We start from the raw sequence: 55,460 nt of genomic DNA, 5'->3' as shown, positions 1-55,460 counted from the left end.
CGCATCGACGCATGGGTGACGCCGCCGGCCTATACCGGCAAGCCGCCGATCTTCCTGACTGCCGACGCCAACCAGGCGACCCCGACTTTTCATGTCCCCGAGGGAAGCGACGTCTCCCTGCGCGTTACCGGAGGCTCGGGCGAGGAAACGCTTGCCTATGCCGACAAGGACGGCAATGCGCGCGCCATCGACCCCGCAAGCCCGCAAGCCGCCGCCAAGCCGGCAGCAAGCCCGGCGGTGTCGTCCGCCTCGCCTTCGAAGGTGCGCCAGTTCGCCAGCAAGCTGACCGGCGACGGGACGCTGACGCTGAAATCGGGGGAGGATCAGCTTGGCCGCTGGGCTTTCGCCGTCATCCCGGACAAGCCGCCGCAGATCCGCTTCGTCGGCGAGCCCAAGCGCGCCGCCAACGGCGCCTTCGAGCTCAACTATCAGATCGATGACGATTACGGCGCCGCCACCGCCAAGGCGGTCTTCGCGCTGGCCGACCCGCAGCTGCCGGGTGCGCATCCGCTCTATGGTCCGCCCGAAATGCCGCTGACACTGCCGCGCCGCGGCGGCAAGTTGAATGCCGCCAAGACCACGAAAGACCTGACCGAGCATGTCTGGGCCGGCAGCAGCATCAAGCTGACGCTGGTCGCCACCGACGACGCCGGCCACACCGCCTCAAGCGAAACCAAGACGCTCGCGATGCCCGAGCGGCCGTTCACCAACCCGCTGGCACGCGCGGTGATCGAACAGCGCCGCCTGCTTGCGCTCGACGCCAATGCCAAGCCGCGCGTGCTCGACCTGATGGAGGCCATCACGCTGCGGCCTGAAGACACGTTCGATACCATGTCCCACTACCTCGCCATCATGAGCGCAATGAGCCGGCTGAAGCTGGCGGTGAACGACGATCAATCGCGCAGCGAGGTTGCCTACCTCTGGGAGATCGCGCTTGGTATCGAGGAGGGCAACCTCTCGGCGGCCGAAAAGCGGCTGCGCCAGGCCCAGCAGGCACTGCAGGACGCCATCAAGAATGGCGCCAGCGATGCCGAGATCGAGAAGGCGATGAAGGAACTGCGCGAGGCGATGAACCAGTTCCTGCAGGAGTTCGCCGAACGCGCCAAGCAGAACCCGAACGCGCCGCAGATGCAGCAGAACGGCCAGGAGCTGCGCCAGAGCGACATCGACCGCATGATGGACCAGATCGAAAATCTGGCGAAGTCCGGCGATCGCGACAAGGCCCAGCAATTGCTGTCTCAGTTGCAGGACATGATGAACAACCTCCAGGCCGGCCGCCAGCAGCAGGGGGGCGAGCAGGACAGCCAGATGCGTCAGCAGATGGACAAGCTTGGCGAGATCCTGCGGCGGCAGCAGGAGATGATGAACGACACCTTCCGCATGGATCAGATGCAGCGCGGCGAGCGCCAGCGCGGCCGCAACCGCGACGAGCAGCTTGGCCAGAACGATGAGCAAGGTCAATCTGGCGAAAACGGCAAGCCCGGCGAGAATGGCGAGCCAAAGCCTATGACGCCGCAGGAATTCGCCGATGCGCTGAAGCAGCTGCAGGAGGGCCAGGGCCAGCTGAAGAGCGATCTGGAGCAGCTGAAGAAAGGCCTCGAGGGCATGGGCATGGAGCCCAATGAAGGATTTGGCGAGGCCGGCAAGTCCATGGGCAGCGCCGAGCAGGCGCTTGGCGAGGGCCAGGGCGACGAGGCCGTCGGCCACCAGGGCCGGGCGCTTGAGGCGCTGCGCAAGGGCGCCAAGGACATGATGAAACAGATGCAGGCCATGCAGGGCGACCAGGGCGGCAGCCAGGAAGGCGGCCGCCAGCAGGATGCCGACCGTGACCCGCTCGGCCGGCCGCGCGCCAGCCAGGGTCCCGATTTTGGCGATTCGGTGAAAGTGCCCGACGAGATCGACGTTCAGCGCGCGCGCCAGATCCTGGAAGCGATTCGCAAGCGGCTCGGCAATGCGCTCAGCCCCGACATCGAGCGCAGCTATCTGGAACGGCTGCTGGAGCTGAAGTAGGAAGCGGCGAGAGGGACCAGCTTCATTTCCATGGAGCCGTCTACCTGTTGACGAACGCCTCGCGGATTGCCTCCTGCATGCCGTCGATTGCTTCGCCTGACGCATTCGGGTTGCGATGCATCACCACATTGGAGGAATCGATGTCGCCGAACCCGTCCGCGGACGTCAGCTCTCGGCAGTCCGCCGGAATGTTGCTGCGTGAGATCGGCGCGATCGCCAACCCTGAGGTGACGGCAAGCTTCAGGCCGCCATTGGTATCGCTTGTATAGGCGACGCGGTAGGCAAGGCCGCGCTGCTCCAGCGATTTGATGGCGAAGTCCTTACACCAGCCGGCGCGGTTGTAGAGCGCGATCGGCACCGGGCGCTCCTCATGCATGTGATGCAGGTTCGACGTCACCCAGACCGTCGGATCATGCATCAGCACTTCGCCGCCGGAAGGATCCTGCCATTCGAACACCACGCATAAATCCAGCTCGCCGGCGGCGAGCGCCGCGATCTGCGCCTCCGAATGCGCGTAGCGTACGGTGACCTCGACCTTGGTGTGACGCTTCGAAAATGCGCCGAGCGCGCGCGACAGGATGGCGTGGCCATATTCCTCCGGAATGCCGATGCGAACCGGCCCACCGAGCGGCGCCGCCGCCATCGACGCCGCCGTTTCATCGAGCAGCGAAACGATACGGCGGGCATTGACGATGAGTTCGCCGCCACGCCGCGTCAGCGCGACGCCGCGTGAACCTCGCTCGAACAGGCTGTCGCCGACCAGCTCTTCGAGCTTCTTCATCTGCATCGACACGGCCGATTGCGTGCGGCCGGCCTGCTCGGCGGCCCTCGTGAAATTGCCGGCCTCGGCTATGGCGACAAAGGTACGCAGGAGATCACTGTCGAGGGTTGGCCGCATGGCATCCATCATAAGTAGATTTGATCGCTGGCATCATTCCAATTCGTTTGCAACATGTCAAACGCCGAACGATAATCGCCTCACCCATTGGATATGCAGTCGCGAAATCGGCTGCGGACCAATCAAGAGTCCTCACTCGTGCCCGCTACCCGAAAACGGTGGCGGGTTCTTTTTGATCTGGTGAGCGTCGCCGGATCGGATGCGCGGGAGCCTGAACGGATGCAGAATAGGATGGTGCGCGGCATCCTGAGCCTGTGCCTGGGCGTGCTGGTCTTCTCGCTGCAGGATCCGCTCGTCAAAGCCGTGTCGAGCGGCTACCCTGTGACCGAGGTGATGGCGATCCGCTCGATCGTAGCCTTGCCGATCCTGATCGTTCTGGTTCACGCCGATGTCGGGCTGCGGGCAATCCTGTCGAAACGGTTCGGCCTGCTGACGATACGCGCCTTCATCCAGTTCACCTCCTACACGGTCTATTACCTGGCCATCGCCGCCCTCCCGCTGGCCGACGCCGTGGCGCTCTATTTCATGGCGCCGCTCTGCATCATGGCGATGGCCGGCCCCTATCTCGGCGAGCGCGTTTCCTGGCAGACGCTGTCGACCGTGCTGATCGGGATGCTTGGCGTGCTGGTGATGCTGCGCCCCGGCGCCGGGCTGTTCGACTGGGCGGCCTTGCTGTCGCTGGGCTCGGCCGTGCTCTACGCCTTCTCGCAGCTGATGGCTCGCAAGATCGGCGATACCGAATCGTCCACTGTCATGGCCTTCTACCAGAACGGCGCCTATCTCGTCGGCGCGGCCGTCGTCGCCGGCACGTTCCACATTGCGGCCATAACCCACGCCGTCCACCCGAGCCTCGAATTCCTGGTGCGACCATGGATCTGGCCGACGCTGCCGGATTTCCTCAAGATGGCCGCCTGCGGTTTCGTCGCCTCGGCCGGCATGATCCTGCTCTCGCAAGGCTACCGGCTGTCGCCGGCCAACCGCGTCGCCACCTTCGAATACACCGGCATCCTGTGGTCGCCGCTGTGGGGTTTCCTGTTCTTCGCCGAGGTGCCCAGGTCAGCGACGGTGATCGGCGCGGCGCTCATCATCGGCGCCGGCCTGCTGGCACTCAACACCGAGCGCCGCGCCAGCCCGGCACCGGCGCTTGTCGCCAGGGATCCAGCCTGATCAGGCGAAGCAGATCAGCGCCCGTTCGACGCGAGAGCGAATCTCGGCGAGCGTGAAGGGCTTTTGCACGACATCGAGGATGATGCCGTTCAATTCATCGGCGCGCTCGCGCTGGTCGGCATAGCCGGTCATCAGCATGATCTTCATCGCGGGAAAAAGCGCGGCTGCCGCAACCGCCATCTCGATGCCGTCCATCTCGGGCATGCGTATGTCGGAGACGACGAGATCGTACCCGCCTTTTGCGGCGCGGATCAGCGAAAGCCCCTGCGCGCCATCGGCGGCGATATCGATTGCGTGGCCGGCGCGTTCGAGCGCGCGGGCTGCGAGGGTGCGGACGGACTCATCGTCCTCGACGATCAAAAGCTTTGCCATGGCCGGCATATTTGGTGGCGAAACGTTGACTTTTCCTGAAAACCCAGGCGCTTGCCCAGACTAATTTTCCTGACACCGTTAAGGCCTTTTTCAGGATTCACCGGTGCGAGGCACTCGCCTTACACATCGCCTTTCACCACACCCACGAACGGCAATTCACGGAAAGCATGCGCCACATCCATGCCATAGCCGACGACGAAATAATCGGGGCAGTCGAAGCCGACATAATCGGCATTGAGCGCGGTCTGGCGGCGCATGCGCTTGTCGAGCAGCACGGCGATGGAACAGCTTTTCGCGCCACGCGACAGCATCAGGTCGCGCGTGAAGCTCAGCGTCTTGCCCGATTCCAGAATGTCGTCGATCAACAGCACGTCACGGCCTGCAACCTCGTTGTCGATGTCGCGCAGCACCCTCACCTCGCCACTGGTTGTGCCGGCGCCATAACTGGAGATGAAGATGAACTCGACTTCCGGCGACAGGCCGACATCATGCATGGCGCGGATCAGGTCGGCGGCGAAGATGAACGAGCCTTTCAGCACCGAAATCACCAGGAGATCGTGATAGTCGTGCCCGGCAATCTCCTTGGCGAGTTCGAGATTGCGCCGCGCGATCGCCGATGCCGAAAACAGCACTTCGATGTCCTTGCCGCGCACGTTTGGCATTTCTCGCCCTCCAGTTTTTTTCCGAAACGCCTTCACACCGAGCGTGTGTTGAGAGTCAGGTCAGACCGAGCCGAAAGCAGTGGTTTCCGAGAACCGGAGCGGAGCGTACGTGAGCACCGGAAGCGCAGGGAACCACCGTTTGCAGGCCGGCTTCACCTGAATATCGACACACGCTATTCGGCGAAGGTGACCAAAACGGTCCTTACCCCGTTCTTAGGCACGTCGAGCCGGCTGGCAAAGCCGAATCTTTCGCCCGATGCCAGCGAATGGCCAGATGTCCCCAGCGTATAGCGGGTTGTGCGGCCGTCATTGCCCGTCACCCGGATTTCGAGTGGCGGCATTGTCGCGGGCCTCGTCCCGTCATTGGCGGCCTCGCCGTCGACGAACAGCACCGGATTGGCGCCGGAGGCATCGATGTGTGACGTCACGCCTGAAATGGTCAGCGCCGACGCTTGCGCGCCGGGCAGGAACGGTGCCTGGCGCACCAGCGCATGGCCGCCCGAGACCCAGAAGGCGGCAAGGGCGGCGCCGATGCCGGCGATCCAGAAGATCGGACCGCCGCGCGAGGCCGGCGGCCGTTCCGCTGGCATTTCCGGCTTGCGCAGCATGTCCATGCCTTCGATGGCCGGGGGGACAATCGCACGCGGCAGCGGCGTCACATTTCCGACTGGTGGGGCCGGCCGCGGCAACACCATATAATCCGCATCGATGATATCAGCCGCCGGGGCGCGCAAGATCCGGTCCGCTGCGGCAATTGCCGCGGGATCTGTCATGATTTCGCCGGAAACCGGGCGCGCGGTTCGTTCGTCAGCCATCATGGCCCCAGTATTGCGCGTGTTCGCTTTTCGTTTCTTTTGCGTAAACACAAATGGTTAACGCTTCCCCACCGGAGCCCTCTTGAAGTGCCTAAACGAGCCAGGAATTAACCGCCGGTTAACCATGCCGGCCGATGGTCTTTCACAAAACAGGCCGGTTCGCCGCGGCCAGGAAATTCAGGTCGTCGAAATTGATTCGCTTCGAAAATGTCGGCCTCCGCTATGGCATGGGTCCGGAAATCCTCCGCGACATCTCCCTGCACATACCGGAGCGCTCCTTCCAGTTCCTGAGCGGGCCTTCGGGTGCCGGCAAGACGACATTGCTGCGCCTTTTGTTCATGTCGCTGAAACCGACGCGTGGACTGATCACCATCTTCGGCAAGGACCGCTCGCGCATCTCGCGCACCGAACTGCCGCATCTGCGCCGCCGCATCGGCGTGGTGTTCCAGGACTTTCGCCTGCTCGACCACATGACCACCTATGAGAATGTCGCGCTGCCGCTGCGCGTGCGCGGGCGCGAGGAAGCGAGCTACCGCACCGATGTCACCGAGTTGTTGAAATGGGTGGGGCTCGGCGAGCGCATGCATGTGCTGCCGCCGGTCCTGTCCGGAGGCGAGAAGCAGCGCGCCGCGATCGCGCGCGCCCTGATCGAGCAGCCGGAGATCCTGCTCGCCGACGAGCCGACCGGCAATGTCGATCCGCCGCTGGCGCGGCGGCTGCTGCGGCTGTTCATCGAGCTCAACCGGCTTGGCACCGCCGTTGTGATCGCCACGCATGACCTTGGCCTGATGGAGCAGGTTGACGCGCGCCGCATGATCCTGGCCGGCGGAAGGCTTGATATCTATGACTGAGACCGAGCTATCGGCCGACCATTTCGAGGAGCAGGATGCCGAGGCGGTGGAGGCGAGGCCGCGCGCACAACGCAAGATGGCGCCGATCGTGCCGGCGCAGAACATTGCCGGCCGCGCGCTGGTGCTGGTCATCGCCATCATGACTTTCCTGTCCTGCCTGACCTTCGGCGCGGTGACACTGGTGCGCGACACAGCCTCGGTTTGGGAAAACCAGATCTCGCGCGAGGCGACGATCCAGATCAAGCCGGCCGACGGCCTCGACATGGAGGCGGCGCTTACCCAGGCCTCGCGGATCGCCGGCGAATTCCCTGGCGTGAAGTCGACCCGGATCATCGACCGCGAAGCGACCGCAAGGCTGCTGGAGCCCTGGCTGGGTTCGGGTCTCAACATCGACGACCTGCCCGTGCCGCGCCTGATCATCGTCACCATCGACGAGAGCAGCCCGCCTGACTTCGCCGCCATGCGCGCCGCGATCACGCCGAAACTGCCGAGTGCATCGCTCGACGACCACCGCACCTGGGTCGACCGGCTGGTGGCCATGGCCCGTACCACGGTGACCATAGGCGTTGCCGTTCTGGCCTTGATGCTGTCGGCGACGGTGCTGACCGTGGTGTTCGCGACCCGTGGCGCCATGGACGGCAACGGCCACATCATCGAGGTGCTGCATTTCGTCGGCGCCGAGGCGCGCTTCATCGCACGCGAATTTCGCCGGCATTTCTTGGTCACCGGCATGAAGGGCGCAGCCGCCGGCGGAGCGGCGGCGGTGCTTGTCTTCATCGTGTTTTCCTGGTGGTCGTCACGCAACATAGCAACGCCGCAGGCCGATCAGGCGACTGCTTTGTTCGGTAACTTCGCCATCGGCTCGGCGGGTTACGCAGGTGTCGTCCTGATGGTGCTGGTGATTGGCGCGCTGACGGCGGCAACCTCGCACGTTACCGTCGTTGCCTATCTCAGCGACATCGACGTTCGCCAACCCGATGCATGAAAGGACCTCGTCTTGGCTTGGACGGAAACAGGGCGATCACGGAGAAAGAATTCGCGTAACGCAAAGTGCGTCTTTTACCTATCAAAGGCCGCATTTGAGGATTAACTATATGACCATGGACGTGCGGGATTCGACCGGGACGGCTGGACAGTTGCCAGTGGTGGTTGACCGTTGGCGCGGCCGTGGCAGGGTTAGCCATCTAAGGACCGCCCTGCGCTTCTCCGCTCTCTCCCTGCTTGTGCTTGCAACAGTGTTCGCTGGCGGCTTTGGCTGGTTCGCCAGCAAGGTCAGTCATCTGACCACGCCCGCCAACCCGGCCAAGGCCGACGCCATCATCGTGCTGACCGGCGGCCAGTCGCGCCTCGACGCCGCGATGGAGCTGCTCGCATCCGGCAAGGGCGAGCGGCTCTTGATCAGCGGCGTGCACCCCTCGGCCAGCCGGCGCCAGCTTCAGGCGGCGACCGGCGGCGACAAGAAACTGTTTTCCTGCTGCGTCGACATCGATCGCGCCGCGCTCGACACGATCGGCAATGCCGAGGAAAGCGCCAAATGGGTGGAAAACCATGCCTATGGCACGGTGATCCTGGTGACCAACAATTATCACATGCCGCGCAGCCTTTTGGAGATGGGCCGGCTGCTGCATGGCGCCAAGCTCGAACCCTACCCGGTGGTCAATTCCAACCTGGATAATGGCAGTTGGCTGACCAAGCCACGGGCAGTGCGCGTGCTGTTCACCGAATACACCAAGTACCTGCTGGCGCTGGCTCGCGGGTTTATCCCGGTGAAGCCGACGCCTGAGGGAATCGCCCTGGCCGAGACCGCCGCCGGCGGCTGAGCCGCGTCATTGCTTGGCGACAGCCCCTGAAACGCCCTTGAGGCGCGCGATCTCTTGTTCAAGGTCTTGGATGCGCCGGTCGCGCTCGCCAAGCGCGGCTGCCACATCAGCCGCCTCGAAGCGCTGCGGTATATGTTGCGGGCAATTGGCATCCCATGCCGAGACGGTGAACAGGATGATCTGCTCGGGACGCGCCTTGTAGTCCGGCGGCATCAGCCTCGCCGTCAACTCGGCATCGTCCTCGACAACGCGCGCCGTACCCCAGATCTTGATGCGCTGGCGCATCATGTAGTCGATCAGGAACAGGAAGGCCCTCGGATTGTCGGCCAGGTTGCCCTGCGTGATGAATTGCCTGTTGCCGGAAAAATCCGCGAAGCCGATCGTCTTCTCGTCGAGCACCTTGAGAAAGCCGGCAGGGCCGCCGCGGTGCTGGATATAGGGCTGGCCGTCGCCATTGGCCGTCGACAGGAAGATGCTGGTCTGCATTTCGATGAATGCGGCGAGGTCCGGTGTGATCGCCGACTGCCAGCCGCCGCGCTCCTCGACGCGGGCGTAGGACTGGCGCGAGCCCTTGCGCGCCTGGATCGCCTTGACCGTCGGCGTGAAGGCGACATCGCTGGTAAAAGCGTGTGCGTTCATCGAAACCTCCTTTGCCTGAATGCTTCTAAAGACCGAGCTCCGACAGCGTCGGATGGTCGTCCGGCCGCCGGCCGAGCGGCCAGTGATATTTGCGCTCGGCCTCGGCGATCGGCAGGTCGTTGATGCTGGCGATGCGCAGCCGCATCAGCCCGTGCTCGTCGAACTCCCAGTTCTCGTTGCCGTAGCTGCGGAACCATGAGCCGCTGTCGTCGCGCCATTCATAGGCGAAGCGCACGGCGATGCGGTTGCCGTGAAAGGCCCAGACCTCCTTGATCAGCCGGTAGTCGAGTTCGCGGCTCCATTTGCGCGTAAGGAACGCCTGGATGGCATCGCGGCCTTGCAGGAACTCGGCGCGGTTGCGCCAACGGCTGTCCGCCGTATAGGCGAGCGCCACCCGCGCCGGATCGCGCGAGTTCCAGGCATCCTCGGCCATGCGCGCTTTCTGGGCTGACGTCTCGGCGGTGAAGGGCGGAAGCGGCGGGCGGCTCTCAGACATGGGATTTCCTCTGCGGCATGAAGGGTGGGGACCGGCGGGCACCGCCGCTCCTATCCGGATTCAGGCAGCATTGCGGGCGGAAACAACCGGAAAATCGATCTCGGTCTGGGCAACTTCATTGATATAGTTGGTCCAGGCGTTCAGGGCGACATGCTGGACAATCTCGATGATCTCTCCGTCGTCATAGCCCGCGAGCCTGACAGCGGCGATATCCTCCTGGGCGATATGTCCGCGGCTTTGCGCAACCCGGGCTGCAAAACGCACCGCCGCGGCTGCCTTGGGGTCCATGGAGCCGCCATGGCGATTGGCCATCATCTCGGCATCGTCAAGGCTTGCGAGCGTCTTGCCGAGATAGGTGTGCGCGCACAGACAGTAGTTGCAGCCATTGATCTCGGCGATCGCCAGCGCGACGCGCTCGCGTGTCGGCGCCGGAAGCCGGCCCTTGGCCAGCGCGCCCATCATGCCGAGATAGCCTTCCAGCGCCGCCGGACTGTTGGCGACCATCGAAACAGGTTCGGCACGACACCAAGCTGTTTTTCCACCACTTGCAGCATGGGCTGCGCGGCGGCGGGAGCGGCAGCGATGGACGAAGGCGTAGCGATGCGGGGCATAGAGATTTCCTGGTTGAGGTGTGCCCCCGTTATATGCAGCCTTCCATGTTGCGGATGTAGATGCCATATTTGCAACCAACCCTTCCATTTTCTGGAAGAAATGATGGATCGTCTCGAAGCCATGTCCCTTTTCGTCGCGGCGGCGGCGGGCGGCAGCCTTTCCGCCGCCCCGCGCCATTCGGACGTTCCCTTGGCAACAGTCAGCCGCAAGGTCTCCGAACTGGAGCGGTACCTGAAGACACGCCTGTTGAACCGCTCGACGCGGCGGCTGACACTGACCGACGCCGGCCATGCCTATCTCGCTGCCTGCCGCCGCATCCTCGACCAGGTCGGCGACGCCGAACGCACCGCCGGCGGCGAATACAGCGCCCCGACAGGGGAATTGATCATCACCGCGCCGATCGTCTTCGGCCGTCTTCACGTGCTGCCGGTCGTCACCGACTTCCTCGCCGCCTATCCCCTGGTGGATATCCGCCTGACGCTCGGCGACAGGATAAGCCAGTTGGCCGAGGATCATATCGACCTCGCCGTCCGTATCGGCAGGCTGCCGGATTCGCGCATGGTCGCCATCAGGGTCGGTTCGATCGGTCATGTTGTCTGCGCAAGCCCTGCCTATCTGGCAGGACGCGGCATTCCAGAAACTCCGGGAGATCTCGAGGCGCACAGCTGCATTACCTTCGAGGGCCTTGGCTCGCTCGCCACCTGGACCTTCACCGTGGACAAGGCTGATTTTGTCGTGCCGGTCCGATCAAGGCTCCGGGTCAACACCGCCGAGGCGGCGATTGATGCGGCGATCGCCGGTGTCGGAGTGACACGGGTGCTTTCCTACCAGATTGTCGCCGCCGCACGCTCGGGAACACTGCGCCCCGTGCTCAGGGATTTCGAACCCGAGCCTTGGCCGGTAAACCTGGTGCATGCGGGCCAGGGCCGGCTGCCGGTGAAACTGCGCGCCTTCCTCGACTTCGCCGCCCCCCGCCTGAGGGAACGCCTGGCGCAGGCGACCTGGTAGGACGGACAGTATCGCACCGTTCCTTTTTCTCCGCGCTTGGTGTAACCAACGCACACTTCCTCACCGGACCTCCCCCATGCTCTATGTCAGATCGCTGGCGTTCAATTTCGTCTTCTACGTCAATCTGATCGTCCAGATGATCCTCTGGACCCCGTACTATTTCCTGTCGCCCCGCCACCGCGCCTGGTTCGTGCCGAAATTCTGGTCGCGCACCTCGATGTGGCTCTATGACAAGATCGCCGGCACCAAAAACGACATCACCGGGCAGGAAAACCTGCCCGAGGGTTCCTTCATCCTGGCGCCCAAGCACCAGTCTTTCTGGGACGCCATCGCCTTCTTCCCCTTCCTCCAGGACCCGCTCTACATCCTCAAGCGCGAGCTGACCTGGATCCCCTTCTTCGGCTGGTACATCTTGAAGATGCGGATGATCCCGGTGCATCGCGGCAGCCGCTCCAAGGCCTTGAAGGCGGTGGTCGCGGCGACCAAGGAAGAAATGGCGCGCAACCCGCGCCAGCTGATCATCTATCCCGAGGGCACGCGCCGGGCGCCGGGCGACGAGCCGGCCTACAAATACGGCATCGTCGAAATCTATTCGCAGCTTGGCGTTCCGGTCGTGCCGGTCGCCCATGTCGCTGGCCTCTATTGGCCGCGCCGCAAGTTCCTGCGCTATCCCGGCACCGTCAAGGCGCGCTTCCTGCCGCCTATACCGCCTGGCCTGGGCAAGGACGAGTTCATGGCGCGGCTGATCGGTGAGACCGAGGCTGCCTGCGACCAGCTTCTCCTCGAGGCATCCCGCGCATCAAACCCGCCGGCCCTGCCGCCAACGGCGGTGAAGCGGCTTCGGGAGCTCGGCGCGAAGGCCTGAAGCCTCCTGACCACCGGCCGTCAGCCGTACACCGCCAGCGTGGTCAGCACCAGCGTCGCAACCTCAGGCGCTGGCTTTGTCGAGTTCGGCCATGTCGTCCGCGGACAGCTTCAGCGACGCCGCGCGGATCAGGCTGTCCATCTGCTCAGGCTTGGTCGCGCTGGCGATCGGCGCGGTGATGCCGGGCCGCGCGATAACCCAAGCAAGCGCCACTTCCGCCTGTTTGGCCGAATGCCTGGCCGACACCGCGTCCAGCGCCGCCAGGATGCGCATGCCACGCGCATTGAGGTAGTCTTTCACCCCGCCGCCGCGCTCGCTTTGGCCGAGATCGGCCTCGCTGCGGTACTTGCCGCTGAGAAAGCCCTTGGCCAAGCTGAAATAGGTGATGACGCCGATATTCTCCGCCACGCAGAGATCGCGCAGCGGGCCATCGAAGGAGGAGCGGTCATAGAGATTGTATTCCGGCTGCAGCACCTCATAGCGCGGCAGGCCGCGCAGGCTTGCCACGTCAAGTGCCGCGCGCAACTGGCCGGCGTCGAGGTTGGAACAGCCGGCATAGCGGATCTTGCCCTTGGCGAGCAGTTTCTCATAGGCGCCGAGGGTTTCCTCATAGGGCGTGGTCGGATCCGGCCAGTGCGACAGGTAAAGGTCGATGAATTCGGTCTGCAGCCGCTTCAGCGATGCATCGACAGCCTTTTCGATATAGGCGGCCGACAGGTCCTTGTGGCCCTGCCCCATGTCTGAGCCGACCTTGGTGACCACCACGACCTTGTCGCGATTGCCACGATCCTTCATCCATTTGCCGATGATGGTTTCCGATTCACCGCCCTTGTTGCCGGGAACCCAGCGCGAATAGGCGTCGGCCGTGTCGATGGCATTGAGGCCAGCACCGACAAAGCGATCGAGCAGATCGAAAGAAGTCTTCTCGTCGGCGGTCCAGCCGAAGACATTGCCACCCAGAACCAGCGGCGCGATGGAAAGGTCGGTGCGACCGAGACGGCGTTTCTGCAAGACGGATCTCCGTGGTGATTGGGACCGGGCGGATGCCGCCCGCTGGCTGGGTTCGGAGCCTAACCTAGGTCTTGCCGCATCGAGGTCAAAGGCCTGGCCACCCTTTTCCGCGGAGCCAGCGCTTCACAAAGTCGCTATCCGGTGCGCCACATCCTCCAGCCAGTGGTCGCGAATCTCGAGCGGTTCCAGATGCTTCAGCGTGCTCAGCACATAATCCTCGTTGTCGCCGGATCGGCCGACCGCGCCGCGCACCACGGCCGCCGCATCCGCCGCGTCCAGCGCGCCCGCATATTGCTCATGCTTGCGGTCGACGATGTAGGCCACGGCTTCCACCGTGCCACCGCCGTCGAGGCGAACCTTGAGCATCCGCTCGACATAGACGCTGGTGACGAGTTCGCGCTCGCGCAGATAGGCAATGACCTCGTCGCGCAATTCGCCAGGGACGCGGTACGCAAGGCCGACGCAGGAGCCGCCATGGTCGAGGCCAAGCACCAGTCCGGGCCGCTGGCGCGTGCCGCGATGCACGAAGGAATAGACGCAGAGCGAGCGGCGATAGCCATGCAGGCGGGCGCGTCGTGTCTCGACATGAGCGAAACCCGGCCGCCAGATCAGCGAACCGTAGCCGAACACCCAAAAATCGCCCATATCACCGCGCCTGATTGCAAAAAGAATGGCAGCACCGCACCGGTAACCGGTGTTTTTTCCATCCGTCTCTGTCTACCTAGTGTTCGGAACCTGAGAATCCGTCCACACCATCCATGCGTTAATGAGAGCCAAAGCATGACGTCAAGTGACGAACGCCAACCGGGTAACCGTCGCCGCCTGTGGTGGCTTGCCGCGTTCATCCTCGTGCTGTTCGCCATTTACAGCGCCGGCTGGTTCTATCTGGCCAACAGGGTCCGGTCCGAGGCCGACAAGGCGGTTGCCACGCTCAACAAGAGCGGCATCGAGGCCGGTTGCGCCAACCTCCAGGTCGGTGGCTATCCACTGAGCTTTGCCGTCTCTTGCGACAACCTCGCCTACGAGGACGACGCCAAGAGCATTGCCGCCTCGGCCGGCTCCTTCAACGCCGTCGCCCAGATCGTCCAGCCCTTGTCGCCTGTTGCCAATCTACGCGGTCCGCTCCGGACCTCGGTCCCCGGCATGATGCCGCTCTGGATCGACTGGGACAATCTGCAGGCCAACGTCAAATTGTGGTACCCGCTGCCCCGGCGTGTAGCGCTGCAGGCCGAGGGCCTGTCGGGCCAGACCGACCCGGCCGACGACACCGATCCGGTGGAACTGTTCAGTGCCGGCAAGGCGTCAGGCCAATTGCAGCCCAACAACGGCGATCTCGATTATGTCGGCAGCTTTGGCGATCTCGAGATCGATGCCGACGCGATCGGCGGGCGGGTGTTGCCGGCGCTCGATGCCAGCGGCGACGTGACACTGAAGAACGGCGTGGCGCTGATCGGCACGCAGGTGAAAAGCCTGCGCGGCCAGCGGATCGAAATCCGCAACCTCGATCTGTCGTCCGGCACGGCGCGCGTCACCGTTTCCGGGCCGCTGTCAGTCGATGCCGAGGGTCTCGTCGACGCCGACCTGATGATCAGGATCAAGGATCCCAAGGCGGTGGCATCTATTCTTGCCGGCGCCATACCCGAGCAGAAGAATGCGATCGAGCAGGGTTTTGGCGCCCTGGCGCTGCTTGGCAGCGAACCGTCCATGCCGCTGAAAGTGGTCAAGGGCAAGGCTTCCCTCGGCTTCATTCCGCTGGGCAAGATCAAGCCGGTCAACTAACGGATGGCGGGGCCGGCAAAGCTGCTGAGCGTCGGCGCACTGACGCTTGACACCATTCTTCGTGTCGAATCACTGCCCACGCATCAGGGAAAATTCATCGCCTCGGACGGCATCCAGATCGCCTCGGGCATGGCGACGAGCGCGGCCTGCGCCGCGCATCGCCTGGGTGCCGAGGTGTCGCTATGGGCTAGCGCCGGCGACGATCCGGTCGGCGATCTGCTGATTGCCGGGATAGAGGCCGAGGGCGTCGATTGCAGCCATGTACGCCGCGTCAGCGGCGCCCGCTCGGCACTGGCCTCGATCCTGGTCGATGCGCATGGCGAGCGGATCATCGTGCCTTTCTACGACGCGCGCGCGCAGGCCGATCCCGAGGTTTTGCCGTTCACCGACATAACGGCATTCGACGCCGTACTGGCCGACGTGCGCTGGCCGGGCGCCGCGGCGCTTGCCTTAAGGCGGCGCGCGCCGCCGGCCGCCCAGCCATACTCGATGCCGATACCGCGCCCCTGGCGGTACTGGAGCGATTATTGCCGCTCGCCTCGCACATCGTCGCCTCGGAGCCGGCGGTCCGCATCATATGCGGCCACGCGCTGGATCTGGAGACCGCCTGCACCGATTTGGCGTCCCGCACCGATGCGTTCGTCGCGGTCACCGGCGGCGCGGCGGGTACCTGGTGGTTCGACCGAAGCGCCGGATCATCCCGCCATGTCGAGGCACCGAGGGTCAAGGCGGTCGACACGCTGGCCGCCGGCGATGTCTTTCATGGCGCCTTTGCCGTCGGGCTGGCGGAAGCCATGGCGGTCGAGCACGCACTGCGCTTTGCCAGCGCGGCCGCCGCGCTCAAGTGCCTGCGCTTCGGCGGCCGGCTGGGCGCGCCGGATCGGGCGGAGACGCTCGCCATGATGGCAACCGCCTGGCCGGTTGAAATCACCTAGCTCTTTGCCGGATGCTCGACCGCCTGGCGGCCAAAATCGGGCGCGTCGATATCCTGGCCCGCCTCGATGATCGAGCGGCGCACGGCGCGGGTGCGGGTGAACAGGTCGAAGAGCTTGTCGCCGTCGCCCCAGCGGATGGCGCGCTGCAGGAACGCCAGGTCTTCCGAGAACCGCGCCAACATTTCCAGGATGGCATCCTTGTTGTGCAGGCACACGTCCCGCCACATGGTCGGATCGGAGGCAGCCAGACGCGTGAAATCGCGAAAACCGGAGGCGGAATATTTGATCACTTCCGTCTTGGTCACCGATTCCAGATCGTCGGCGGTGCCGACGATGTTGTAGGCGATGATGTGCGGCAGATGCGAGACGATGGCCAGCGTCATGTCGTGATGCTGCGGGTCCATCGTGTCGATGTTGGCGCCGCAGCGGCGCCAGAATTCCGACAGCCGTTCCAGCGCTTCCGGATCGGTGCCCGGCACCGGCGTGAAGATGCACCAGCGGTTGTCGAACAGGTCGGCAAACCCGGCATCCGGGCCGGATTTTTCGGTGCCCGCCAGCGGATGGCCAGGAATGAAATGGACGCCTTCAGGCACATGCGGCTGCATCTGCGCGATGACCGAGGCCTTGGTCGAGCCGACATCGGTGAGGATCGCCCCCTTTTTCAGCGCCGGCGCGATTTCCTCCGCTACAGCGCCGGATGAGCCGACCGGCACCGAGACAACGACCAGATCGGCATCACGCACCGCGTCCCCGGCATCGATGGTGTAGGAATCGCCAAGGCCCAGTTCCTCGGCTCGCTTGAGCGTTGCCGCACTGCGCGTCGAGATGGCGACATGGCGAGCCAAGCCCTCGCGTCGGATGACGCGGGCCAGAGACGAGCCGATCAGGCCGATACCGACCAGCGCGATCTTTTCGAACATCGGTGATGCCATGGTGTTCCAGCTCTTTAGACGTTCTAGCTTTTCAGGAATGTCGTGAGCGCGGCGACAACGCCGCGATTGGCCTCTTCAGTGCCGACGGTCATGCGAAGCGCGTTGGGAAAGCCGTAACCTGAAACGCGCCGCAGAATATAGCCGCGCGCGCTCAGATAATCGTCAGCCGCCGCCGCGGAATGCTTCTGATCGTCGGGAAAATGAATGAGCAGGAAATTGCCGACGCTCGGCGTCACGCGCAGCCCGAGCCCGGTCATTTCGCCGCTCAGCCAGGTGAGCCAGGTCTCGTTATGCGCCACGCTGCGCTCGACATGGGCACGGTCGCGGATCGCGGCGATGCCAGCCTCGATCGCAGTCGCATTGACGTTGAAGGGGCCGCGTACACGATTGATGGCGTCGACGATATGCAGGGGACCATACATCCAGCCGATGCGCGCGCCGCCGAGCCCGATCTTGGAGAAGGTGCGGGTCATCACCACGTTCTCGGCGCTGCCGGCCAGCTCGATGCCGGCTTCGTAGTCGTTGCGGCGGACATATTCGGCGTAGGCCGCGTCGAGCACCAGGAGCACGTTTCCCGGCAGTCCGGCATGAAGGCGGCGCACCTCCTGGAACGGCACATAGGTGCCGGTCGGGTTGTTGGGATTGGCCAGGAACACGATTTTCGTGCGCGGCGTGACGGCCGCCAGCATCGCGTCGATGTCGGCGCGCTCGTCGGTCTCCTTGACCACGACCGGGGTGGCACCTGCCGACTGGATGTAGATCTTGTAGACCATGAAGGCGTGTTCGGTGAACATAGCCTCGTCGCCGGGCGCGAGATAGGTCTGCGCCAACAGGCCGAGGATCTCGTCCGACCCGTTGGAGCAGATGATGTTTTGCGCGTTGAGGCCATGCACCTCGGCGATAGCCTCGCGCAACCGCTTGGCGCTGCCGTCGGGATAGATGTCGAGTTTGCCGGCGACCTCGCGCGCGGCCTCGATCGCCTTCGGCGAAGGCCCAAGCGGATTCTCGTTCGACGACAGCTTGTAGACCTTGGCCACACCGGCGGCCGCCGAGCTTTTGCCGGGCACATAGGCCTCTATGTCCATGATGCCCGCGCGCGGAGTTGGACGTGCCTGATCCGGTGTCTGGTTCATATCTTGCAAAATCCGTCGAAAACGCCTCCATCCGGAGGCCGCTGCGGAAATACAAGCCATGGCACGCAATGTCGAGAGGTGGCAGTGGTGCCAGCCGCCGCCATTGACGGCGAGGCAGGCGGGTTCTAAAAAGACGATGACAGTTCCGTGGTGATTTGGCCGGTCGGCTTGCAGCCACGTTAAACAATTCGCTAAAGGGCCGTTTGCGTGACGTAACCGGCTTTGCGAAGGCAATGCCGGTTTTTTGTTGTCCGCGACCGGCCGGACGGACGCATCGGCGGCGGAGATCGGCAACGATTTCCACGAGCGCACGGTGCAGCAAGAGAGACGTGATGGCCGCTCTGCGTGCAGGAAAGACCAACAACGAGGCCGACCAACCGTCGAGCCCGGTGTTGCGTTTCGGACCCGACAAGCCGCTCAAGCTCGACGCCGGCACGCTGCTGTCGCCGTTCCAGATCGCCTACCAGACCTATGGCACGCTGAACGATGCCCGCTCCAATGCCATCCTCGTCTGCCACGCGCTGACCGGCGACCAGCATGTCGCCAGCACCAATCCGGTAACCGGCAAGCCCGGTTGGTGGGAAGTGCTGATCGGACCGGGCAGGATCATCGATACCAGCCGTTTCTTCGTCATCTGCTCCAATGTCATCGGCGGCTGCTTGGGTTCCACCGGTCCGGCCTCTACCAACCCGGCCACGGGTAAACCCTATGGCCTCGACCTGCCGGTCATCACCATCCGCGACATGGTGCGCGCGCAGCAGATGCTGATCGACCATTTCGGCATCGAGAAACTGTTCTGCGTGCTCGGCGGCTCGATGGGCGGCATGCAGGTTCTGGAATGGGCGTCGAGCTATCCCGAGCGCGTGTTCTCGGCGCTGCCGATCGCCACCGGGGCGCGCCATTCGTCACAGAACATCGCCTTCCACGAAGTCGGGAGGCAGGCCGTGATGGCGGATCCGGACTGGCATGGCGGCAAATATTTCGAACACGGCAAGCGCCCGGAGAAAGGGCTGGCGGTGGCGCGCATGGCCGCCCACATCACCTATCTGTCCGAAGCCGCCCTGCACCGCAAATTCGGACGCAATTTGCAGGACCGCGAAGCGCTGACCTTCGGCTTCGATGCCGACTTCCAGATCGAGAGCTATCTGCGCCACCAGGGCATGACCTTCGTCGACCGCTTCGATGCCAACTCCTATCTCTACATGACGCGGTCGATGGATTATTTCGACCTCGCCGCCGATCATGGCGGCCGGCTGGCCGACGCCTTCGCCGGCACGAAAACCCGCTTTTGCCTGGTGTCCTTCACATCGGACTGGCTGTTCCCGACAGAAGAGAGCCGCTCCATCGTCCACGCACTCAACGCCGCCGGCGCCTCGGTATCCTTCGTCGAGATCGAGACCGATCGCGGCCACGACGCCTTCCTGCTCGACGAGCCGGAACTGTTTGCCGCCATCAACGGCTTCATCGGCTCGGCCGCGCGCGCCAGGGGGCTCAGCGCATGACCCCGAAAAGTTGCAGACGTTCGGATCAAGGTCATGCGCCAAACAGGACGGCGAAGCCATGACCCCGAAAAGTTGCAGACGTTTCGGACCAAGGTCACGCGCCGTCCACCAGGCGAAGCCATGAGCGTCAACGGCAGCCAACGCGTCGACCTCGAGGTCGTCGCCAACCTCATCCCGCCGCAATCGCGTGTGCTCGACGTCGGCTCGGGCGACGGCTCATTGCTCGAATTGCTGCAGGACACCAAGCAGGTCGACGGTCGCGGACTCGAGCTGTCGCAGCGTGGCGTCAACGAATGCGTGGCGCGCGGTCTCAGTGTCATCCAGGGCGACGCCGACACCGATCTCGAATTCTATCCCGACAAGGGCTTTGACTTCGTTGTCCTGTCGCAGACCCTGCAGGCCACCCGCAACCCGAAGCTGGTGCTCGACGAGCTGCTCAGGATCGGCAACCGGGCAATCGTGTCTTTCCCCAATTTCGGTCACTGGCGGGTGCGCCTGTCGCTGTTCGTCAAGGGCCGCATGCCTGTGACCAGCGACCTGCCCTATTCCTGGTACGACACGCCCAACATCCACTTCTGCACGATCCGAGACTTCGTCAATTTGTGCGAAGAGCTTGGCGCGACAGTGGAGAAGGCGACCGCGCTCGACGCCAACGGCCAGAAGATCGGCCTGTCGATGCCATGGTGGTTCTGGAATTTCTTTGGCCAACAAGCAGTGTTCCTGCTGAAGCGATAATGAAATGGGCGACGCCCGCAGGCGCGACTGCCAATCCTTGAGGGTGGCCGCGCGTCTTTCAGCGGGTGCGAAAGTGTTGCAGTTGAAGCGCCATGAGCTGGAATTCATCATGCCTGGTCGGTCGAACGACGGCACGACGGGGTGACATGGCAGGTTGTTTTTTGTAGCGTCGCACCGAATCCGATGAGGCCCATCCAGGGGGAAGTCCGATCCATTTAGCCATCCCGATGATCAAAGGACCTGGCGCGAAGGGTGTTTACGCGCTGGAGGCGGCCGACGTGATATGATCGGGAAGACCGAACAGGCTCCCCTCATCACGGTGATCACGCCGACTCACAACCGGCGCGAAACGGTGCTCCGCGCCGTCGAAAGCGTGCTTTCCCAGAGCATGCCGCGATTTGAACATATCGTCGTCGACGATGGTTCGACGGACGGGACCGAGGCGGCGCTCGCCCGCATCCATGACCCCCGGCTGATCTATGTCGGCGCGAAGTGGCGCGGCGCCAATGCCGCCAGGAATGCCGGCATCGAGCTAGCCCGGGCGCCCGTGGTGACTTTTCTTGATTCGGACGATCTCTTCCTGCCACACCGGCTCGAACGGACGCTGGCATGGTTCGACGACAATCCAGCGCTCGAAGTCCTGCTCTCCTCATATGTCTCGGTGAAGGGTGGCCGCGGCACCGCCTGCGTCAACCGCGGCGCTTTCCTGAACCCGCCAATGCTGGAGCGGGCGGTGGTTGCGCAGACGGCCTTCATAGCCGGATCGGCTATAACGGCCAGGCGCGAGGCTTTGCTGGCCATCGGCGGCTATGACAGCGACATTCCCCGGATGCAGGACCGCGAGCTTCTGCTGCGCTTCGCACAGCGCTTCGGCGCGCAATTATCGGAAGATATCGACTGGACGAAGCACAATTCGCAGAATTCGATTTCAGGCCGCAGGGACGGCTATGTCGAAGCCTACGCGATCCTGATGAGTAAGCATCCGCACATCGCTCGCTCCTACCCCCATGTCCCTCCCTTTATGATCACGCGGCAGATCATCGCCGATATTCTCCGGGGGCGAATACCACAGGCATTTGCGGGATACATGGCCAACCGCTCTTCTGACGCGCTTGGTTATTCATTGCCGGAACTGATCAACGGTTATCTCCACGGCCGCCGCTGGCGGCGCGACCTCTACGACGAAGTTCGTGGCAAGTTTGGAATTCCACCGGCCTGACCGGCGACAGCTCAGCGATCGAGCACGGCGCGTTGCAGGGCGCATTCCTTCTCGTCCCGCAGCGAGATGCCGACCGCAGGGCCTTGGCGGCCAGGCAACGGGCCGCAACGGGGGAAAAACTGCTACTTCCTGTGGTGGAGGCTTGCCGCGGCTGGCGGCGGCTCGATGGCACCCGCCCTGACGTGGGCAGGTTTCAGCGCGGGCGCGTCGGAATCCTTAACGATCGTCAGGGAACGCGGGAAGAACTGATTGTTGTGCTGGCCGCGCCCGATGTTGATGATCGCGGCGCCGGGCAGGCGCTTCTCCAGCAGCGACAGCACGCGCCGCAGCGAGGGTCCGTCGAACGCATCCATGGCTTCGTCGATGATCACCCATTTTGGCTGTCGCAAGGCGAGCCTGGCCACGCCCAGCAATCGCTGTTCGTCATCGCCCAACTCATGGTCCCAGCGTCCGACGCGGTCGAGCGACGACGACAGCCGTCCAAGACCGACCTCGGCAAGCACCGCTGAAATGTCGGCGTCGTTCGCCGGCGCATGCCCGTTCGGGTGATTGAGGACCTCGCGCAGCGTGCCGGCCGGCAAATAGGGCACACGCGGCACGAAGATGATGGTTTCCCCCGCCGGCAGGCCGATCCGCCCGCTGCCCCACGGCCACAGCCCGGCAATGGCGCGGAAGAACAGCGTCTTGCCGGCGCCCGGTTCACCGGTGATCATGACGCGCTCGCCGGCATGGATTTCGACATGCTGGTCGGCGAGCTTGGTGCATCCGTCCGGCGATGCCACCTGAAGCTTCTCGAACGTCAGGTTGCCATTGGCGTTGTCGGCGAATTCGATGCGCTTCTCCTTGTCGTGCAGCACATCGGTTTCATCGAGCGCGATGCGGAAGTCGGCGACACGCATCAGCGTGGCGCGCCAGTCGGCAATGCTGCCGATGTTGTTGATGAACCAACGCAGGGAGGAGTGGACCTGGTTGAAGGCCCCGACCGCCATCATCAGCCCGCCAAAGCTGATATCCCCCGAGAAATAGACCGGCGAGGCGACCAGGATCGGCGCCACGACCGTGATCCAGCCATAGGTATCGGTTACCCAGGACAGATTGATCTGGGCGGTGTAGATGCGCCGCATGGCGCCCAGCACCGTGCCGAGGTCGAGTTGCAGCCGTCGCTTGGCGTCATCCTCCCCACGGTACAGCGCGATGGCATCGACATTCTCGTTGACGCGCACCATCGAGGAGCGCAGCTCCGCTTCGCGCGTATAGCGGTCGCTGTTGAGGCTGATGAGCGGCCGCCCGACCAGCCAGCTCAGCCACGAGGCGGTACCGGCATAGAGGAACGCGGCCCAAACCATGTAGCCCGGTATCGCCAGCGACCAGCCGTTGACGTGGAAGACGAAGCCCGAAGACAGTTCCCACAGCACACCGACAAAGGACACGAGCAGGATGAACGACTGCAGCAGGCCGACACCAAGATCCGTCGACAGGTCCGAGAGATGCGCGGCATCCTGTTGCATGCGCTGGTCGGGATTGACGCCAATGGCGCCGGCATTGGCCAGCCGGAAGGCGCGCGCCGGCCGCATCCATTGGTCGATCAGGTCCAGCGTCAGCGCCTCGCGCAACTTCAGCCGGATCATCTGGTTGAGCCAGGTCTGGCCGATATTGAGCACCAGCAGTCCGCCCGCGATCATCGCAAAGACCATCAGCTGATGCAGGAAGGCCGCCATGTCGCGGCGCGCGAGGGCATCGTAGAAAGGCTGGTTCCAGCGGTTGAGCAAGACCTGGCCGATCGACGTCGCGATAATGACGCCCATGATGCCGAGCGACGTCCACAGCAACCACTTGCGAACCGGTGATCCGATCAGCGCCCGCTTGATCGTCACCACCTGATCGCGCAGGCTGCTGGCGACGGCGACCGGCTGAATGGTGGCCTGATTGTCCAATTGATCAGCCATGGCCGAGGTCCTTGCGTTCAGTAGCGAAGCTGAAACCGGATGAAGGGAGCCGACGGCGGCAGCCCCTCAACCACTCCGCGAGCCCAGCACGACAGATAGGTCGGAAAGACGCGGCGCGATGCAAGTTTCCATCGCGATCACGAAGGTGTCACTTGCCGGGGCGATGCCACACCCCTTGCCTCGGCCCGCCGGCCGAGCCGTGTCGCGCCATGCGGCGACAGCACCGGCACGAAGACGCGGCGGGACGCACGCTGGGCCACCGGCACGCCTTGATAGAGCCGTTTCTGCGCTTCGACGACAATGACGCCGGAAAAGATCGGCCACAGCCTCCGGCCGGCGCGCTCCAGCACATTGTGGAAGCGCATCATGAAACGCCGCCGCGATGGCGGGAAGAACAGCGCATCCGACCAGGCGGCGGGCGTGAAATTCGCCTCACGCAGCAATTCGGTGAGCTGCCCGCGTGAGAAGGGCCGCCCATTGCCGAACGGCGTATGTTCGAAGCGCGCCCAGACACCGCGCCGGTTTGGCACGACGATGACGACGCGCCCGGCCGGCGACAGCACCCGCCAGATCTCGTTCAGCGTTTCACGCGGGTTTTCGACGTGTTCGAGCGAATGGACGAGCAGCATGCGGTCGATGCAGGAATCGACCAGTGGCAGTTCCTCGTCGAACACCAGGGCCGTCGCCGTTGGCCCGGCCGCCGGCCAGACCACGGCGCCCTGGGTCGCCGGCATGAAGGCGAAGACCCGCTCGGCGTCGGTGCCGAAGCGTTCCAGCCAGGGCAAGGTATAGCCCAGGCCGACCAGCCGCTCATTGGGCACCGCGGCCCATATCGACGACAGCGCCATGGTGATCGAGCGCTCGGCGAACCGGCCGAGCGTTGTCGAATAGAAGGAACGAAGGTCGACGATGTCGGAATGCATGTCAGGGATGTAGCCGTGATGTCAGCCGGATTCAACAAAAGGCCAAAGCGGCCGGCACGGCGGATGTCAATTTGACATCCCAGGATAACATTCGCTTTGCTTGTCAACCGGGATGACATTCGCTTTCTCATCCGGGATGACATTCACGCAGCGGCGCCCTATGTCTGCGGCGGCAAATGGAGAAATGCGATGCCGGTCGAAATCGAACAGTTCATGTGCCGCACCGACAATTTCGGCGTGCTGGTGCATGACCCCGAAAGCGGCCAGACCGCGATTATCGACGCGCCCGAGGAAGCGCCGATCCTGGCCGCGATCAAGCGCACCGGCTGGACGCCGACGATGATCCTGACCACGCATCATCATATGGATCACGTCGAGGCCAATCTGGCGCTCAAGGAGCGCTTCAAGCTGCGCATCGTCGGCCCGGAGGCGGAAAAGGCCAAGATCCCCGGCATCGATGAAACCGTCGAAGAAGGCTCCGTCCTGCATCTCGGCCATGAGCGCATCGAAGTGATCGCCACGCCCGGGCATACCGCTGGCCATGTCTCCTACCATCTGCCGTTGTCGAAAGTGGCGTTCACCGCGGATACGTTGTTTGCGCTGGGTTGTGGACGGCTGTTCGAATGCAAGCCGCCGGTGATGTACGAATCGCTGCGGAAGCTCGCGGCCCTTCCCGCCGAGACGACAATCTATTGCGGCCACGAATACACGCTCGCCAATGCCCGTTTCGCGCTGAGCGTCGACCCCACCAATTCGGCGTTGAAGGAGCGCGCCGCGCGGATCGAGGCGCTGCGGGTCGACAACAAGCCGACGCTGCCGACGAGGATCGGCGAGGAACTGTCGACCAATCCCTTCCTGCGCTGGCACGATCCGGCAATCCGCAAGCATCTTGGCATGGAAAAGGCCGGGGATGCCGAGGTCTTCGCCGAGATCCGCAAGCGCAAGGACAATTTCTGATGCCAGCTTTCTGCCGATGACCAGTTCCGCGGAAATCATCGCAACACTCGCCCTGAAGCCGCATCCGGAAGGCGGCTGGTACGCGGAAACCTTTCGCGACGAAGCCGGCGGTGCGCGCGGCCATTCGACCGCCATCTATTTCCTGCTGGAACAGCATCAGGTTTCGGCCTGGCATCGGGTCAGGGACGCCGCCGAGCTTTGGCACTTTTATGCCGGCGCGCCTCTGGCGCTGTCGATGTGGGAAGAAAGCGGCGCCATTATCGAGCAGGTGCTCGGCATCGAGCTCGCGGCGGGTGAACGGCCGCAGATCGTCGTGCCGGCGGGCTGGTGGCAATCGGCGCGTACACTGGGCGAATGGACGCTGGTCGGCTGCACGGTGGCGCCGGGTTTTGATTTCGCCGCCTTCGAACTGGCCGAGCCGGGCTGGCAGCCGAAGCCGATTTAGCCCAGCAGGAATCCCAGCGTGATCGCCAGTTGGGCGGCGTAGTACAGAACCCACACGGTGAAACGCATCCAGGCGCGATGCTGCGAGACGGCGGCCACTAAAAATTTCTCCATGGCGAGCAGCCCGTCCGATGCCATGAACAGCACGGCGCCACCGATCACCCAGACATTGCTTGTCGTTAGCGCCGACATGCCCATCGCCAGGATCGCCACGACATAGACGGCAATCGGTATATGTAAGCCGGGACCAACGCGGGGCCAAAGCGCCGCCAGCATGACGATCGCGAACACCGCCATGGCCAGCGCGATCGCGCTGCGCCAGGGCTCGGCGCCAAGCAACTCCAATCCGGCACCGCTGCGCAGCAACAACGCGACATAGACGATGTGGGCGACGAGAAAACTGGCCAGTCCACCCAGAAAGGCTTTTTCGCCGTCGCGCGACAAGAAGGCATCGCCAATGGCGCTCAGCGCAAGGGCGGCGACCAGCAGCAGCGGCCCGCTTTGTATTGCGGCGAGTACGGCGAGCATCGCAACGGCAATTGTCTTTGCCGCCGAGCGGGCCAGCGTCGGCGGCATGCCAAGCGTGAAGGCATAGATCACCGCCGCCACCAGCGAAAAGATCAGCGTCGCATTGGCGTTGGCGTCGATGCCCCCAGCAAACGGCATCGTCATGCCCTGGCTTCGCCTTCGGATGCCCTGGCTCCGTCTTCGGATGCCCTGACTCCGCTCTCCGTGGCCGGCTTGCGCAGGAACAGCGATTTTGCCGCTAGCGCCGCGCCGCCGGTGATGAGCACACAGGCGGCCAGAATGCGCAGCGACGGTTCGGCGACGCCGGCCGCGATCAGCACCAGCGTCGACAGCAGCGGCGCCGCGTAACTCGCGGCACCCAGCACCTGGATGTTGCCGCGCTTGACACCGATGTCCCAGGCATAGAAGGCCGCGCCCACCGGCATCAGGCCGAGCCCGAGCACGGCCAGCCACTGGCCGGCGCCGTCAGGCAGAACCGTTTGTTCCAGCGCCAGGTGGCAGACGAGCGACAGCACGGCGGTTGCCGCGCAGAACCAGGTGACGATGCTGGTCGGCACCGACGGGAAACGTCGAGACAGCAAGGAATAGGACGACCATAGCAGGGCGCAGACGGCGGCCATGGCGTAACCGAAGGCGTAGCGCGCATCGAAAGCCAGGCCGCCGCCCTTGGTGACGATCAGCACGGTGCCGGCAAGGCCGAGCAGCGCGCCGACGACATGGTTCCAGGCCAGCTTCTCGCCCGGCATCAGCGCCGAGCCCAGCACGATCAGCAACGGCCAGAGATAGGCAATCAGGCTCGCCTCGACCGCCGGCGCGTTGCGCAGCGCGGTGAAGTAGAAGAAGTGGTAGCCGAAGAGGCCGGCAATGCCGATCACCCAGACCTGAGGAGGGATCTTTTGGCTCCTGTCGGTGGCCGGCATGAACAGTCGCGCGACAAACCCTACGCCTGTGCCGATCGAGAAGGTGATGGCCGACAACAGGAATGGCGGCACCTTGCCGGACGCATCCGTCAGCAACGCCAGCAATGCCCACATGGCGACCGCCGAAAAGCCGATCAGTGTTGCGCGCCTCATTTTGTCTCCAGTGGCGCGCCCGTTCTGTCCCCGGTGGCGTGCCTTATTGTACCGCTTCGAACCGTCTGGCGCTGATGGTCAAGGTGCCGATCTGCGTTCCGACCGTGGCGTGGATCGGCGCATATACGCCGGTTTGGCCGAGCGGTGCAAACGTCACCATCATGCGGCTTTTGTTCTTGAGATAATTGAGCGCCTTGCGGCCCTTGCGATAACCCGCCACCGGCTCGAAACCCATCTGGCAGGTGACGGTGTCGCCCTTGTAGCCCGGCACCGAGATCGTTCCTTTCGAGGCGTAGGTCAGCGTCAGGTCGGCGCGCATCTCACCATCGTAGAACTTGACCTTGCGGCCACAGACCTGGTCGAGGCTGTCGGCATGGATGACGGTCGCCGCCATCGGATCGAGCACCGATGCCAGGTCGCCGGCGCCGAGTGGCACCCAGGCCTTGGGATCGCGCTTGCCCGGAGCGGGGATAACCCGCGTCGAGGTCACGTTGCCATTGCTAAAGCGAATGTCGATCGAAGACGCCTTCTTGCCGGAAGTGTAGTCGGCCCGAAACGCCTGCGGCACCATTTTCTGGCCCGAAATCGTGCCTTTTGACGAGATCGTGCCCCGCGTGTCGTCGAACAGCTTGGCCAGACCCGCCGCCGAGACACTGCCTTCGATCGCGTAGGCACCGTTCTCATAATGGCTGGAAAAGGTCGATCTGGCGATCGAGAGACCAAGGAACGACACCGTGTATTCGCCCTTGAACGACTGCGGCGAGGCAGCGGACGCAGCGGTCGGCAAGGCGATGACAAGCGCGGCAACAAGCGCGTGAGACGAACGAGGCATGGCGGGATCGGATCCTTGGTTTCGGCCGGAGGCGGGCGTCTCCGGTCTGGCGTGTCCCTATGAGACCGCTTATACGGTGAAATCCGGCCTTAATATGAAAAGCCGGGCGCTTCCGTGCGGAAGCCGGAGCTTGACGACCCGGTGAAATGCAACTATGGAACGCCAACTTTTCCATAAGGCCGCCTGACCAGAACCGCGCGCCACCCGGCGCGGGTACAAAGGTTTGGCAGGCCCCGAGAGAACTGAAGGTTAGAACCATGTCCCGCACCTGCGAACTCACTGCCAAGGCAGTCCAGACCGGCAACAATGTGAGCCACGCCAACAACAAGACCAAGCGTCGCTTCCTGCCGAACCTCGTCAATGTGACGCTCATTTCGGAAGCGCTGAACCAGAATGTACGCCTGCGCATCTCGGCCAACGCGCTGCGTTCGGTCGAACATCGCGGCGGCCTCGATGCCTTCCTGGCCAAGGCCGACGTCAAGGAACTGTCGCAGCGCGCGCGTCTCTTGAAGAAGCAGATCGCCAAGAAGCTTGCCGAGCAGGTCGCTGCGTAACATCCAGATAAAGGCGGGGGACGACCGCCTGGCCAACCTCCTTGCTGGCCGCTGAGCATCGGATAGATCCGCAAGGTTCGACACTCCGATGCTCAATTACGAAGCGAGCGCTGCCTCGGCATGATGCTCCGCTGGTTCCATTACCCAGGATAAAAAAATGTCTTCTTTTTCGCGGTACCTGCCTTTCGTGGCTGCCATGGCGCTTGTCGTCGTGGCATCGAACATCCTCGTGCAGTTTCCCATGCAGGGAAACGTCGGCGGCCTGTCGCTCGCCGACGTTTTGACCTGGGGCGCTTTCACCTATCCCTTCTCTTTCCTGGTCACGGACCTCGCCAACCGCCGTTACGGGCCTGCCGTGGCGCGCCGGATCGTCTTTGTCGGCTTCATGACGGCGGTGGTCTGCTCGATCCTCGTCCCGCCCTTCCTGTTCCGCCATGGCCTGATCGAATTCGAGACATCAGCCGACCGGCTGGTGCGCATCGCGGCGGCTTCCGGAGCGGCGTTCCTGTCCGCACAATTGCTCGATGTGACCGTGTTCAACCGTTTGCGCCGGCAGAGCTGGTGGCGGGCGCCGATCGTCGGCACGCTGGTCGGATCGGTGTTCGACACCCTCGTGTTCTTCGGCGTCGCCTTTTCAGCCGCCTTTGCCTTCGTCGGCCCAAGCGACGGGTTTGCGCTGGAGAGCGCCCCATTGATGGGCGTGTTTCATGTCGACGCCATGCGCTGGGTGTCCTGGGCGCTCGGCGACCTCAGCGTGAAACTGATCATCGCTGTCGTGGCTCTGATCCCTTACCGGCTTCTCGCCGCCCGCTGGAGCCAGCCGGCCGTTGCCGCGGCCTAAGTCGTGATTCCCTGGATCCAGCTGCACTCCGCGAAAACGCCTGATGGCCAGCAGGAACTGCGGCTGAAACAGCGCGGTTCTGAATTCTCGATCATGCTCGGTACCAACGAGCTGATGAACAGCCGGCTGAGCGGCTCCGAGGAAGCGCTGGCAAAACTGTCCTGCCAGCGGATTGCGGGTCATCGTCGGCCGAGAATCCTGATCGGCGGGCTCGGCATGGGTTTTACGCTGCGCGCTGCCCTCGCCGAATTGGGCGACAATGCCGAGATCGTCGTCGCGGAGCTGGTGCCGGCCGTCGTCGCCTGGGCGCGCGGCCCGATGGCCGAGATTTTTGCCGGCTCGCTCGATGATCCCCGCGTCACCATCCACGAAACCGATGTCGGTCAGCTCGTACGGTCCGCACCCATTGCCTGGGACGCGATCCTGCTCGACGTCGACAATGGCCCCGAAGGCATCGTCCACAAGGGCAATGACGCGCTCTACAGCGTGGCTGGCCTCGCCGCCGCACGCACCGCCCTAAGACCGGGCGGCGTCCTGGCCGTATGGTCGCAAGGGCCGGATGCCGGCTTCACGCGGCGGTTGAAACAGGCAGGTTTCGCTGTCGAGGAAGTCAACACGCGCGCCAACGGCAAGCGCGGCGCGCGCCATGTCATCTGGATCGCCACCAACAGCTCGCGGTCCTGACCAGAGCAGCAGCGGTGTTTGGACCTGTCTGGACTTCTGGAGCTCCGCGCAACCGTTGGCTTGTCAGGGCAGGATTCTCGGAAATGGCCGACGCATAAAAAAATCGCCAATGAGCGTCGCGAAGGGGCTGCCCCTCAATCCTGGTGCAGAATGAATTCCAGATAGAGATTGCGCTGCAGGATCGAGTGGTTGTCGTCGGAGATCAGCGACACCATCAACGCGCCGTCATCCCGGCTCCAGACATCGAGCCCTTCCATATTGTCGATCTGGTAGCCCATGTCGGCTTGCAGCAGCACCGGCCCGTAGGCGACGGCGCCCTTCTCGACGCTCTCTCCATAAATGCGCCGCAGCCGCATCTTGAGGCCGCCCGCCATGGTGAAACTGCGCTCCAGCAGCAAGAGGTCGCCATCCGGCAGGAAGGCGCCGTCGGTGATGTCGAAATCGTCGTTGCGCTTGACAGTGAAGACGCCCCTATGCGGGCCTTCGATAATGGCGGCGTAGATGTTGCCTGATTTGTCGAGGCTCTTCTCCGAGACCACGACCAGGCCGCCTTCATGCTGACCATTGGCATTTGAATGGGTGACTGTCTCGAAGCCGCGGTTCTGCCGCAGCTCCCACGCCGGCACCAGGAAATCCAGCTGCCTGAATGGCGCCTTCATGTTGTCCGGGTCGATCCTGAACTGGGAGACGCGGTGGTTGCGCTCGAAACCGACGGTGGCAATACCGTCCTTGACCGCGAGGCCTTCGGCGTCGAGTTCCCATTTTTCGTCGATCGGCCGGCCGCTCTGGTTGGCCATCTGCTGCATGCGAAAATTCTGGATGCCGAGGGGGCGCCTGTCGGCGTCGCGGGCCACCGAACCGAAGAACCAGTAACCGGTGTCGGCAACACCGATGAAATCGCTGCCGGCTTTCAGAAACCGAAAGGCCGACAACGCGCCGAAATCGCGTGATGGCGAGGTCATTTCCAGCCCACCGACGAATTCGAGCGGACCGAATTGCTTGTCGGCGCGGCCAATGTGGAATTCGGTGATCGGGCGTGCCGAGACGGCGACAGGTTCAACTGGAGCCGAGCCGGCCGAACCTGCCGGAGCCACACCGGCGAGCAGGACGATGGCGGCGAAAAGCGTTTGCCTAAACCCGCCTCGCGAAAAGATCATCCGGCGCGCCGCATGCCGCCGCGACGCGTATCCTTCGCGCTTTCCTCGGCAAACAGCGAAGCCAGCTGCTCGGTCATGGCGCCGGCCAGTTCCTCGGCATCGACGATGGTGACGGCGCGCCTGTAGTAGCGCGTGACGTCATGGCCTATGCCGATGGCCAGCAGCTCGACCGGTGAGCGCGTCTCGATCAATTCGATGACGGCGCGCAGATGCCGCTCGAGATAATTGCCCGGATTGACCGACAGCGTGGAATCGTCGACCGGCGCGCCGTCCGAGATCATCATCAGGATCTTGCGCTGTTCGGGCCGGGCAATCAGCCGGTTGTGGGCCCACAGCAGCGCCTCGCCGTCGATATTCTCCTTGAGCAGGCCTTCACGCATCATCAGGCCAAGGTTGCGGCGTGCCCGCCGCCATGGATGATCGGCGGATTTGTAGATGATATGACGCAGATCGTTGAGGCGGCCGGGGTTCGGCGGCTTGCCGTCCTTCAGCCACTTCTCGCGCGCCTGTCCGCCCTTCCAGGCCCGCGTGGTGAAGCCGAGGATCTCGACCGAGACGCCGCAGCGCTCCAGCGTGCGCGCCAGAATGTCGGCACAGGTGGCGGCGACCGTGATCGGCCGGCCACGCATCGAGCCGGAATTGTCGAGCACCAGCGTCACCACCGTGTCGCGGAACTTGGTGTCGCGCTCCTGCTTGAACGACAACGGCTGCATCGGATCGATGACGACGCGCACCAGCCGCGCCGGGTCGAGATAGCCCTCTTCCAGGTCGAAATCCCAGGACCGGTTCTGCTGCGCCATCAGCCGGCGCTGCAGCCGGTTGGCGAGCCGTCCGACCACGCCCGACAGATTGGCAAGTTGCTTGTCGAGGAAAGCGCGCAGCCGGTCGAGTTCTTCCTCTTCGCAGAGCTCCTCCGCGCCGACCGTCTCGTCGAAAGCTGACGTGTAAACCTTGTAGTCGATTTCCTTCGGCAGATTGGTGAAGGGATTGTCGTTGCGGCGCGCCTCGCCGGGCGTCTCGGCATCGGCATCGTCATCGTCGGACAGATCGTCGGCCGTTGCATCGGAGGCTTCCGTCTCCGCCGATTGCTCGTCGTCGGCCGATGCCTCGGCGTCCTCGGACTGGGACTGCTCGGAGCCGGAATCGTCTTCGCCGCCCTCCTCGCTCTGTTCCTCGCCTTGCGGCTGGTTGTCGTCATTGTCCTCGGAATCCTCGGTCTCCTGGTCGTCGCCGAGTTCCTCGGCCATTTCCATGGAGGCAAGCATCTCGCGCACGACGCGGGCGAAGGCCTGCTGGTCCTCGAGCTTTTCCGACAGGCCGTCGAGGTCGGCCTTGGCCTTCTCCTCGACCCAGGGCCGCCAGAGTTCGACCAACCGCTCGCCGCTCTTCGGCACCGGCCGGCCAGTCAGCTTTTCGCGCACCATCAGCGCCAGCGCCTCCTCGATGGGCGCGTCGGCCTTGTCCTTGACGTCGACGAGGTTGGCCTTGGTGTATTTGTCCTCCAGCATCGAGCCGATATTATCGGCGACGCCCTGCATGGCGCGGCTGCCGATCGCCTCGACGCGGGCCTGTTCGACCGCGTCGTAGATGGCACGGGCGGCCTTGCCTTCCGGCGCCAGTCTGCTGTGGATGCGCACATCATGGCAGGCGCGCTTCAACGCCATGGAATCGCCGAGCCCGCGGGTAATCGCGATGTCGGACTTCGATGCCTTCTTGGGCAGTTCGGGCAGCCGCGCACGGCTGCCCGCCAGCGCCGGCCTGTCCTTGGCGAAGCCGACTTCCATTTCCTTGTCGCCGGCAATGGCGCGCATGCAGACGGTGACGGCGCGCTTGAAGCTGTCGGCTTCAGACCCCGTCTTGGACTTGTTGCGCGTATTGTCGCCCGGACCCGCCATCGAGGCTCTGCTTAGCCCAGCACCACATTGGCCGCGCTCTCGGGCAGATCCTGGCCGAAGGCGCGCTGGTAGAACTCGGCAACCACCGAACGCTCCAGCTCGTCGCACTTGTTGAGGAAGGTCAGCCGGAACGCCATGCCGACATCGCCGAAGATCTCGGCATTCTCGGCCCAGGTGATGACGGTACGCGGGCTCATCACCGTCGACAGGTCGCCATTGATGAAGGCCGAGCGCGTCATGTCGGCGACGCGCACCATCTTGTTGACGATGTCCTTGCCCTTGGTGTCGCGATAATGCTTGGCTTTGGCCAGCACGATGTTCACTTCATTGTCGTGCGGCAGATAGTTCAACGTGGTAACGATCGACCAGCGGTCCATCTGCGCCTGGTTGATCTGCTGGGTGCCGTGATAAAGGCCGGTGGTGTCGCCCAGACCAACCGTATTTGCGGTCGAAAACAGCCGGAACGCCGGATGCGGGCGGATGACCCGGCTCTGGTCGAGCAGCGTCAGGCGGCCGGACGATTCCAGCACGCGCTGGATGACGAACATCACGTCCGGACGGCCGGCGTCATACTCGTCGAAGCAAAGCGCGACATTGTGCTGGTAGGCCCAGGGCAGGATGCCGTCGCGAAATTCGGTGATCTGTAGGCCGTCCTTGACCACGATCGCGTCCTTGCCGACGAGATCGATACGGCTGACATGGCTGTCGAGATTGACACGCACGCAAGGCCAGTTGAGGCGGGCGGCGACCTGTTCGATATGGGTCGACTTGCCGGTGCCGTGATAGCCCGACACCATGACGCGGCGGTTGTAGGCAAAGCCGGCGAGGATCGCCAAGGTCGTCGCCTTGTCGAACAGATAATCGGGATCGACATCGGGCACATGCTCGCTGGTGACCGAGTACGCTGGCACCACCATCTTGGACTCGAAACCGAATTTCTCCTTCACCGACACCGTCGCGTCGGGCAGGTTGGCGATGTCGCGATCGACCTTGTTCATATCTCTCAACGTCTCCACGGGCGAAACGTCGCGTTTCGCCGGCAATCCATTTTGTTCGGGGGCGGTCTTAGAGCCTTTTCCAACCTTATGAAAGTTGGAAAACGACACGAACCATAGGGTCGCTCAGCACAGGCCCGCCTGTTTGAGCACGCGATAGGCCTGAAGCACATCGCGGAACCGGTCTTCCGAACCTCTGTCGCCGCCATTCGCATCCGGATGGTGACGCTTCACCAGTTCCTTATAGCGCGCCTTGATGTCCTTGCCAGTCGCCTTTGTATCAAGGCCAAGCGTTTCCAGCGCCTTGGCCTCAAGCGGCTTGGCCTTGCGCTCACGCGCCTCGCGCGGATCCTTCGGTCCCTTGAACAGGTCGAATGGGTCGCGCATGCGGTTGTAATAGCCTGCGCGGCCGGAGCGCATCTGCGCCATGTCGGGCGAGGAACGCGTCGAGGCGCCGTTGACGCCCATTTTCCAGGTCGGCCGGTGGCCGGTCATCGCTTCCTTCTGGAAGCGCGCCACCTCGGTGTCCGGCACGCCGGAGAAGTAGTTGAAGCCCTTGTTGTACTCACGCACATGGTCGAAGCAGAAGCGGAAATACTCGCCCTCCTTCATGCGGCCGACCGGCGCGCGATGCGTGCCCGCCTCCTTGCAGCCATCCCACTGGCAGATCGGCGCGTGCGCCTTCACCTCCGCGTCCTTGTCGGGGCGGACGCGAATCTTCTCGAAATATTTGGGATACGGCTTCATCTCACCCATTTATGGGGCGTTCGCAGATGCGAAACAAGAATTGACATTTTCGCGATGATCGCCCTAACCGCTGAATCGCGGCTTAAAGCAGGCGGATGACCGATTTTGTTGCGCACCAGCGGCCCGGCGAAACCTGTTTCGGGTTTTCATGGCGGCGCGCCGACCATATGTGGTGAAGGGAGAAGACGATGTCCATACAAGCGACCATGGAAGACAAGCTCAACAAGGCATTTTCGCCCGAGCGGCTGGTCATCCTCAACGAAAGCCATCTCCACGCCGGCCATCATCATGTGGAATCCGGTCACCACGCTGAGTTCGATGGTACCGGCGAGACACATTTCCGTGTCCGCATCGTCTCGGCGAATTTCGTTGGCATGAGCCGCGTTGAGCGCCACCGCGCCGTCAACGAACTGCTGGCCGACGAGTTGAAGGCGGGCGTTCACGCGCTGGCTATCGAGCCCGCGGCGCCCGGCGAACAGACCCGCTGGTAAGCCAAGTCTTCGAGCTGGCCCGTAGCGCGTCTCGCGCTGCTCAGATTATCGCTTCGATCAGGAATGGCCCGCGCCGCGACAAGGCAGCATCGAGCAGCGCGTCGAACCGCTCGCAGGTGTCGGCACGCGCCGCCTCCATGCCCATGCCTTTGGCCAGCGAAACCCAGTCCAGCGCCGGATGGTCGAGGTCGAGCATGCGCCTGGCATTTTCGCCGATCGCGTTCACCCCGACATTGCGCATCTCGCCATGGAGGATCGCATAGGTGCGGTTGGAAAAGACGATCGTCACCACGTCGAGCTTTTCCCGCGCCTGCGTCCACAGGCCCTGCACCGTGTACATGCCGCTGCCGTCGGCCTCCAGATTGATCACCTTACGGCCGGGACAGGCGATCGCCGCGCCTGTCGCCAGCGGAATGCCGCCGCCGATCGACCCGCCCGTGCCCATCATGTAGTCGTGCGGCGCGGCAAAGGCCGACAGCGCGAAGAAACGTCGCGCCGAGGTGACGGCCTCGTCGCAGACGATCGCGTCGCCCGGCAGCTTTTTGGCCACCGAGAGTGCAATGGCATCTTCCGTCAAGCTGCCGGTTGGCGTCGCCTCCTCGGGAAAGGCGCTTGCAACCAACGCCGATTGCGATTGCCTGACGCCCAGTTCGTCGCGAAGCGCCTCCAGCGCCGCATGCAGATCCTGACCATGGGCGGCGAGCGTCAGCACCTGGCAATCGTCACGGACAAGCCTTCCCGGTTTTCCCGGATAGGCGAAGAAAGCGACCGGCTCCTTTCCGCCGACCAGCACAAGGACATCGATATTCCTGAGCGCTGCCGTCGCCGCGTCGACCGGATAGGGAATGCGCGTCGGCGCGACACGCCCGCGCCCGCGCTGCATACGCGCGATCAAAACCTCGCTGAACAGCCTGACATCGCAGGCCGCTGAAATCTGGCCGGCGATCTCGAGGGCATCGGCCCGCGCCGCCCGTCCCCGAACGATCATGCCGGCGCGCCCGGGAGCGGCACGGATCGCGGTAGCCACCGCTCGCACGGCGTCGATGTCGACGGCTGGCGGCGATGCGAGTTCCACCTTGCCGGGCGAAACCGCGTCGGCGTCGCCCCAGGCAGCGTCCGCCGGCAGGATCAGCGTCGTGACACCCGGCGGTGTCAGCGAGGCGCGAAAGGCCGCCTCCGTGGCCGGTTGGACATCGGCGGGCCCTCCGATGCGGCGCACCCACTTCGACATCGGCGCCGCCAGCCCCTCGATATCGCTGGTGAGCGGCGCGTCGAGCGGCAGATGGTAGGAGGCATGGTCCCCGACGATATTGATCATCGGGCTGAAGGCGCGCCTTGCATTGTGCATGTTGGCCAGCCCATTGGCGAGGCCCGGGCCGGTGTGCAGCAGCGTCGCGGCGGGACGATCGGTCATGCGCGCATAGCCGTCGGCCGCACCCGTCACCACCCCCTCGAACAGGCCGAGCACGCAGCGCATCGCTGGCTTGCGGTCGAGGGCCGCGACAAAATGCATTTCGGATGTGCCGGGATTGGCGAAGCAGACGTTCACGTCATTGGCCAACAGCACGTCGCACAGAACATCGGCGCCATTCATGCGAATTTTCTCCCATTCACGAAGAGCAATTGCACCCGCGGATATCGGCACGGCAATATCCCGCCGCCGTTTTTGGCATGATCCAGCCACGGAATGGGCGAGCGACGGTCGGCAGGATCAGGCGACCGTCGATTTCAGGAACGCTGGCGCGGCGGCGTTCGGCGCATTGCCGTCATCTCCGCCGAAATCGCGGTTGATGGACGGCCATTCGGGCCGGAGCGACGGAACAAACAATGCCTTCCCGCAGTTGAATATGCGAGCCCCATCAGAATGGCTCCGAAGGCAACGATCATGCGTGAGAACCAATCCGACGTCTTCCATCTCTTTTCGGAAATTTATGCGAACGCCGCCCAGGAAGAGATAAGTCTCCAGCAATATCTGCTCGCCTGCCGCGAGGACAAATCGATGTATGCCTCGGCGCCGGAACGAATGGTCGAGGCGATCGGCGAACCAAACCTGGTCGACACCAGCAAGGACGAGCGGCTAGGCCGTATTTTCTCGAACCGGACCGTCAAGATATATCCCTCCTTCTCCGACTTTTACGGGATGGAAGATACGATCGAGCGCATCGCCGGGTATTTCCGCTATGCCTCCCAGGGCCTCGAGGAACGCAAGCAGATCCTCTACCTCCTGGGTCCGGTCGGGGGCGGCAAATCCTCCTTGGCCGAACGGTTGAAGAAATTGATGGAGGAGCGCCCCATCTACACGCTGAAGGTCGGCAACCAGATCAGTCCGGTTTTCGAATCGCCGCTTGGCCTGTTCCATCCCGATCGCATGAGCGATCTCCTGGAGGACAAATACGGGATAGCCCGGCGCCGCCTGAACGGACTTATCTCACCATGGGCGGCCAAGCGCCTCGACGAACTGTCCGGCGACATTTCCAAATTCAGCGTCGTCAAACTGATGCCGTCGCGGCTGCGCCAGATCGCCATCGCCAAGACCGAGCCTGGCGACGAGAACAACCAGGACGTCTCGGCCCTGGTTGGCAAGGTCGACATCAGGCAATTGGAAAATTTCAGCCAGTCCGACCCTGACGCCTATTCCTACAGCGGCGGGCTGAACCGAACGACGCAAGGCCTGCTCGAATTCGTCGAGATGTTCAAGGCGCCCATCAAGGTGCTGCATCCATTGCTGACGGCGACCCAGGAAGGCAGTTACAACGGCACCGAGAATTTTGGTGCCTTTCCCTACCAGGGCATCATCGTTGCCCATTCCAACGAATCCGAGTGGCAACAGTTCAAGAACAACAAGAACAATGAGGCGTTTCTCGATCGCATCCTCGTGGTCAAGGTGCCGTATTGCCTGCGCATCACCGAAGAGAGGCAAATCTACGAGAAGCTGCTGCGCGAGAGTGAATTGGCCGCCAGCCCTTGCGCGCCCGAGGTGTTGGACATCCTCAGCCGGTTCAGCGTCTCGACCCGCCTTGCCGAGCACGACAATTCGCCGCTGCACACCAAAATGCGCGCCTATGATGGTGAGAACCTCAAGGAAGTCGACCCGCGGGCGAAGTCAGTCCAGGAATATCGCGACGCCGCCGGCGTCGACGAAGGCATGACCGGCGTCAGCACGCGCTTCGCCTTCAAGATCCTTTCACAGACGTTCAACTACGATACCAACGAGGTCGCGGCGGACCCCGTGCATCTTATGTACATCCTGGAAGAAGCGATCAAACGGGAGCAGTTTCCGAAGGAGACGGAGGCCGCCTATCTCGAATTCATCAAGTCGGAGCTGGCTGCCCGTTACGCCGAGTTCATCGGCCATGAAATCCAGAAGGCCTATCTGGAATCCTATAGCGAATATGGCCAGAACCTGTTCGACCGCTACATCGCCTATGCCGATGCCTGGATCGAGGACCAGGACTACAAGGACCCCGACACCGGCCAGATCCTCAACCGTGAGGTGTTGGACAACGAACTGTCGCAGGTCGAAAAGCCGGCAGGCATCGCTAATCCGAAGGACTTCCGCAACGAGGTGGTGAAGTTCACGCTGCGTGCCCGGGCGCGCAACCATGGCCGCAACCCGTCATGGACGAGCTACGAGAAGCTGCGCGAGGTCATCGAAAAGCGCATGTTCGGCCAGGTCGAGGACCTCCTGCCGGTGATCAGCTTCGGTTCCAAGCAGGATAGCGTCACCGAAAAGCGGCACAATGAATTCGTCCAGCGGATGGTGGAGCGCGGCTATACGGAACGGCAGGTGCGCCGGCTGGTCGATTGGTACATGCGGGTGAACAAGGCGGGCTGAGAGCAGTCCGAATGGTTGCATGCCGATCTTTATCGACCGCCGCCTGAATCCGAAGGACAAAAGCCTTGGCAACCGCCAGCGCTTTCTCAGGCGTGCCCGCGAGGAGCTCAAGCGCAGCATTCGCGATCAGATCCGCGCTGGGCGGATCGCCGACGTGGACGCGGAGCACGTCGTGCCGATGCCCGAAAGAGGCACTGGCGAGCCGACCTTCAACGACGCCAGGGACACCGGCCGGCGCCGGCACATCCTGCCGGGCAACAGGCAATTCTCCCAAGGCGACCTGATCCCCAAGCCCGGCCAGGGCGGAGGCATGGGCGGTTCGTCACCGGGAAAAACCGCATCCGAGGACGACTTTCGTTTCGTGCTTTCGCGCGAGGAGGTGCTGGATCTCTTTTTCGAGGATCTCGAACTGCCCGACCTGGTCAAGCTCAACCTCAAGGAGATCCTTGCCTTCAAGCCGCGCCGGGCGGGTTTCGCCGCCACCGGTTCGCCAACCAACATCAACGTCGGCCGCACGATGCGCAACAGCCACGGCCGCCGCATTGCGCTCAGGCGTCCCAAGCAAGCGGCGGTCGACGCGATCATGCAGGAACTCGCCTTGCTGGAGGCCGCACCGCCTGATGCTCAAACGCGCGAGCGCGTCGTGGCGCTCAAAGAAGAGATCGAGCGGCTGGAGCGCCGGCGCCGGCGGATTGCCTTCGTCGACCCGGTCGACATCCGGTTCAACCGCTTCGATCAGCGCCCGGTGCCGAATGCGAAAGCGGTCATGTTCTGCCTGATGGATGTGTCGGGCTCGATGGGCGAGCGCGAGAAGGACCTGGCCAAGCGCTTCTTCGTGCTGCTGCACCTATTCCTGAAGCGACGTTATGAACGCACCGAAATCGTCTTCATCCGCCACACGCACGAGGCGCAGGAGGTGGATGAGGAAACCTTCTTCTACTGCACGCAAAGCGGTGGCACCGTCGTTTCCACCGCGCTCGAGGAGATGCATCGCGTCATCGAGCAGCGTTACCCCGCGAGCGAGTGGAACATCTACGCCGCCCAGGCCTCGGACGGCGACAATTTCGCCACCGATTCCGAGCGCTGCATCGCCCTGCTGAACGGCAAGCTCATGCGCCTGTGCCAGTATTTCGCCTATGTCGAGATCATCGACGAACGCGAGAGTCACATCTTCGGCGCGACTGAAAACGGGACGTCGCTCTGGCGAGCCTACAGCGCCATCGAATCGAACTGGCCGAACTTCCAGATGAGCCGCATAGCCACGGCCGCCGATATCTATCCTGTCTTTCGTCAGCTCTTCGCCAAACAGCCCGCGCTCCGGAAGAGCGCCTGAGGGGAAACCATGGCCAGGACAGCCAGCAAACCGGGTTTGCTCTTTTCCGGATCCGACTGGGACTTCCAGAAATTGTCGCACGCCTACGACGCGATTGCGGCAATCGCCATCGAGGAACTCAAGCTGGACACCTACCCGGTGCAGATGGAAATCATTTCCTCGCAACAGATGCTCGACGCCTATTCATCGGTCGGCATGCCGCTGATGTATCGTCATTGGTCGTTCGGCAAGCATTTCCTGTACCAGGATTTTCTCTATCGCAAGGGTGGACGGGGCCTGGCTTACGAACTGGTCATCAACTCCAATCCCTGCATCGTCTATCTGATGGAGGAAAACACCATGGCCTTGCAGGCCCTGGTGACGGCGCATGCTGCGCTCGGACACAATCATTTCTTCAAGAACAATCATCTGTTCCGGCAGTGGACCGACGCCGGGGGGATTCTGAGCTATCTGGAGTTCGCCAAGGGCTACATTGCCCGATGCGAGGAGCGGCACGGACTGTCGGCCGTGGAAAGCATTCTCGACTGCGCCCACGCGCTGATGGAACAAGGCGTGTTCCGATACCACAGGCCGCCAAAGCTGTCGTCGGAGCGGCAGCGTGAAGGGCTGCGCGAGCGCCTGGAATATGAAGAACGCTCCTACAACGACTTGTGGCGCACGCTGCCTCCCTCGCAGGACAGCAGCAAGACCGGGAAGAAGGACGAAGGCTTGGCGGAGCGGAAGAAATCGCTCAACCTGCCCGAGGAAAATCTGCTCTATTTCCTCGAGAAGAACAGCCTTGTCCTGGAGCCCTGGCAGCGCGAGATCATCCGCATTGTGCGTATCGTCGCGCAGTATTTCTATCCGCAGCGGCAAACGCAGGTGATGAATGAAGGCTGCGCCACCTTCGTGCACTACACCCTCATGAACGCATTGTTCGACCGCGGCCAGATCAACGAGGGCGCCATGCTCGAGGTCCTGCGCAACCATTCCAATGTGATCTTCCAGCCGGCCTTCGACGACCCCCGGTTCTCCGGTATCAACCCATACGCGCTCGGCCTCGACATGATGCAGGACATACAGCGCATTTCGACCGCGCCGACGGCGGAGGACCGCGACTGGTTTCCCGACATCGCGGGCCGCGGTGACTGGCGCGATGTGCTCCTGGACGCCTGGGCCAACCACCGCGACGAATCCTTCATCCGCCAGCACCTCAGCCCAGCCCTGATACGGAAATGGCGGATGTTTGTCCTCGCCGATCAGGCCGACGACGCACATTACGAGGTGGCCTCGATCCACAATGAGCGCGGCTACCAAAAGATACGTGCCGCGCTGGCCCAGAGCTACGACATCGGCGCGAGCCGGCCGGATATCCAGGTGGTGGATGTCGACCTGCTCGGTAACCGGCATTTGCGGCTGCAGCACAAGGTGAAGGAGGGCGTACTGCTCGACAGTGGCAGCCGCGACGCGACCCTGCGCCATGTCCGAAGCCTCTGGGGCTATGAGGTCAGCCTCGCTTCGGTCGACGCCGAAACCGGTGCGACGCTCAGCGAACGGTCAAGCAATGACTGTTGAATTTCCGCCCGGCCGCATCGGCGGTGCCAGGCACAACGAGTGGAACACGCCACGGACAGCCGGTGCGCTCAACCGACCGTCGATTTCAGGAACGCCAGCGCGGCAGCGGTCAGCGCGTCGCCGTCCTCGCCGAAATCGCGGTTGATCGACATGTGCGTATAGGCACTGCCGTCGAACAGCGTCACCTCGGTGCCGCTGGCGCGCAGGCGCTGGGCAAAGGCCGTGGACTGCTCGCCGCGACCGTCGGCGCGGGAATAGGCGATGAAGGTCGGCGGATGCTTGCGGCCGTCGACATAGCTCGCCGGTGACAGTGCCGCCCACTGCGAAGGATCGGAAAAGACACGCGAATAGGCCCTTACCATGCCGCCACTTCCGGCAAGGGCGGCGAGATCGTAGGCCCTTGTATCGTCGAGAAGCAGGCCAGCGACGCCGGGCAATCCGCCGCGCATGCCGGTCAGGGCAACCAGATGGCAGCCGGCCGAATGCCCCATGCCGACGATGCGGTTGGGGTCGCCGCCATGTTGGGCGATGTTGGTCCTGACATAGGCATAAGCCCTCTCCACGTCGCCCGCCTGGATGGCGACATCAGCCTGCGGCAGCATGCGGTAGTCGATGGAGACGAAGCAGAAGCCGTTGGCAAGCAGGAAGGCCGGCTTGGCGTTCACCTGGCTGCGTTTGCCGGTCCGCCAGGCGCCGCCATGGACGAAGAAGACCACCGGCAGGTCTTTCGCGCCATCGGGCGCATAGATATCGAGCTTGGCCGGACCGTAGTCGACAGTTTCGGCGGATGGCGTATCTCGCGCCGCTCTCGTGCCGGTTGGCAACAAGGCAGCCACCGAGGCCAGGAGCAAGGTTCGCCGATCGATCGTCATCGGCGAAGAATGCATCCCGGCGGGCGGGAGTTCCAACGAAGGATTGGCAAGGCGACGGCTCGATGGCAATTCCAGGAAAAGTGCGCAGCGGTTTCCCGTCTGGAATTGCGTAAGAACAAAGAGTTAGAGCGGCTCGGAGATCCTACCAACACTGAAACGCTTTAACTGTCGCCGGCCGGCCGGATCCTGACCCTGGCAATCCGGTTCTTGTCGCGTTTCATGACGACGAAGCGCTTGCCGTGGAAGGTAAAAGCCTGCTTCTCCTCGGGGATCGATTGCGCCTCGTGGATGACGAGGCCGGCGATGGTGGTCGCCTCTTCGTCCGGCAGGTTCCAGTCGAGCGCCCGGTTGAGGTCGCGGATCGGCACCGTGCCTTCGACGACGACGGAGCCGTCCGCTTCCTGCTTGACGCCCTGGATGTCGACATCGTGCTCGTCGGCGATCTCGCCGACAATCTCCTCGATAATGTCCTCCAGCGTCACCAGCCCTTCGACCTCCCCATATTCGTCGACGACGACGGCAAAATGCGTTTTGCGGCGCAGGAAGGCGTTGAGCTGTTCCTGCAAAGTCGTGGTGTCGGGCACGAACCACGGTTTTGACGCGATCTTCATCACGTCGATCCGCGAGAAATCATTGCCGACTTCGTTCAGCGCGCGCAGCAGATCCTTGGCGTGCAGCACGCCGACGATATTGTCGAGTGAACCTTTCCAAAGCGGCATGCGGGTGTGCGGGCTCTGCAGGATCTCGCGCACCACCGCTTCCGGCGCATTGTCGGCATTGACCGAGCGCATATTCGTGCGGTGGACCATGACGTCGGAAACTTCGAGCTCTTCGAGGTCGAACAGGCCGCCGACGCGGTCGCGATCCTCACGCACCACCTGGCCGTCGCGGCGAAAATCGTCGACCGCGCCGCGCAACTCGTCCTGGCTCGACCGCTGCGGCTCGATGCGCGACAGTTCATAGCCGAACATGGCAAGCAGGCGGGTGCGCACGGCAACGACCAGGATGACGAGGATGGCAAGAACGGCGAAGACGACCCAGCCAGTGTCCATCTCAGCCGACTTTCCCGTTGCCTGGATGGTTTTCCCTGAGGAACGCCAGCACTTCCGAGGCCGGCACATCCTTGGCAATGAAGGCCTCGCCGATACCGCGCGTCAGAATGAAGGTCAGCGCGCCGCGCGACACTTTCTTGTCCTGCGTGATGAATGAAAGCAGCGCATCGGCATCGGGCAAGTCGCCCGGAATGTCGGCCATCCGCCACGGCAGCCCGACGGCACGCAGATGCGCCTCGACGCGCGCCGCGTCGTCGGGGCTGGCGAGATTGAGCCGAGAGGAGAACCGGTACGCCAGCGCCATGCCGATGGCGACCCCCTCGCCGTGGACGAGGCGCGTCCCGTCATACTGCGTGGCGGCTTCGAGCGCGTGCCCGAACGTATGGCCGAGGTTGAGCAGAGCGCGGTCGCCGGTCTCGAACTCGTCGCGGGCAACGACATCGGCCTTGGCGCGGCAGGCTTCGGCAATGGCCTGGACCCGCTCCGGTCCGCCGGCGAACACCTTTTCCCAATTCGCTTCCAGCCAGGCGAAGAAATCCGGCCGGTCGATCAGCCCGTATTTGGCAAGCTCGGCGTAGCCGGCACGAAATTCGCGGATCGGCAGCGTGTCGAGCACTTCGGTATCGGCCAGCACCAGCCTGGGCTGGAGGAAGACGCCGACGAGGTTCTTGCCGCGCGGGCTGTTGATGCCGGTCTTGCCGCCGACCGAGGAATCGACCTGCGCCAGAAGCGATGTCGGAACCTGCACGAAATTCATGCCACGCCGCACGATTCCGGCGGCAAAACCGGTGAGATCGCCGATGACGCCGCCCCCAAGCGCGATGACGACGTCGCCACGCTCCAGCCTGGCGGCCAGAACGCCGTCGACCACCGCCTCGAGATGGGCAAAGCTCTTGGTCTTCTCGCCGGGCGGCATCGTAATGATCGCGAGCTGGATGCCACTCTTCTCGAGCCCGGTCCTCAGCGTATCGAGATGCGCGGCGGCGACGTTCTCGTCGGTCACCACAGCGGCGCGCGTGCCCGGCAGCCGGCGCGAAATCTCAGCGCCGGCGCGCGACAGCAGGCCGGAGCCGATCAATATGTCGTAGGCGCGGTCGCCCAGACCGACCTCGACTGTGACTGGCTGATCCGCGCTCATGATTCGACCTCGCCCGTCGCGGCTATCGCATCGATGCCGAAATGCCGGCACAGCGCCTCGATCACCTCGGCCGCGATGACCTCCTTGCGATCGTCGCGGGTCGGCACGGTGACGTCAGAGGTGGCATAGACCGGATAGCGTTCCGCCATCAGCCGCTCCAGCACGGCGCGGGGATCGGCGCTTTTCAAGAGCGGCCGGTTCTGCTTCTTGGAAACGCGGTCCATCAGAAGGTCGAGCTCGGCCTTCAGCCAAACCGAGACGCCATGGGCGGCGATGGCCTCGCGCGTCTGCGCGTTCATGAAGGCACCGCCGCCGGTCGACAGAACCTGCGGGCCGTTTTCCAGCACGCGCAGGATGACACGCTGTTCCAGGGCCCTGAACTCGGTTTCGCCATAGCGCTCGAACAGCTCTGGAACCGTCATCCGCGACACGCTTTCGATCTCCTGGTCGCTGTCGATGAAGGGCAGCGAAAGCATGGTCGCCACCTTGCGGCCGATCGCCGTCTTGCCAGCGCCCATCAGCCCGACAAAGACGATGGACCGGCTGCCCAGCCGGCCAAGCAGCGCGGCGTGGGTCTCGCCTGGGGGATTTGCCTGTAGCGCGTTCATCGGCTGTTTCTTCGGCCCTCTTTGCCGGCGTATCGACATGAAAAGCCGGTTTGCGTCAAGCGTGCCAAGTGCCATGTGCCGATATGGACAGAGCGACGCTTGCATCAGAAGTTGCTGACAGGGGCTCCGCTTCTTCCTTGAATTGGCCGGATTGGCGTCCCATAAGGGCACAGGGTTTGGAAACGCAGAACAAGAAGACGGGCGAGAACTGAATGCCGACACTGTTTCGCTTTGTCGTGACCCTCGCGATTCTGGCCGGCATTGCCTATGGTACGATGTTCGCGCTGGTGATGTTCGTCGAGCCGAAAAAAGCCGAGATGAGCGTGCGTATTCCGCCGGAAAAGCTCAATCCGAAGAAAAACTGAACCCCAAGAAGACCGACTCGGAACCGCCTCAAGGACATGAACAGCGCCGCTCGCATCGAGGCCTTCCTGGAAATGATGAGCGCCGAGCGGGGAGCGGCGGAGAACACGCTTTCCTCCTATCGCCGCGATCTCGAGGATGCTTCCGGCGGGATCGATGGCGGACTTGCCCGCGCCGGCGCCGCCGACATCAGGACCTATCTCGACGATATCGCCGCGCGCGGCTTCGCGCCGACCTCGCAGGCGCGCAAACTGTCGGCGCTCCGCCAGTTCTTCAAGTTCCTCTACGCCGAGGGCCTGCGCGCGGATGACCCCACCGGCACGCTGGACAGCCCGAAAAAAGGCCGTCCGCTGCCCAAGACGATGAGCGAGGCCGAAACCGGCCGGCTGATCGATCGCGCCGCGCAGGAAGCCGGTGATGACGGGCTCGGCCACGCCGACAGGCTGGCGGCTTTGCGCCTGCATGCGCTGGTCGAAGTGCTCTACGCCACCGGACTGCGCGTTTCCGAGCTGGTCGGCCTGCCGGTGACAGTGGCGCAGCGCGACGATCGTTTCTTCATGGTACGCGGCAAGGGCGACAAGGAACGCATGGTGCCGCTGTCGGCCAAGGCGCGTGCGGCGATGCGGAGCTGGCTTGACGCCCGGGCCAAGCTGCCCGCTTTCGCCAACAGCCCGTTCCTGTTTCCGGCGGCATCCGACAGCGGCTATCTCTCGCGCCAGGTCTTTGCCCGTGACCTGAAAGGATTGGCCGCGCGCGCCGGCATCGCCTCGGCCAAGATCTCGCCGCACGTGCTGCGCCATGCTTTCGCCAGCCATCTCCTGCAGAACGGCGCCGACCTGAGAGCCGTTCAGCAACTGCTTGGCCATGCCGACATATCGACGACACAGATTTACACCCATGTGCTGGAAGAGCGGCTGGTGCGGCTGGTCAACGATCATCATCCGCTTGCCGACTAGGCCTCATATCGCTATGTGAGGACGACATTTCACCGCCCGGAGCCTTGGTTTCAACGGTTCCGCGGTCATTGCCTTCCGACGTATCGGTCCGTCCAAGCATGTACAATTACCTCGATTTCGAAAAGCCGGTGCAGGATCTTGAGCTCAAGATCCTCGAGCTCAAGAAGCTTGCCGAGAACGGCGAGGCGGTCGATGTCGCCGATGAGATCACCAGGCTCGAGAAGCGCTCGCGCGACGCGCTGCGCGAACTCTACAAGGCGCTCACGCCGTGGCAGAAGGTGCAGGTGGCGCGCCACTCCGACCGGCCGCACTGCATCGACTACATCAAGGGCCTGTTCAGCGACTTCACGCCACTCGCCGGCGACCGCAATTTCGGCGAGGACCAGGCGATCGTCGGCGGCTTTGCCCGTTTCCGCGGCGAGCCCATCGCGATTCTCGGCCAGGAAAAGGGTTCGGACACGGCGAGTCGCCTGAAGCACAATTTCGGTTCGGTGCGCCCCGAAGGCTATCGCAAGGCGGTGCGGCTGATGGAACTGGCCGACCGTTTCAAGATCCCGCTTTTGACACTGGTCGACACGGCCGGCGCCTATCCCGGCGTTGGCGCCGAGGAGCGCGGCCAGGCCGAAGCCATTGCCCGATCGACCTCGGCCTGCCTTGGCCTGAAAGTACCGTCCATCTCGGTGGTCATCGGCGAAGGCGGTTCGGGCGGCGCCATCGCGATTGCCACCGCCAACCGCGTCTACATGCTCGAACACGCCATCTATTCGGTGATTTCGCCCGAGGGTGCCGCCTCCATCCTGTGGCGCGACACGACGCGCTCCAAGGACGCGGCGACCAACATGAAGATCACCGCGCAGGATCTTTTGGAACTGAAGGTCATCGACGCCATCATCCCCGAGCCGATGGGCGGCGCCCAGCGCGCGCCCGAAACGGTGATTGCCGCGACCGGCGATCTCATCGCCAAGACGATGAAGGAATTCGCCGGCGCCAACATCGATTTCCGCGAACAGCGCCGCGAGAAATACCTGGCGATGGGCCGCAGCCTCTGACGCCGCTTGGGCGGCGGAACAGGGCTGACGGAAGCTGTCTGTCCACCCCAAATGTGGCGGCGATGAGCAGTTTCGCCACAAAAATGCCGCCCCATTCGGTTCAATGAAATCACCGCGGGAGATTGGCCGAGCCTTGCGGTAAGGAATTTTCAAGGTTAACGGGCTTAGGGTCCGTCAGTGTTCAGCATGCGGGTGTGGCCGTTTCGAAGCCATTGGCCCGAAAGAAAAGACATAGCCTTATCCATGTTTGCCAAGCTTGCTCGTACTGGAGTTCTTGCCGCCTCGATTGCCGTCGCGGGCTGTAATGATTCGTCGATGAAGGACTTTGCCCCGGAAGCCAACAAGCCGCTGCCCGACAAGATCCTTGCCGATATGAGAGCCAAGGGCATGGTCCGCACCTCTTCGGTAATGGCGCGCATCTTCAAGGAAGAAGGCAAGCTCGAGATCTGGAAGGCCAAGACCAACGGTCGCTACGACATGGTGGCGAGCTACGACATCTGCAAATGGTCGGGCAAGCTCGGGCCGAAATACACCGAAGGCGACCGCCAGGCGCCGGAAGGTTTTTACACGGTTCGCCCGTCGCAGATGAATCCGCGCTCGAATTACCATCTGTCGTTCAACATCGGCTTTCCCAACGCCTATGATCGTGCCAATGGCCGCACCGGCCAGAACCTGATGGTCCATGGCGCCTGCTCTTCATCGGGCTGCTATTCGATGACCGACGCCCAGATCGAGCAGATCTACGCCTTCGGCCGCGACGCCTTCCAGGGTGGCCAGACCGAGTTCCAGATCCAGGCTTTTCCGTTCCGCATGACGGCCGCCAACATGGCGCGCTACCGCAACGACCCGAATTACGAATTCTGGAAGATGCTCAAGGTCGGCTACGACAATTTCGAGGTCACCAAGGTGCCACCGAAAGTCGACGTCTGCGAGAAGCGCTACGTCTTCAACCAGGTCGCTCCCGATGGGCAGACCTTCAATCCGACCGGCCCCTGCCCGGCGACCACGCAGCCGGATTCGCTTAAGAGCGCCTATAACGCCTATCAAAGCACCTATGACGCGGCCTTCAACAGCGCGCTCAAGGCCAGCGTGCCGCCACCCAAGCCGACGATTGCCGGCATCAAGGAAGCCAGCATCGTCTCCGACTGGTCCAAGCGCCGGGCGCGTGGCGAGCGCGTGCCGATCGATCCGCCGTCGCTCAACACCGACGGTTCGGTCACCGAGACGGCGCGCATGGGCCGCATCGATTCGCCCGCCGGTCGCAAGATGGCCGCGCTCGAGGCCGAAAAGGCCGCCAAGGAGAAGGCCGAGCGAGAGCGGGTGGCGGCCATAGAAGCGGCAAAAGCGGCGAAGGAGGCCGCCAAGGCGCAAGCGTTGGCCGAAAAGGAAGCTGCCAAGGCGCAAGCCGTGGCTGCGAAGGAAGCAGCCAAGGCCGCCAAGGAAGCTCCGGTTGCCACCGCGACCATCGCGGCTCCGGCGGAGGCCGCGCCGGCAGCCGAGACGCAGGCTGCGAGCGCCGACGAAAGCCGGGTTACGAAGCTGAAGAACAAGCTGCTCGGCATGTTCGGCGGCTGAGGTTTTCACCTTGGCCGAACTGATAGCTATCTACGACCTCAAGGGGCTGAACTGCCCTTTGCCAGTCCTCAAGGCGAAAAAGCGCCTGGCCGGGATGCAGCCCGGCAGCAGGCTCTGGCTCGAAACCACCGACCCTCTGGCTGTTATCGATATTCCTGCCTTCTGCGCCGACAGCGGACATCAATTGATCGAGACGGCGGCGATGTCCGGTGGCCATCGCTTTCTGGTCGAACGCGGCGAATACCAATCGTAGGAGGCTAACGTCCGGCGATCGCCAGCGGATTGTTTTCCAGCGCCGCGCGGTCGGGCGTGTCGACCGACGGCCGGTTGGTGAAGGCGGCGAACAGCCGGCGCACATAGTCTTCCGGCATGTCGAGCGTAATCAGCACCAGCCGCGTGCCGCGCTGGCTGTCCGGCCAGAACGGCAATCGCACCGGCGGATGCAGGATCTTCTGGACGCCATGCACGACCAAGGGCCGCGACGGATCCTCCTGCAATTCGATGACGCCCTTCATCCGTAGCAGGTGCTCGCCATGTGTGGAACGCAGGAGATCGAGGAACATCTCGATGGCAGAAAACGGCACCGGCCCGTCATGCACCAGCGAATGGGTTTTTACGCGCTGATCGTGGCGATGGGCATGGTCATGCCCTTCATGGTCATGGTCATGGTCATGGTGGTGGTGATCATGCGCGGCTTCTTCGCCGAGCCAGCGCCGCACGTCGGCGGACTTGGTCGCAGGATTGTAGAGACCGCAGTCGAACAATGCGGCCACCCCGGTTTTCGTCTCCCCGGCATCGAGCAGTCGCGCCCCGGGATTGATCTGCCGCAAGCGCGCGCGCAGCGTGTCGAGGTCTCCGTGATCGGTGGCCAGATCGGCCTTGGAGAGCACGATGCGGTCGGCCACGGCGACCTGCTTGACCGCCTCGACATGCGCATCGAGCGTAGCATTGCCGTTGACCGCATCCACCAGGGTGATGACGCCGTCGAGCCGAAAGGCCTGGACCAGCGCCGGATGGGCCATGATCGACTGCAGCACCGGCGCCGGGTCGGCCAATCCCGTGGTCTCGACGATGACGCGGCCAAGCCGGGCGATACGGCCGGTCTGCAGCCGGTCGACCAGGTCGGCCAGCGTGTCGACAAGTTCGCCGCGCACCGTGCAGCACAGACAGCCGTCGGAAAGCTGGATGATGCCGTCGGAGGCCTGCTCGACCAGCAGGTGGTCGATCGCCACGTCACCGAACTCGTTGATGATGACCGCGGTGTCGACGAGCGCCGGATCCTTCAGGAGCCGGTTGAGCAATGTCGTCTTGCCGGCGCCGAGAAAGCCGGTCAGCACCGAGACTGGGATCGGGAAACCGCTCATCTGGTTCTGCCTTCTAATTTGGGCATGATCTCTCGCGAAAGCCGGATTTCACTTTTTAGATCGTGCTCTAATTCGCGACCTTGGCCGGCTGGTCGCCTTGGGCGGCGGCACCCACGACTTTCGGGCCCGTGCCGGCGGGTACCGGCTTGTCGGGCCGCCAGGTCGGGATTGGCACGTCGGCATATTCCTGCGCGCCCTCGTCAAGGATCGCCTTCGGCGCCGGACCCGTGGCGCCGCCAAGGCCGACGGCAACCAGTGTCGGCACATGGTCGAGCTTCTCCCGATAGGGCGATTTAGGCTGGTCCTTGGCGGCGGCCGGCGGCGGCGCCTCGGACTGCTCCGCCTTCCTCTTCTTCTTGCAGACTTCTTCATGCATGTCGTTGGGCGAGATCAGATCACCGTAGGGAGCGAGCGTGGTGACGGTGGTGGACCCGGCGGCAGGTGCGTCAAAGCCCTGATCGAGCAATTTGGCCGCGGCTTCGGCGCGGCTGACCGCCGACTTCTCGCCAAGCACGACCGCCACCAGCGTACGTCCGTTGCGGGTCGCCGACCCGATCATGTTGAAGCCCGACGGGCAGACAAAGCCGGTCTTCATGCCGTCGGCGCCGGGATACCGGCCGATCAGGAGATTGTAGTTCGGAATGGCCCTATTGCCGACCGCGAGCCCCTCGATCGAGAACCACGGCGCATATTGCGGGAACTCGCGGCGGATCGCCATCACCAGGATCGAAAGGTCGCGTGCCGTCGTGTACTGGTCGGGCGAGTAAAGGCCGTTCGGGTTGACGAAATGGGTGCCCTTCATGCCGAGCCTGGCCGCCTCGGCATTCATCCTTTCAGCGAAGGCGGCCTGCGAGCCGCCGACATTCTCGCCGACCGCCATGGCGATGTCGTTGGCCGACTTGACCAGCATCATCTTCAGCGCATTGTCGAGCCGCATCACCGAGCCGGGCTTAAAACCCATCTTGCTTGGCGGTTCGCCGGCGGAATGTTTGGTCACTTTGATCGGCGAATCGAGCTGGACTTCTCCGGCCGCGATCGCCCGGAAGGTCACATAGGCGGTCATCAGCTTGCTGAGCGAGGCCGGATACCAGCGCTTGAAGGCATCCTGGTGCTGCAGGATCTGGCCGCTCTTCAGGTCGAAGACCACCACCGGATTGGCCAGCGCTGGCCCAGCCAGGACGGACAGCATGATTGCGCCAGCCGGGAATAGTTTGAGGAAATGCCTGTACCGCATGATCGAATCCGAAATCGCCTCTTGCCCTGATTGCCCCTGGCTCCGTAAGATTTCATTACGTGACCGCCAGCATAAGGATCCGACCCTCAAAAACCGGACCGCATTATTGCGGTGCTATTTACCCTATGTGACGCCAACATGGCAAAGCGCCTGACAATCACAATTGCAAGGCACCCCGCGCCCAATTGCAAACCACCAGGCTGAAGCCGGCTGCACCAACAACGAAATGGAACCATCATGCCGATCCTCAACCGCGCCGCCGAAATGCAGGACGAAGTCGCCGGCTGGCGACGGCATTTGCACCAGACGCCAGAACTGAACTTCGATGTCTTCAAGACGGCGGCCTTCGTCACCGAAAAGCTGAAAGAGTTCGGCTGCGACGATGTGGTGACCGGCCTCGGCAAGACGGGCGTCGTCGGCATCATTCGCGGCCGTCAGGGGGAAGGTCGCACAATCGGATTGCGCGCCGACATGGATGCACTGCCGCTCAAGGAGATCACCGGTAAGCCCTACGCGTCGACCGTTCCGGGCAAGATGCATGCCTGCGGCCATGACGGCCACACCGCGATGCTGCTCGGTGCGGCGAAATATCTCGCCGAGACGCGCAATTTCACGGGCTCCGTGGCGGTGATTTTCCAGCCGGCGGAAGAAGGCGGCGGCGGCGGAAACGAGATGGTCAAGGACGGCATGATGGAGCGTTTCGACATCGCTAAAGTGTTCGGCATGCACAACATGCCCGGCCTGCCGGTCGGCCAGTTCGCCATCCGTCCGGGCCCGATTATGGCGGCGACGGCCGAATTCACCATCACCGTGAAAGGCCGGGGCGGCCATGCGGCGATGCCGCACGGCACGATCGATCCGATCGTCATCACCAGCCAGTTGGTCGGCGCCTTGCAGACGATCGCCTCGCGCAGCACCGATCCGGTCGAAGCCGTGGTGGTCTCGGTGACCAAGTTCCACGCCGGCGACGCCTACAACATCATCCCGGAATCGGCCGAGATCGCCGGCACCGTGCGCACGCTGAAGAAGGAAGTGGCCAGGAAATCGGAAGAGCGGATCCGCGCCATCTGCGCGGGACTTGCCACCGCCTATGGCGCGACGATCGAGGTCGACTACGACGCGAACTACCCGGTGACGTTCAATCATGCGGATGAGACGGTCTTCGCCAGCGATGTGGCCGCCGACGTGGCGGGCGATGCCCAGGTGCACCGCGAGATCCAGCCGGTGATGGGCGGCGAGGATTTCTCCTACATGCTGGAAGCCCGGCCTGGAGCCTTCATCTTCATCGGCAATGGCGAGACCGCCGGTCTCCACAATCCGGCCTACGACTTCAACGACGAAGCCATCCCGCACGGCATGAGCTATTGGGTGAAACTGGCGGAGACGGCGCTAGCCGCCTGAGGCCGGTCTTATAAAGCGCCGGCCGAATTGCGTTCGGCCGGCCCTCTTGGCGAAACGATCCGAAGCGGCTATGTGTCGGGCCGCGTGGTCCCGTAGCTCAGTAGGATAGAGCGGCAGATTCCTAATCTGTAGGTCACAGGTTCGATTCCTGTCGGGATCACCACGAAAATTCTAGTTAAATCAACCAATTAGGCGATCAGCCCCGAAAGGGCTCGATCGCCATTCGACGCAAATAGTCGTGAATCTCGCCACTTTTCATCACCAAGAATCCGTAGAATGAGCTCATTCTACGGATTTGCGCAGAACTGCTTGACAGGGTTTGACAGCTTCAGTTGCATGTCTCGACCGGTCATTGACGATGTCTCGCTGACGAGGCACATCGCACGAGACGCAACGAAGCCGGCACCCACAGAGTCCTTCCCCCGCTCCAGTATCTTTCAGGAAGAGGGCCACCCATTCAATTTGGAAACGAAGCAAGTCGCCGCATACTGCTTTGTGGATTACGTCGGCCAAGGCGGCGCTCGGGAGGGCTCTTTCGTCACCATTAGCCCAGCCAGTGCAAAGACCCTTGGCTAGTCTCTAGTGGTCAAATCTGACGCTTGGCTCCGGGCCATAAGCCCGCTCAGGGTGGAAAGCGGACTTCCGCTGCTCCCTCATCTCAATATGGAATGTAGCGTTAGATAAATTCCATAAGCGCTTGAGCCTAAGGCCATGAGAGCAATGATGAGGAAGATACCCGTGTCGTGCCTCGACGCGGATGGCTCCTTCCGCGCGCCCAACACCATCTTAACCGACAAGGCCATAAGCAATACGCACATAACAAACATCGCGATAAAAACGCTCTTTGGATATATCGGCCGCAACAGAATGCCTGTTATGGCAATCGCGAGGTTGGCAGCAATGAGTGCTTTGTAACGCCTTGGCAGCCGATGATCGTTCATGGTCGTCACCCCCTGATAGACACTTGCAGCGGCACGTATCAAATGGCACGCGTTGGTTGCATCGGAGTTAAGCGGGTGCGAATGGCTACTATGGGTCGGCAGCGGTATTCCGTTTCGGGTATCAAGCGTCAGGTTTTGACCACTAGTTGGTTTCCCGAGGGATCAATTGGTCAACATGAAGGCCGTTACGAAGGAAGATCGCCTTCTGACCTCGCCAGGACCCTCATTTCTGAGTGGCGCTCGACCGGCCTCGCCGTGAAGTCTTGGCCCGTCATATCGTTCATCTCGTCTGCGATGGCGGTGAGGGTTTGGCCAGCGCTCCCGCTTCGACCTTCGCCTTCCTCGGACCGGCTCGTTGCGCTTCATGGTCTTATCCCTGAACCCGTCTGTTCATTGAGCGTGATAGGCGATTGTCCAGAAAATCTGGACAGCGCTGGTTAGTGCTACAAATCCGTAGAAATCCGTAGAATGAAAAAGGCGGCCGGCAAATCATTGATTTTATTATGTTTTTTGACGCGCAACATATTCCTAATCTGTTAGGTCACAGGTTCGATTCCTGTCGGGATCACCACTCAGTCACGGTCCGTTCCGGACACATAGGTTACGGTTTATACCGGAGACATGGGTAACACTTTTGGCCCGAAGGGGTTTTGGAGT

General features: G+C 63.1%; 52 protein-coding genes, 1 tRNA gene, 2 pseudogenes and 1 riboswitch (1 of these 56 running past the window's edge). Of the genes and pseudogenes, 28 read left to right on the top strand and 27 right to left on the bottom strand.

What is annotated here, in order from left to right:
- On the top strand, positions 1-2,010 hold the 3' portion of the coding sequence (locus tag LB554_RS21840; RefSeq protein WP_224586915.1) for a TIGR02302 family protein. The gene continues 588 nt to the left of window position 1, outside the view; 2,010 of the gene's 2,598 nt are visible here — the last part of the coding sequence; its start codon lies beyond the left edge, outside the window; the stop codon is at positions 2,008-2,010.
- 40 nt (positions 2,011-2,050) lie between these two features.
- Here LB554_RS21840 and LB554_RS21835 read toward each other — a convergent pair whose 3' ends face one another.
- Positions 2,051-2,908 (bottom strand): LysR family transcriptional regulator, encoded by an 858-nt coding sequence (locus tag LB554_RS21835; RefSeq protein ID WP_015315538.1) that lies wholly within the window; start codon positions 2,906-2,908, stop codon positions 2,051-2,053.
- Between the two features lie 219 nt (positions 2,909-3,127).
- Here LB554_RS21835 and LB554_RS21830 point away from each other — a divergent pair, with 219 nt between their 5' ends.
- Positions 3,128-4,075: a DMT family transporter gene (locus LB554_RS21830; protein ID WP_224586913.1), complete on the top strand. Its 948-nt coding sequence runs from the start codon at positions 3,128-3,130 to the stop codon at positions 4,073-4,075.
- Here LB554_RS21830 and LB554_RS21825 read toward each other — a convergent pair whose 3' ends face one another.
- The 3 genes from LB554_RS21825 to LB554_RS21815 form a co-directional block, all read right to left on the bottom strand.
- Complete coding sequence (locus LB554_RS21825) at positions 4,076-4,447, bottom strand: response regulator (RefSeq protein ID WP_015315536.1); 372 nt, start codon at positions 4,445-4,447, stop codon at positions 4,076-4,078. It abuts the gene before it with no gap.
- Between the two features lie 119 nt (positions 4,448-4,566).
- Positions 4,567-5,109, bottom strand: a complete 543-nt coding sequence (hpt, locus tag LB554_RS21820) for a hypoxanthine phosphoribosyltransferase (protein ID WP_015315535.1) — start codon at positions 5,107-5,109, stop codon at positions 4,567-4,569.
- A gap of 173 nt (positions 5,110-5,282) precedes the next feature.
- Positions 5,283-5,927: a hypothetical protein gene (locus LB554_RS21815; protein WP_224586911.1), complete on the bottom strand. Its 645-nt coding sequence runs from the start codon at positions 5,925-5,927 to the stop codon at positions 5,283-5,285.
- Between the two features lie 188 nt (positions 5,928-6,115).
- Here LB554_RS21815 and ftsE point away from each other — a divergent pair, with 188 nt between their 5' ends.
- From ftsE to LB554_RS21800, 3 genes are all read left to right on the top strand, one after another.
- Entirely contained in the window at positions 6,116-6,775 is a 660-nt protein-coding gene (gene ftsE, locus LB554_RS21810; protein WP_010911739.1) for a cell division ATP-binding protein FtsE, read from the top strand.
- Complete coding sequence (locus tag LB554_RS21805; RefSeq protein ID WP_224586909.1) at positions 6,768-7,760, top strand: cell division protein FtsX; 993 nt, start codon at positions 6,768-6,770, stop codon at positions 7,758-7,760. Before ftsE ends, LB554_RS21805 begins: the two co-directional genes overlap by 8 nt.
- Positions 7,761-7,869: 109 nt before the next feature.
- Entirely contained in the window at positions 7,870-8,595 is a 726-nt protein-coding gene (locus LB554_RS21800) for a YdcF family protein (protein WP_140616823.1), read from the top strand.
- Between the two features lie 6 nt (positions 8,596-8,601).
- Here LB554_RS21800 and LB554_RS21795 read toward each other — a convergent pair whose 3' ends face one another.
- The 3 genes and pseudogenes from LB554_RS21795 to LB554_RS21785 all read right to left on the bottom strand — a co-directional run bounded on the left by LB554_RS21795 (position 8,602) and on the right by LB554_RS21785 (position 10,341).
- A complete protein-coding gene (locus tag LB554_RS21795; RefSeq protein WP_140712857.1) occupies positions 8,602-9,234 on the bottom strand; it encodes a pyridoxamine 5'-phosphate oxidase family protein in 633 nt (210 codons plus the stop codon).
- Positions 9,235-9,259: 25 nt separating this feature from the next.
- Positions 9,260-9,730, bottom strand: a complete 471-nt coding sequence (locus tag LB554_RS21790) for a DUF1348 family protein (protein ID WP_023770795.1) — start codon at positions 9,728-9,730, stop codon at positions 9,260-9,262.
- 60 nt (positions 9,731-9,790) lie between these two features.
- Positions 9,791-10,341, bottom strand: a pseudogene (locus tag LB554_RS21785) (carboxymuconolactone decarboxylase family protein).
- A 103-nt stretch (positions 10,342-10,444) separates the two neighbouring features.
- On the opposite strand from LB554_RS21785, the gene LB554_RS21780 reads away from it, so the two are divergent.
- Together LB554_RS21780 and LB554_RS21775 are read left to right on the top strand one after the other, a co-directional pair.
- Positions 10,445-11,350, top strand: coding sequence for a LysR substrate-binding domain-containing protein (locus LB554_RS21780; RefSeq protein ID WP_224586907.1), 906 nt, complete (start codon positions 10,445-10,447; stop codon positions 11,348-11,350).
- A gap of 76 nt (positions 11,351-11,426) precedes the next feature.
- The gene (locus tag LB554_RS21775) at positions 11,427-12,215 is read left to right on the top strand and encodes a lysophospholipid acyltransferase family protein (RefSeq protein WP_015315527.1); all 789 of its coding nucleotides are present in this window, start codon (positions 11,427-11,429) and stop codon (positions 12,213-12,215) included.
- Between the two features lie 63 nt (positions 12,216-12,278).
- Here LB554_RS21775 and LB554_RS21770 read toward each other — a convergent pair whose 3' ends face one another.
- Both LB554_RS21770 and LB554_RS21765 read right to left on the bottom strand, forming a co-directional pair.
- On the bottom strand, positions 12,279-13,226 hold the full coding sequence (locus LB554_RS21770; RefSeq protein ID WP_224586905.1) for an aldo/keto reductase: 948 nt from the start codon (positions 13,224-13,226) through the stop codon (positions 12,279-12,281).
- A gap of 123 nt (positions 13,227-13,349) precedes the next feature.
- The gene (locus LB554_RS21765) at positions 13,350-13,871 is read right to left on the bottom strand and encodes a gamma-glutamylcyclotransferase (RefSeq protein WP_224586903.1); all 522 of its coding nucleotides are present in this window, start codon (positions 13,869-13,871) and stop codon (positions 13,350-13,352) included.
- A gap of 135 nt (positions 13,872-14,006) precedes the next feature.
- Between LB554_RS21765 and LB554_RS21760 the strand changes: the two genes are divergently transcribed.
- Together LB554_RS21760 and LB554_RS21755 are read left to right on the top strand one after the other, a co-directional pair.
- Complete coding sequence (locus LB554_RS21760; RefSeq protein ID WP_140662853.1) at positions 14,007-15,005, top strand: DUF2125 domain-containing protein; 999 nt, start codon at positions 14,007-14,009, stop codon at positions 15,003-15,005.
- Between the two features lie 3 nt (positions 15,006-15,008).
- Positions 15,009-15,940 (top strand): annotated as a pseudogene (locus LB554_RS21755) (sugar kinase).
- On the opposite strand, the gene LB554_RS21750 reads toward LB554_RS21755, so the two are convergent.
- Both LB554_RS21750 and hisC read right to left on the bottom strand, forming a co-directional pair.
- Positions 15,937-16,872 carry a prephenate/arogenate dehydrogenase family protein gene (locus LB554_RS21750; protein ID WP_015315522.1) on the bottom strand — a complete coding sequence of 312 codons (936 nt, stop codon included), beginning with the start codon at positions 16,870-16,872 and terminating at the stop codon, positions 15,937-15,939. The pseudogene LB554_RS21755 and the gene LB554_RS21750 sit on opposite strands and share 4 nt — an antisense overlap.
- A 23-nt stretch (positions 16,873-16,895) precedes the next feature.
- A complete protein-coding gene (hisC, locus tag LB554_RS21745) occupies positions 16,896-18,005 on the bottom strand; it encodes a histidinol-phosphate transaminase (RefSeq protein WP_015315521.1) in 1,110 nt (369 codons plus the stop codon).
- 137 nt (positions 18,006-18,142) lie between these two features.
- Positions 18,143-18,220, top strand: a riboswitch (SAM riboswitch).
- 117 nt (positions 18,221-18,337) lie between these two features.
- On the opposite strand from hisC, the gene metX reads away from it, so the two are divergent.
- From metX to LB554_RS21730, 3 genes are all read left to right on the top strand, one after another.
- Complete coding sequence (gene metX, locus LB554_RS21740; protein WP_015315520.1) at positions 18,338-19,507, top strand: homoserine O-acetyltransferase MetX; 1,170 nt, start codon at positions 18,338-18,340, stop codon at positions 19,505-19,507.
- Positions 19,508-19,627: 120 nt separating this feature from the next.
- Positions 19,628-20,242 carry a methionine biosynthesis protein MetW gene (gene metW, locus LB554_RS21735; protein ID WP_015315519.1) on the top strand — a complete coding sequence of 205 codons (615 nt, stop codon included), beginning with the start codon at positions 19,628-19,630 and terminating at the stop codon, positions 20,240-20,242.
- Positions 20,243-20,525: 283 nt separating this feature from the next.
- Positions 20,526-21,461: a glycosyltransferase family 2 protein gene (locus LB554_RS21730; protein WP_140874962.1), complete on the top strand. Its 936-nt coding sequence runs from the start codon at positions 20,526-20,528 to the stop codon at positions 21,459-21,461.
- 122 nt (positions 21,462-21,583) lie between these two features.
- On the opposite strand, the gene LB554_RS21725 is transcribed toward LB554_RS21730, so the two are convergent.
- Positions 21,584-23,407, bottom strand: coding sequence for an ABC transporter ATP-binding protein/permease (locus LB554_RS21725; RefSeq protein ID WP_140823978.1), 1,824 nt, complete (start codon positions 23,405-23,407; stop codon positions 21,584-21,586).
- Positions 23,408-23,544: 137 nt separating this feature from the next.
- A complete protein-coding gene (locus tag LB554_RS21720; protein ID WP_015315516.1) occupies positions 23,545-24,330 on the bottom strand; it encodes a class I SAM-dependent methyltransferase in 786 nt (261 codons plus the stop codon).
- Positions 24,331-24,519: 189 nt separating this feature from the next.
- On the opposite strand from LB554_RS21720, the gene gloB reads away from it, so the two are divergent.
- Both gloB and LB554_RS21710 read left to right on the top strand, forming a co-directional pair.
- Positions 24,520-25,287 carry a hydroxyacylglutathione hydrolase gene (gloB, locus tag LB554_RS21715; RefSeq protein ID WP_224586901.1) on the top strand — a complete coding sequence of 256 codons (768 nt, stop codon included), beginning with the start codon at positions 24,520-24,522 and terminating at the stop codon, positions 25,285-25,287.
- Between the two features lie 16 nt (positions 25,288-25,303).
- Positions 25,304-25,732, top strand: coding sequence for a cupin domain-containing protein (locus LB554_RS21710; protein ID WP_140874958.1), 429 nt, complete (start codon positions 25,304-25,306; stop codon positions 25,730-25,732).
- Here the strand turns inward: LB554_RS21710 and LB554_RS21705 are convergent.
- From LB554_RS21705 to LB554_RS21695, 3 genes are read right to left on the bottom strand one after another with little or no spacing between them, the layout of a single operon-like run.
- Positions 25,729-26,403: a lysoplasmalogenase family protein gene (locus LB554_RS21705; protein ID WP_224586899.1), complete on the bottom strand. Its 675-nt coding sequence runs from the start codon at positions 26,401-26,403 to the stop codon at positions 25,729-25,731. The two genes, LB554_RS21710 and LB554_RS21705, sit on opposite strands and share 4 nt — an antisense overlap.
- A complete protein-coding gene (locus tag LB554_RS21700) occupies positions 26,400-27,332 on the bottom strand; it encodes a DMT family transporter (RefSeq protein ID WP_224586898.1) in 933 nt (310 codons plus the stop codon). Before LB554_RS21700 ends, LB554_RS21705 begins: the two co-directional genes overlap by 4 nt.
- Positions 27,333-27,375: 43 nt before the next feature.
- Entirely contained in the window at positions 27,376-28,164 is a 789-nt protein-coding gene (locus LB554_RS21695; RefSeq protein ID WP_015315511.1) for a DUF3108 domain-containing protein, read from the bottom strand.
- A gap of 257 nt (positions 28,165-28,421) precedes the next feature.
- On the opposite strand from LB554_RS21695, the gene rpmB reads away from it, so the two are divergent.
- From rpmB to LB554_RS21680, 3 genes are all read left to right on the top strand, one after another.
- Complete coding sequence (gene rpmB, locus LB554_RS21690; RefSeq protein WP_010911765.1) at positions 28,422-28,718, top strand: 50S ribosomal protein L28; 297 nt, start codon at positions 28,422-28,424, stop codon at positions 28,716-28,718.
- Between the two features lie 157 nt (positions 28,719-28,875).
- Positions 28,876-29,559: a queuosine precursor transporter gene (locus tag LB554_RS21685; RefSeq protein WP_140823982.1), complete on the top strand. Its 684-nt coding sequence runs from the start codon at positions 28,876-28,878 to the stop codon at positions 29,557-29,559.
- Positions 29,560-29,562: 3 nt separating this feature from the next.
- Positions 29,563-30,243: a spermidine synthase gene (locus LB554_RS21680; RefSeq protein WP_224586895.1), complete on the top strand. Its 681-nt coding sequence runs from the start codon at positions 29,563-29,565 to the stop codon at positions 30,241-30,243.
- Between the two features lie 134 nt (positions 30,244-30,377).
- Here LB554_RS21680 and LB554_RS21675 read toward each other — a convergent pair whose 3' ends face one another.
- The 4 genes from LB554_RS21675 to LB554_RS21660 all read right to left on the bottom strand — a co-directional run bounded on the left by LB554_RS21675 (position 30,378) and on the right by LB554_RS21660 (position 35,046).
- Positions 30,378-31,400 (bottom strand): esterase-like activity of phytase family protein, encoded by a 1,023-nt coding sequence (locus LB554_RS21675; protein WP_224586894.1) that lies wholly within the window; start codon positions 31,398-31,400, stop codon positions 30,378-30,380.
- Positions 31,397-33,295, bottom strand: a complete 1,899-nt coding sequence (cobT, locus tag LB554_RS21670; RefSeq protein ID WP_015315507.1) for a cobaltochelatase subunit CobT — start codon at positions 33,293-33,295, stop codon at positions 31,397-31,399. The genes LB554_RS21675 and cobT overlap by 4 nt, the downstream gene beginning before the upstream one ends.
- An 11-nt stretch (positions 33,296-33,306) precedes the next feature.
- Entirely contained in the window at positions 33,307-34,293 is a 987-nt protein-coding gene (gene cobS / locus LB554_RS21665) for a cobaltochelatase subunit CobS (RefSeq protein ID WP_140616804.1), read from the bottom strand.
- A gap of 123 nt (positions 34,294-34,416) precedes the next feature.
- Positions 34,417-35,046: a J domain-containing protein gene (locus LB554_RS21660; protein ID WP_032922426.1), complete on the bottom strand. Its 630-nt coding sequence runs from the start codon at positions 35,044-35,046 to the stop codon at positions 34,417-34,419.
- Positions 35,047-35,225: 179 nt separating this feature from the next.
- Here LB554_RS21660 and LB554_RS21655 point away from each other — a divergent pair, with 179 nt between their 5' ends.
- Positions 35,226-35,528: a BolA family protein gene (locus tag LB554_RS21655; RefSeq protein WP_015315504.1), complete on the top strand. Its 303-nt coding sequence runs from the start codon at positions 35,226-35,228 to the stop codon at positions 35,526-35,528.
- A gap of 40 nt (positions 35,529-35,568) precedes the next feature.
- On the opposite strand, the gene LB554_RS21650 is transcribed toward LB554_RS21655, so the two are convergent.
- Entirely contained in the window at positions 35,569-37,122 is a 1,554-nt protein-coding gene (locus LB554_RS21650; RefSeq protein WP_224586892.1) for an acetolactate synthase large subunit, read from the bottom strand.
- A 291-nt stretch (positions 37,123-37,413) separates the two neighbouring features.
- Here LB554_RS21650 and LB554_RS21645 point away from each other — a divergent pair, with 291 nt between their 5' ends.
- The 3 genes from LB554_RS21645 to LB554_RS21635 are packed head-to-tail and all read left to right on the top strand — an operon-like array spanning position 37,414 to position 42,250.
- Entirely contained in the window at positions 37,414-39,363 is a 1,950-nt protein-coding gene (locus LB554_RS21645; RefSeq protein WP_140720200.1) for a PrkA family serine protein kinase, read from the top strand.
- 19 nt (positions 39,364-39,382) lie between these two features.
- Positions 39,383-40,696 (top strand): YeaH/YhbH family protein, encoded by a 1,314-nt coding sequence (locus LB554_RS21640; protein WP_015315501.1) that lies wholly within the window; start codon positions 39,383-39,385, stop codon positions 40,694-40,696.
- 9 nt (positions 40,697-40,705) lie between these two features.
- Positions 40,706-42,250 (top strand): SpoVR family protein, encoded by a 1,545-nt coding sequence (locus tag LB554_RS21635; protein WP_224586891.1) that lies wholly within the window; start codon positions 40,706-40,708, stop codon positions 42,248-42,250.
- A 68-nt stretch (positions 42,251-42,318) separates the two neighbouring features.
- Here the strand turns inward: LB554_RS21635 and LB554_RS21630 are convergent, their stop codons facing one another.
- The 4 genes from LB554_RS21630 to LB554_RS21615 form a co-directional block, all read right to left on the bottom strand.
- Positions 42,319-43,122 (bottom strand): alpha/beta hydrolase, encoded by an 804-nt coding sequence (locus LB554_RS21630; RefSeq protein ID WP_224586889.1) that lies wholly within the window; start codon positions 43,120-43,122, stop codon positions 42,319-42,321.
- A gap of 161 nt (positions 43,123-43,283) precedes the next feature.
- Entirely contained in the window at positions 43,284-44,174 is an 891-nt protein-coding gene (locus LB554_RS21625) for an HlyC/CorC family transporter (protein ID WP_141906886.1), read from the bottom strand.
- A gap of 1 nt (position 44,175) precedes the next feature.
- On the bottom strand, positions 44,176-45,312 hold the full coding sequence (aroB, locus tag LB554_RS21620; protein WP_224586887.1) for a 3-dehydroquinate synthase: 1,137 nt from the start codon (positions 45,310-45,312) through the stop codon (positions 44,176-44,178).
- Positions 45,309-45,920, bottom strand: coding sequence for a shikimate kinase (locus LB554_RS21615; RefSeq protein WP_140823989.1), 612 nt, complete (start codon positions 45,918-45,920; stop codon positions 45,309-45,311). Before LB554_RS21615 ends, aroB begins: the two co-directional genes overlap by 4 nt.
- A 212-nt stretch (positions 45,921-46,132) precedes the next feature.
- Here LB554_RS21615 and LB554_RS21610 point away from each other — a divergent pair, with 212 nt between their 5' ends.
- From LB554_RS21610 to LB554_RS21590, 5 genes are all read left to right on the top strand, one after another.
- A complete protein-coding gene (locus LB554_RS21610) occupies positions 46,133-46,285 on the top strand; it encodes a hypothetical protein (protein ID WP_015315495.1) in 153 nt (50 codons plus the stop codon).
- A gap of 36 nt (positions 46,286-46,321) precedes the next feature.
- Entirely contained in the window at positions 46,322-47,239 is a 918-nt protein-coding gene (locus LB554_RS21605) for a site-specific tyrosine recombinase XerD (protein ID WP_224586886.1), read from the top strand.
- Positions 47,240-47,337: 98 nt separating this feature from the next.
- Positions 47,338-48,288 (top strand): acetyl-CoA carboxylase carboxyltransferase subunit alpha, encoded by a 951-nt coding sequence (locus LB554_RS21600; RefSeq protein ID WP_140616795.1) that lies wholly within the window; start codon positions 47,338-47,340, stop codon positions 48,286-48,288.
- Between the two features lie 243 nt (positions 48,289-48,531).
- Positions 48,532-49,863: a murein L,D-transpeptidase family protein gene (locus LB554_RS21595; protein WP_140874938.1), complete on the top strand. Its 1,332-nt coding sequence runs from the start codon at positions 48,532-48,534 to the stop codon at positions 49,861-49,863.
- 10 nt (positions 49,864-49,873) lie between these two features.
- Positions 49,874-50,116: a sulfurtransferase TusA family protein gene (locus tag LB554_RS21590; protein ID WP_015315491.1), complete on the top strand. Its 243-nt coding sequence runs from the start codon at positions 49,874-49,876 to the stop codon at positions 50,114-50,116.
- 4 nt (positions 50,117-50,120) lie between these two features.
- Here LB554_RS21590 and LB554_RS21585 read toward each other — a convergent pair whose 3' ends face one another.
- The gene (locus LB554_RS21585) at positions 50,121-51,227 is read right to left on the bottom strand and encodes a CobW family GTP-binding protein (RefSeq protein WP_224586885.1); all 1,107 of its coding nucleotides are present in this window, start codon (positions 51,225-51,227) and stop codon (positions 50,121-50,123) included.
- 67 nt (positions 51,228-51,294) lie between these two features.
- Positions 51,295-52,461, bottom strand: coding sequence for a D-alanyl-D-alanine carboxypeptidase family protein (locus tag LB554_RS21580; RefSeq protein ID WP_224586884.1), 1,167 nt, complete (start codon positions 52,459-52,461; stop codon positions 51,295-51,297).
- A 237-nt stretch (positions 52,462-52,698) separates the two neighbouring features.
- On the opposite strand from LB554_RS21580, the gene LB554_RS21575 reads away from it, so the two are divergent.
- Together LB554_RS21575 and LB554_RS21570 are read left to right on the top strand one after the other, a co-directional pair.
- A complete protein-coding gene (locus LB554_RS21575) occupies positions 52,699-53,862 on the top strand; it encodes a M20 aminoacylase family protein (protein ID WP_140616792.1) in 1,164 nt (387 codons plus the stop codon).
- A gap of 86 nt (positions 53,863-53,948) precedes the next feature.
- Positions 53,949-54,025 (top strand) — tRNA-Arg (locus tag LB554_RS21570).
- The last annotated feature ends 1,435 nt before the right edge of the window (positions 54,026-55,460 follow it).

The sequence above is a fragment of the Mesorhizobium sp. CO1-1-11 genome (genome assembly GCF_020164995.1).
Lineage (GTDB): Bacteria > Pseudomonadota > Alphaproteobacteria > Rhizobiales > Rhizobiaceae > Mesorhizobium > Mesorhizobium australicum.
This window is presented reverse-complemented; position numbering and strand designations above follow the sequence as displayed.

What these genes read in the sequence shown, in the direction of transcription:
- LB554_RS21595 (WP_140874938.1), top strand. Translation starts at nt 48,532, where the DNA reads ATGTTTGCCAAGCTTGCTCGTACTGGAGTTCTTGCCGCCTCGATTGCC.
- LB554_RS21705 (WP_224586899.1), bottom strand. Translation starts at nt 26,403, where the DNA reads ATGACGATGCCGTTTGCTGGGGGCATCGACGCCAACGCCAATGCGACG.
- hisC (WP_015315521.1), bottom strand. Translation starts at nt 18,005, where the DNA reads ATGAACCAGACACCGGATCAGGCACGTCCAACTCCGCGCGCGGGCATC.
- LB554_RS21585 (WP_224586885.1), bottom strand. Translation starts at nt 51,227, where the DNA reads ATGAGCGGTTTCCCGATCCCAGTCTCGGTGCTGACCGGCTTTCTCGGC.
- metX (WP_015315520.1), top strand. Translation starts at nt 18,338, where the DNA reads ATGGCCGCTCTGCGTGCAGGAAAGACCAACAACGAGGCCGACCAACCG.
- LB554_RS21790 (WP_023770795.1), bottom strand. Translation starts at nt 9,730, where the DNA reads ATGTCTGAGAGCCGCCCGCCGCTTCCGCCCTTCACCGCCGAGACGTCA.
- LB554_RS21825 (WP_015315536.1), bottom strand. Translation starts at nt 4,447, where the DNA reads ATGGCAAAGCTTTTGATCGTCGAGGACGATGAGTCCGTCCGCACCCTC.
- LB554_RS21600 (WP_140616795.1), top strand. Translation starts at nt 47,338, where the DNA reads ATGTACAATTACCTCGATTTCGAAAAGCCGGTGCAGGATCTTGAGCTC.
- LB554_RS21695 (WP_015315511.1), bottom strand. Translation starts at nt 28,164, where the DNA reads ATGCCTCGTTCGTCTCACGCGCTTGTTGCCGCGCTTGTCATCGCCTTG.
- LB554_RS21610 (WP_015315495.1), top strand. Translation starts at nt 46,133, where the DNA reads ATGCCGACACTGTTTCGCTTTGTCGTGACCCTCGCGATTCTGGCCGGC.
- LB554_RS21580 (WP_224586884.1), bottom strand. Translation starts at nt 52,461, where the DNA reads ATGCGGTACAGGCATTTCCTCAAACTATTCCCGGCTGGCGCAATCATG.
- LB554_RS21625 (WP_141906886.1), bottom strand. Translation starts at nt 44,174, where the DNA reads ATGGACACTGGCTGGGTCGTCTTCGCCGTTCTTGCCATCCTCGTCATC.
- LB554_RS21605 (WP_224586886.1), top strand. Translation starts at nt 46,322, where the DNA reads ATGAACAGCGCCGCTCGCATCGAGGCCTTCCTGGAAATGATGAGCGCC.
- LB554_RS21615 (WP_140823989.1), bottom strand. Translation starts at nt 45,920, where the DNA reads ATGAACGCGCTACAGGCAAATCCCCCAGGCGAGACCCACGCCGCGCTG.
- LB554_RS21725 (WP_140823978.1), bottom strand. Translation starts at nt 23,407, where the DNA reads ATGGCTGATCAATTGGACAATCAGGCCACCATTCAGCCGGTCGCCGTC.
- LB554_RS21675 (WP_224586894.1), bottom strand. Translation starts at nt 31,400, where the DNA reads ATGATCTTTTCGCGAGGCGGGTTTAGGCAAACGCTTTTCGCCGCCATC.
- rpmB (WP_010911765.1), top strand. Translation starts at nt 28,422, where the DNA reads ATGTCCCGCACCTGCGAACTCACTGCCAAGGCAGTCCAGACCGGCAAC.
- aroB (WP_224586887.1), bottom strand. Translation starts at nt 45,312, where the DNA reads ATGAGCGCGGATCAGCCAGTCACAGTCGAGGTCGGTCTGGGCGACCGC.
- LB554_RS21835 (WP_015315538.1), bottom strand. Translation starts at nt 2,908, where the DNA reads ATGCGGCCAACCCTCGACAGTGATCTCCTGCGTACCTTTGTCGCCATA.
- LB554_RS21805 (WP_224586909.1), top strand. Translation starts at nt 6,768, where the DNA reads ATGACTGAGACCGAGCTATCGGCCGACCATTTCGAGGAGCAGGATGCC.
- hpt (WP_015315535.1), bottom strand. Translation starts at nt 5,109, where the DNA reads ATGCCAAACGTGCGCGGCAAGGACATCGAAGTGCTGTTTTCGGCATCG.
- LB554_RS21760 (WP_140662853.1), top strand. Translation starts at nt 14,007, where the DNA reads ATGACGTCAAGTGACGAACGCCAACCGGGTAACCGTCGCCGCCTGTGG.
- LB554_RS21815 (WP_224586911.1), bottom strand. Translation starts at nt 5,927, where the DNA reads ATGATGGCTGACGAACGAACCGCGCGCCCGGTTTCCGGCGAAATCATG.
- LB554_RS21795 (WP_140712857.1), bottom strand. Translation starts at nt 9,234, where the DNA reads ATGAACGCACACGCTTTTACCAGCGATGTCGCCTTCACGCCGACGGTC.
- gloB (WP_224586901.1), top strand. Translation starts at nt 24,520, where the DNA reads ATGCCGGTCGAAATCGAACAGTTCATGTGCCGCACCGACAATTTCGGC.
- LB554_RS21630 (WP_224586889.1), bottom strand. Translation starts at nt 43,122, where the DNA reads ATGACGATCGATCGGCGAACCTTGCTCCTGGCCTCGGTGGCTGCCTTG.
- LB554_RS21780 (WP_224586907.1), top strand. Translation starts at nt 10,445, where the DNA reads ATGGATCGTCTCGAAGCCATGTCCCTTTTCGTCGCGGCGGCGGCGGGC.
- LB554_RS21650 (WP_224586892.1), bottom strand. Translation starts at nt 37,122, where the DNA reads ATGAATGGCGCCGATGTTCTGTGCGACGTGCTGTTGGCCAATGACGTG.
- LB554_RS21765 (WP_224586903.1), bottom strand. Translation starts at nt 13,871, where the DNA reads ATGGGCGATTTTTGGGTGTTCGGCTACGGTTCGCTGATCTGGCGGCCG.
- metW (WP_015315519.1), top strand. Translation starts at nt 19,628, where the DNA reads ATGAGCGTCAACGGCAGCCAACGCGTCGACCTCGAGGTCGTCGCCAAC.
- LB554_RS21575 (WP_140616792.1), top strand. Translation starts at nt 52,699, where the DNA reads ATGCCGATCCTCAACCGCGCCGCCGAAATGCAGGACGAAGTCGCCGGC.
- LB554_RS21655 (WP_015315504.1), top strand. Translation starts at nt 35,226, where the DNA reads ATGTCCATACAAGCGACCATGGAAGACAAGCTCAACAAGGCATTTTCG.
- LB554_RS21750 (WP_015315522.1), bottom strand. Translation starts at nt 16,872, where the DNA reads ATGGCATCACCGATGTTCGAAAAGATCGCGCTGGTCGGTATCGGCCTG.
- LB554_RS21830 (WP_224586913.1), top strand. Translation starts at nt 3,128, where the DNA reads ATGCAGAATAGGATGGTGCGCGGCATCCTGAGCCTGTGCCTGGGCGTG.
- cobT (WP_015315507.1), bottom strand. Translation starts at nt 33,295, where the DNA reads ATGGCGGGTCCGGGCGACAATACGCGCAACAAGTCCAAGACGGGGTCT.
- LB554_RS21645 (WP_140720200.1), top strand. Translation starts at nt 37,414, where the DNA reads ATGCGTGAGAACCAATCCGACGTCTTCCATCTCTTTTCGGAAATTTAT.
- LB554_RS21720 (WP_015315516.1), bottom strand. Translation starts at nt 24,330, where the DNA reads ATGCATTCCGACATCGTCGACCTTCGTTCCTTCTATTCGACAACGCTC.
- LB554_RS21775 (WP_015315527.1), top strand. Translation starts at nt 11,427, where the DNA reads ATGCTCTATGTCAGATCGCTGGCGTTCAATTTCGTCTTCTACGTCAAT.
- LB554_RS21700 (WP_224586898.1), bottom strand. Translation starts at nt 27,332, where the DNA reads ATGAGGCGCGCAACACTGATCGGCTTTTCGGCGGTCGCCATGTGGGCA.
- LB554_RS21800 (WP_140616823.1), top strand. Translation starts at nt 7,870, where the DNA reads ATGACCATGGACGTGCGGGATTCGACCGGGACGGCTGGACAGTTGCCA.
- LB554_RS21660 (WP_032922426.1), bottom strand. Translation starts at nt 35,046, where the DNA reads ATGGGTGAGATGAAGCCGTATCCCAAATATTTCGAGAAGATTCGCGTC.
- LB554_RS21710 (WP_140874958.1), top strand. Translation starts at nt 25,304, where the DNA reads ATGACCAGTTCCGCGGAAATCATCGCAACACTCGCCCTGAAGCCGCAT.
- LB554_RS21635 (WP_224586891.1), top strand. Translation starts at nt 40,706, where the DNA reads ATGGCCAGGACAGCCAGCAAACCGGGTTTGCTCTTTTCCGGATCCGAC.
- LB554_RS21685 (WP_140823982.1), top strand. Translation starts at nt 28,876, where the DNA reads ATGTCTTCTTTTTCGCGGTACCTGCCTTTCGTGGCTGCCATGGCGCTT.
- cobS (WP_140616804.1), bottom strand. Translation starts at nt 34,293, where the DNA reads ATGAACAAGGTCGATCGCGACATCGCCAACCTGCCCGACGCGACGGTG.
- LB554_RS21640 (WP_015315501.1), top strand. Translation starts at nt 39,383, where the DNA reads ATGCCGATCTTTATCGACCGCCGCCTGAATCCGAAGGACAAAAGCCTT.
- LB554_RS21730 (WP_140874962.1), top strand. Translation starts at nt 20,526, where the DNA reads ATGATCGGGAAGACCGAACAGGCTCCCCTCATCACGGTGATCACGCCG.